Annotated in this window: 48 protein-coding genes and 1 CRISPR repeat array (2 of these 49 running past the window's edge); of the genes, 41 read left to right on the plus strand and 7 right to left on the minus strand. The window is 29.4% G+C overall.

Annotated features, from left to right (window positions below):
- A protein-coding gene (locus D4Z93_RS04505) for a transglycosylase domain-containing protein (RefSeq protein WP_119970762.1) crosses the window boundary here: on the minus strand, positions 1-1,642 show its 5' portion. It extends 707 nt beyond the left edge of the window; 1,642 of the gene's 2,349 nt are visible here — the first part of the coding sequence; it begins with the start codon at positions 1,640-1,642; its stop codon lies beyond the left edge, outside the window.
- A 97-nt stretch (positions 1,643-1,739) separates the two neighbouring features.
- On the opposite strand from D4Z93_RS04505, the gene yunB reads away from it, so the two are divergent.
- On the plus strand, positions 1,740-2,414 hold the full coding sequence (gene yunB, locus D4Z93_RS04510; protein WP_119970763.1) for a sporulation protein YunB: 675 nt from the start codon (positions 1,740-1,742) through the stop codon (positions 2,412-2,414).
- A 155-nt stretch (positions 2,415-2,569) separates the two neighbouring features.
- Here yunB and hpt read toward each other — a convergent pair whose 3' ends face one another.
- Positions 2,570-3,097 (minus strand): hypoxanthine phosphoribosyltransferase, encoded by a 528-nt coding sequence (gene hpt / locus D4Z93_RS04515; RefSeq protein WP_119970765.1) that lies wholly within the window; start codon positions 3,095-3,097, stop codon positions 2,570-2,572.
- 294 nt (positions 3,098-3,391) lie between these two features.
- On the opposite strand from hpt, the gene D4Z93_RS04520 reads away from it, so the two are divergent.
- From D4Z93_RS04520 to D4Z93_RS04565, 10 genes are all read left to right on the plus strand, one after another.
- Complete coding sequence (locus tag D4Z93_RS04520) at positions 3,392-3,571, plus strand: hypothetical protein (RefSeq protein WP_119970767.1); 180 nt, start codon at positions 3,392-3,394, stop codon at positions 3,569-3,571.
- A gap of 160 nt (positions 3,572-3,731) precedes the next feature.
- Complete coding sequence (gene hflX, locus D4Z93_RS04525) at positions 3,732-5,522, plus strand: GTPase HflX (RefSeq protein ID WP_119970768.1); 1,791 nt, start codon at positions 3,732-3,734, stop codon at positions 5,520-5,522.
- Between the two features lie 156 nt (positions 5,523-5,678).
- Positions 5,679-6,575, plus strand: coding sequence for a nucleotidyltransferase domain-containing protein (locus D4Z93_RS04530; RefSeq protein ID WP_119970770.1), 897 nt, complete (start codon positions 5,679-5,681; stop codon positions 6,573-6,575).
- A gap of 109 nt (positions 6,576-6,684) precedes the next feature.
- Positions 6,685-8,106 (plus strand): MocR-like pyridoxine biosynthesis transcription factor PdxR, encoded by a 1,422-nt coding sequence (pdxR, locus tag D4Z93_RS04535; protein ID WP_119970772.1) that lies wholly within the window; start codon positions 6,685-6,687, stop codon positions 8,104-8,106.
- 283 nt (positions 8,107-8,389) lie between these two features.
- Positions 8,390-9,043 carry a HEAT repeat domain-containing protein gene (locus D4Z93_RS04540; RefSeq protein WP_119974229.1) on the plus strand — a complete coding sequence of 218 codons (654 nt, stop codon included), beginning with the start codon at positions 8,390-8,392 and terminating at the stop codon, positions 9,041-9,043.
- Positions 9,044-9,047: 4 nt separating this feature from the next.
- On the plus strand, positions 9,048-9,704 hold the full coding sequence (locus tag D4Z93_RS04545; RefSeq protein ID WP_119970774.1) for a YigZ family protein: 657 nt from the start codon (positions 9,048-9,050) through the stop codon (positions 9,702-9,704).
- Between the two features lie 186 nt (positions 9,705-9,890).
- A complete protein-coding gene (locus D4Z93_RS04550) occupies positions 9,891-10,631 on the plus strand; it encodes a YebC/PmpR family DNA-binding transcriptional regulator (RefSeq protein WP_119970775.1) in 741 nt (246 codons plus the stop codon).
- A gap of 283 nt (positions 10,632-10,914) precedes the next feature.
- Entirely contained in the window at positions 10,915-11,712 is a 798-nt protein-coding gene (locus tag D4Z93_RS04555; protein ID WP_279220971.1) for a tyrosine-type recombinase/integrase, read from the plus strand.
- Positions 11,712-11,966, plus strand: coding sequence for a hypothetical protein (locus D4Z93_RS04560; protein ID WP_119970777.1), 255 nt, complete (start codon positions 11,712-11,714; stop codon positions 11,964-11,966). Before D4Z93_RS04555 ends, D4Z93_RS04560 begins: the two co-directional genes overlap by 1 nt.
- Entirely contained in the window at positions 11,959-12,402 is a 444-nt protein-coding gene (locus tag D4Z93_RS04565) for a helix-turn-helix domain-containing protein (RefSeq protein ID WP_119970778.1), read from the plus strand. Before D4Z93_RS04560 ends, D4Z93_RS04565 begins: the two co-directional genes overlap by 8 nt.
- A gap of 267 nt (positions 12,403-12,669) precedes the next feature.
- Here D4Z93_RS04565 and D4Z93_RS04570 read toward each other — a convergent pair whose 3' ends face one another.
- Positions 12,670-14,163: an ISLre2 family transposase gene (locus D4Z93_RS04570; RefSeq protein ID WP_119970197.1), complete on the minus strand. Its 1,494-nt coding sequence runs from the start codon at positions 14,161-14,163 to the stop codon at positions 12,670-12,672.
- Positions 14,164-14,221: 58 nt separating this feature from the next.
- Between D4Z93_RS04570 and D4Z93_RS04575 the strand changes: the two genes are divergently transcribed.
- From D4Z93_RS04575 to D4Z93_RS13310, 5 genes are all read left to right on the plus strand, one after another.
- Positions 14,222-19,411, plus strand: a complete 5,190-nt coding sequence (locus D4Z93_RS04575) for a transglycosylase SLT domain-containing protein (RefSeq protein ID WP_162920255.1) — start codon at positions 14,222-14,224, stop codon at positions 19,409-19,411.
- A 99-nt stretch (positions 19,412-19,510) separates the two neighbouring features.
- The gene (locus D4Z93_RS04580) at positions 19,511-19,888 is read left to right on the plus strand and encodes a hypothetical protein (RefSeq protein ID WP_119970782.1); all 378 of its coding nucleotides are present in this window, start codon (positions 19,511-19,513) and stop codon (positions 19,886-19,888) included.
- A 106-nt stretch (positions 19,889-19,994) separates the two neighbouring features.
- Positions 19,995-20,318: a hypothetical protein gene (locus tag D4Z93_RS04585; protein ID WP_119970784.1), complete on the plus strand. Its 324-nt coding sequence runs from the start codon at positions 19,995-19,997 to the stop codon at positions 20,316-20,318.
- Between the two features lie 39 nt (positions 20,319-20,357).
- Positions 20,358-20,540, plus strand: coding sequence for a hypothetical protein (locus tag D4Z93_RS13305; RefSeq protein ID WP_199798410.1), 183 nt, complete (start codon positions 20,358-20,360; stop codon positions 20,538-20,540).
- The gene (locus D4Z93_RS13310; protein ID WP_199798411.1) at positions 20,537-20,815 is read left to right on the plus strand and encodes a hypothetical protein; all 279 of its coding nucleotides are present in this window, start codon (positions 20,537-20,539) and stop codon (positions 20,813-20,815) included. Before D4Z93_RS13305 ends, D4Z93_RS13310 begins: the two co-directional genes overlap by 4 nt.
- Positions 20,816-21,171: 356 nt before the next feature.
- Here the strand turns inward: D4Z93_RS13310 and D4Z93_RS04595 are convergent, their stop codons facing one another.
- Complete coding sequence (locus D4Z93_RS04595) at positions 21,172-23,064, minus strand: SIR2 family NAD-dependent protein deacylase (RefSeq protein WP_119970786.1); 1,893 nt, start codon at positions 23,062-23,064, stop codon at positions 21,172-21,174.
- A 373-nt stretch (positions 23,065-23,437) separates the two neighbouring features.
- Between D4Z93_RS04595 and D4Z93_RS04600 the strand changes: the two genes are divergently transcribed.
- The 6 genes from D4Z93_RS04600 to D4Z93_RS04625 all read left to right on the plus strand — a co-directional run bounded on the left by D4Z93_RS04600 (position 23,438) and on the right by D4Z93_RS04625 (position 28,291).
- Positions 23,438-24,004: a recombinase family protein gene (locus D4Z93_RS04600; protein WP_119970788.1), complete on the plus strand. Its 567-nt coding sequence runs from the start codon at positions 23,438-23,440 to the stop codon at positions 24,002-24,004.
- Between the two features lie 273 nt (positions 24,005-24,277).
- Complete coding sequence (locus D4Z93_RS04605) at positions 24,278-25,063, plus strand: FxLYD domain-containing protein (RefSeq protein WP_119970790.1); 786 nt, start codon at positions 24,278-24,280, stop codon at positions 25,061-25,063.
- A 17-nt stretch (positions 25,064-25,080) separates the two neighbouring features.
- On the plus strand, positions 25,081-25,509 hold the full coding sequence (locus D4Z93_RS04610) for a zinc ribbon domain-containing protein (RefSeq protein WP_162920256.1): 429 nt from the start codon (positions 25,081-25,083) through the stop codon (positions 25,507-25,509).
- 29 nt (positions 25,510-25,538) lie between these two features.
- Positions 25,539-26,291 (plus strand): zinc ribbon domain-containing protein, encoded by a 753-nt coding sequence (locus D4Z93_RS04615; RefSeq protein WP_119970794.1) that lies wholly within the window; start codon positions 25,539-25,541, stop codon positions 26,289-26,291.
- Positions 26,292-26,351: 60 nt separating this feature from the next.
- The gene (locus D4Z93_RS04620) at positions 26,352-27,359 is read left to right on the plus strand and encodes a zinc ribbon domain-containing protein (protein WP_119970796.1); all 1,008 of its coding nucleotides are present in this window, start codon (positions 26,352-26,354) and stop codon (positions 27,357-27,359) included.
- A 107-nt stretch (positions 27,360-27,466) separates the two neighbouring features.
- Positions 27,467-28,291 (plus strand): tetratricopeptide repeat protein, encoded by an 825-nt coding sequence (locus D4Z93_RS04625; protein WP_119970798.1) that lies wholly within the window; start codon positions 27,467-27,469, stop codon positions 28,289-28,291.
- A gap of 747 nt (positions 28,292-29,038) precedes the next feature.
- Positions 29,039-33,876: direct repeats of the CRISPR family, unit length 30 nt; unit sequence GTTGAACCTTAACATAAGATGTATTTAAAT.
- A gap of 96 nt (positions 33,877-33,972) precedes the next feature.
- On the opposite strand, the gene D4Z93_RS04630 is transcribed toward D4Z93_RS04625, so the two are convergent.
- Positions 33,973-35,120, minus strand: a protein-coding gene (locus D4Z93_RS04630) for an IS3 family transposase (RefSeq protein ID WP_243105948.1) whose coding sequence is annotated in 2 segments (ribosomal slippage) — positions 33,973-34,874 and positions 34,874-35,120 — 1,149 coding nt in all. Because the reading frame shifts where the segments join, the coding sequence is not laid out codon by codon here.
- A gap of 308 nt (positions 35,121-35,428) precedes the next feature.
- On the opposite strand from D4Z93_RS04630, the gene D4Z93_RS04635 reads away from it, so the two are divergent.
- A complete protein-coding gene (locus D4Z93_RS04635; protein WP_119970800.1) occupies positions 35,429-36,019 on the plus strand; it encodes a hypothetical protein in 591 nt (196 codons plus the stop codon).
- A gap of 197 nt (positions 36,020-36,216) precedes the next feature.
- On the opposite strand, the gene D4Z93_RS04640 is transcribed toward D4Z93_RS04635, so the two are convergent.
- On the minus strand, positions 36,217-37,950 hold the full coding sequence (locus D4Z93_RS04640; RefSeq protein ID WP_119970802.1) for an IS1634 family transposase: 1,734 nt from the start codon (positions 37,948-37,950) through the stop codon (positions 36,217-36,219).
- 395 nt (positions 37,951-38,345) lie between these two features.
- The gene (locus D4Z93_RS13445; protein ID WP_119970804.1) at positions 38,346-39,599 is read right to left on the minus strand and encodes a transposase; all 1,254 of its coding nucleotides are present in this window, start codon (positions 39,597-39,599) and stop codon (positions 38,346-38,348) included.
- Between the two features lie 270 nt (positions 39,600-39,869).
- Here D4Z93_RS13445 and ruvA point away from each other — a divergent pair, with 270 nt between their 5' ends.
- From ruvA to aspS, 18 genes are all read left to right on the plus strand, one after another.
- Complete coding sequence (gene ruvA, locus D4Z93_RS04650; protein WP_119970805.1) at positions 39,870-40,460, plus strand: Holliday junction branch migration protein RuvA; 591 nt, start codon at positions 39,870-39,872, stop codon at positions 40,458-40,460.
- A 13-nt stretch (positions 40,461-40,473) separates the two neighbouring features.
- Positions 40,474-41,517 carry a Holliday junction branch migration DNA helicase RuvB gene (gene ruvB / locus D4Z93_RS04655; protein ID WP_119970807.1) on the plus strand — a complete coding sequence of 348 codons (1,044 nt, stop codon included), beginning with the start codon at positions 40,474-40,476 and terminating at the stop codon, positions 41,515-41,517.
- Positions 41,518-41,549: 32 nt separating this feature from the next.
- Complete coding sequence (queA, locus tag D4Z93_RS04660) at positions 41,550-42,575, plus strand: tRNA preQ1(34) S-adenosylmethionine ribosyltransferase-isomerase QueA (protein ID WP_119970809.1); 1,026 nt, start codon at positions 41,550-41,552, stop codon at positions 42,573-42,575.
- Positions 42,576-42,586: 11 nt separating this feature from the next.
- Positions 42,587-43,717, plus strand: a complete 1,131-nt coding sequence (gene tgt, locus D4Z93_RS04665) for a tRNA guanosine(34) transglycosylase Tgt (RefSeq protein ID WP_119970811.1) — start codon at positions 42,587-42,589, stop codon at positions 43,715-43,717.
- Positions 43,718-43,753: 36 nt separating this feature from the next.
- Positions 43,754-44,062: a preprotein translocase subunit YajC gene (gene yajC, locus D4Z93_RS04670; RefSeq protein WP_119970813.1), complete on the plus strand. Its 309-nt coding sequence runs from the start codon at positions 43,754-43,756 to the stop codon at positions 44,060-44,062.
- Positions 44,063-44,113: 51 nt separating this feature from the next.
- Positions 44,114-44,488 (plus strand): TIGR04086 family membrane protein, encoded by a 375-nt coding sequence (locus tag D4Z93_RS04675; protein WP_119970815.1) that lies wholly within the window; start codon positions 44,114-44,116, stop codon positions 44,486-44,488.
- A gap of 84 nt (positions 44,489-44,572) precedes the next feature.
- A complete protein-coding gene (scfA, locus tag D4Z93_RS04680) occupies positions 44,573-44,710 on the plus strand; it encodes a six-cysteine ranthipeptide SCIFF (protein ID WP_119970816.1) in 138 nt (45 codons plus the stop codon).
- Positions 44,711-44,811: 101 nt separating this feature from the next.
- Positions 44,812-46,182, plus strand: a complete 1,371-nt coding sequence (gene scfB / locus D4Z93_RS04685) for a thioether cross-link-forming SCIFF peptide maturase (RefSeq protein WP_119970818.1) — start codon at positions 44,812-44,814, stop codon at positions 46,180-46,182.
- Positions 46,183-46,295: 113 nt separating this feature from the next.
- Entirely contained in the window at positions 46,296-47,564 is a 1,269-nt protein-coding gene (gene secD, locus D4Z93_RS04690; protein ID WP_119970820.1) for a protein translocase subunit SecD, read from the plus strand.
- A gap of 2 nt (positions 47,565-47,566) precedes the next feature.
- Complete coding sequence (gene secF, locus D4Z93_RS04695) at positions 47,567-48,451, plus strand: protein translocase subunit SecF (protein WP_119970822.1); 885 nt, start codon at positions 47,567-47,569, stop codon at positions 48,449-48,451.
- A gap of 280 nt (positions 48,452-48,731) precedes the next feature.
- The gene (locus D4Z93_RS04700; protein WP_119970824.1) at positions 48,732-49,622 is read left to right on the plus strand and encodes a DHH family phosphoesterase; all 891 of its coding nucleotides are present in this window, start codon (positions 48,732-48,734) and stop codon (positions 49,620-49,622) included.
- Positions 49,623-49,688: 66 nt separating this feature from the next.
- A complete protein-coding gene (locus tag D4Z93_RS04705) occupies positions 49,689-50,207 on the plus strand; it encodes an adenine phosphoribosyltransferase (RefSeq protein ID WP_119970826.1) in 519 nt (172 codons plus the stop codon).
- A 104-nt stretch (positions 50,208-50,311) separates the two neighbouring features.
- Positions 50,312-52,486, plus strand: a complete 2,175-nt coding sequence (locus D4Z93_RS04710; protein ID WP_119970828.1) for a RelA/SpoT family protein — start codon at positions 50,312-50,314, stop codon at positions 52,484-52,486.
- A gap of 22 nt (positions 52,487-52,508) precedes the next feature.
- Positions 52,509-52,958 carry a D-aminoacyl-tRNA deacylase gene (gene dtd, locus D4Z93_RS04715; RefSeq protein WP_119970829.1) on the plus strand — a complete coding sequence of 150 codons (450 nt, stop codon included), beginning with the start codon at positions 52,509-52,511 and terminating at the stop codon, positions 52,956-52,958.
- Positions 52,959-52,983: 25 nt separating this feature from the next.
- Positions 52,984-53,574, plus strand: a complete 591-nt coding sequence (locus D4Z93_RS04720) for an MBL fold metallo-hydrolase (protein WP_119970831.1) — start codon at positions 52,984-52,986, stop codon at positions 53,572-53,574.
- A 60-nt stretch (positions 53,575-53,634) separates the two neighbouring features.
- A complete protein-coding gene (locus D4Z93_RS04725; protein ID WP_119970833.1) occupies positions 53,635-55,077 on the plus strand; it encodes a coproporphyrinogen III oxidase in 1,443 nt (480 codons plus the stop codon).
- A gap of 12 nt (positions 55,078-55,089) precedes the next feature.
- A complete protein-coding gene (gene hisS / locus D4Z93_RS04730) occupies positions 55,090-56,352 on the plus strand; it encodes a histidine--tRNA ligase (protein ID WP_119970835.1) in 1,263 nt (420 codons plus the stop codon).
- 157 nt (positions 56,353-56,509) lie between these two features.
- A protein-coding gene (aspS, locus tag D4Z93_RS04735) for an aspartate--tRNA ligase (RefSeq protein ID WP_119970837.1) crosses the window boundary here: on the plus strand, positions 56,510-57,671 show its 5' portion. 611 nt of this gene lie beyond the right edge of the window; only the first 1,162 of its 1,773 coding nucleotides appear in the window; it begins with the start codon at positions 56,510-56,512; the stop codon falls past the right edge of the window.

Here is a 57,671-nt window from a genome sequence, read left to right on the forward strand (position 1 = left end):
TTCCAGATCTATCAACGACTTTGGTGTAGAGTTTAGGAGAGGTATATGTACCATAGTTTCCAAAAACTCCATAAGCAGCTGCCATAGTAAGAGTGTTTGAACCATGGTGTAACTGTCCCAAAGATAATGCAGATATACTTGTTTTATCATGTTCATCTAATGTCAAGCCAAATTTTTGAGCATAGTCTATTCCAGTTGAAAGACCAATTTTATCTTCAATCTTTACTGAAGCTAAGTTACTTGAATGTTCTAATGCGGTCCTTAAGGTTATATCACCCATGTAGTTTGAGTAGTCATTATGTGGAGTGTATGATGTACCATCAGAACTATATTTTTGGGATAAATCATTGCTAAGTGGAGAATCATCAATAATTGAAGCTGCTGTATATTCTTTTGAAGCAATCGCAGGTGAATATACAGTTAACGGTTTTATACTTGAACCCGTAGGCCGCAAAAAACTATTAGAAGCAGCTCTATTGTAAGATCTTGCTGGTTGATCTCCTCGTCCACCAACAATACATTTAATCTCTCCAGTGCGATAATCCATTATAACTGCGGAAGCTTGCGGTTGTTCTATATTGTTGGATGAATTATTGCCTAATATAGTTGTCGTATTTAGCACCTGTTGAGTACTATTTTGAATTGATTTATCCATCGTTGTATATATTTTTAGACCTCCATACATTAACATGTGCTCTGCTTGATTTTCACTATAATGATATTGACTTTCCAGCGCTTTTTTCACTTGATCTATGGCTGGAAGTGTAAAATATTCATAATTGAGTTTTCCACTGTTTGAGTTCTGAGGCTCAAATACCAATTTGTTATTTGCGAGGTCTGTTAGAGCATTGTTATAGACATCAGAAGTTATGTATCCATTCTCATACATTTTTTTTAGTACAGTCTTAGTTCTGTTTAAATAAAGTGAAGGGTTTTTTTTTGCTGCATCTGAAAAAGGATAATATACAGATGGACTTTGAGGTATTCCAGCTATAAATGCACATTCAATTAAATTTAGATCTTTTGCATCTTTATTAAAATATTGCTCTGAAGCAGCTTCAGCTCCCAATGCTTTTCCACCAAGATATATTGTATTTATATATGCTTGTAGAATTTGGTCTTTTGATAGATATTTTTCAAGCTTTACAGCAAGATAGATTTCTTGAATTTTTCTTTTAAATGAAACTTCTGAAGATAACATTGTGTTCCTCACTAGCTGTTGGGTTATAGTAGAAGCACCCTGTATACCAGGTTGTCTTGTTATTTTATTTTTTATATCTATAAGTGCGACACCCAATATTCTTTTTACATCTATGCCTTTATGTTTATAAAATCTTTCATCTTCTATACTTATGAATGCATTTCTTAGATTTTGCGGCATATCTTTATAAGAGATAACCTTTCTTTGTTGACTTGTAACTACAACATCCATGAGTTGATTTTGATTGTCATATAAAACAGAAGATTCATCCAATGTTAAAAGTTGGTTGACATTTAAAGCAGGAGCATTTTTTATTATTGCGAAAACTACTCCTGTACATGTTACTGCTCCTAATATAATTAAAGTTAAAATAGTAATAAGCGTTATTTTTAAAGCCTTAGAATGAGGTTTGGCTTTAGTTCTTTTACGCTTCTTGCTCATAATTGTCCTCCTTGTTTATGTAAAATAATTGATTTAAATAATTATATCACAAAATAAAGTATTAATGAAATGAATGTTAACCCTGTGGTAAAAGGAAGTGAGCACAATAAGAAATTTCAGTATAAATAAGAAAATAAAAGTGTATTTTATTATAGTATTAATAATTTTTATTATAGTTACTAATATATATGTGGTCAATTTTCTTATAAGTCCAGCTATTATTACTGCATCTGAAGCAGAGATTAGAGCACAGGTTACTGAAATAATAAATTCAGTTATATTAAAGGAATATACTAAAGAATTTAATTACGACAGCATTATACATACTGAAAAGGATAGGGATGGAAATATAGTTATGATGAAGGCAGATACTTTAAGGATGAATAAGATAGCATGTGATGTAGCTATTAAATCACAAAAAGAACTAAAAAATGTGGGAGAAGATGGGGTGAAAATTCCATTAGGATATGTACTAAAAAATAATCTCTTTGCATTTTTTGGACCTAATATAACGGTGAAGATGCAGCCGGTTGGATATATAGAAACAAAATATATTTCAAATTTTGAGAGTGCAGGAATAAATCAAACCAGGCATAAAATATATGTAGAGGTTAGTACAAATATGAAAATTATAGTACCACTTAAAAGTGAAAATATAAGTATTAAAAATGAAGTCCCTATTTCTGAAACTATAATAGTCGGAAAGGTACCACAAACTGCTTTAAACTTAGGATTAGATGGAAGCGGTTTTAAACTCCAGAATCAAAAATAATTATAGTACTTATAGGGTTTGTAACTGAAAGCTTAACTTATGCTCCGGCCGGGATTTCCAAAATACGTCACGTAAAAAATTTTAGAAATCCCGGTCTGCACATAAGTTAAGCTTCTATTTGTAAATCCTATGATTTATAATTTTTAATTATATTGTTATTTATCTTCAAAGTTGAATACATAAGGTATATTTCTATAATAATCCCCGTAGTTTAATCCGTATCCGGCTACAAATACATCTGGAATTTCAAAACAGAAAAAATCAGGTTTTATATCTGTTTTTCTCCTAGTAGGCTTATCTAATAATGTACAGCATTTTACACTATTTGCTCCTAATGCTTTTACGTGGTTTACTACAAAATCCATAGTTATTCCTGTATCTATAATATCATCTACGATAAGCACATCTAATCCTTTGATATTATCAGGTATGTCGTTTACTACTCTTACATTTCCAGAAGATATTTCAGAATTGCCATAACTCGAAGTTGTCATAAATCCTATTTTTAAGGGTAAATCTATTGCCCTTACTAAATCCGCGGTAAATATAAAACTGCCCCTTAGTAGTGATAAAACATATAAATTTTTACCTTTATATTCTTTGGATATAAGCTTTCCAGTTTCAGAAATTCTATTTGATATTTCTTCTTTTGATATTAATGCTTTTTTTATTTTATCTTCCATGTGTGATCCTCCAAATTAATTTTTAAATCGAAAGTCCTCTATTTATATTAATTATATTAACAAGATTTTAACGGGCTTTCAATACCTTCATAAATATATGACTATAATTCTTAATCTCACATGAAAGTGATATTGTAGGAATAAAAAGATTTCAAATTTTTTAAATATTAACAATAATTTAAAAAAGTAGTATAATAATATTAAATAATATATTTCCTAAATTATTTCAAACTAATAGACACCTTTAGTAGGTTATATAATCTTTTTAAATTTAAATTATGGGAGGTGCTGTAAATGTCAAAGATGGTATCTTTAAATACAAAAACAGTGCATCAGAAAGATTTAAAAGGGTCTGTTGAAGTAATTGATAAAAAAAAGGATGAGGAAAGTTTCGAAGAAAACAAAGTGGAAACGTTTTCTATAGTTGCTCTTTCAATAATTGTCATGGGAATATTTATTATTCTGTTAAGTTAGTTTAAATTTTTGTATCAGGGGGATTTCGGAACCTCCTGATGCTTTTATGGGCAAATTACTGCAGCATTTACTTTATTATTAGTTTAAGTTAAAATAATGTTTTGTAGATATACTTTGCAGTTAAAGTTATATTATGTATATTTTATTGAGGTGAATAATTATGATATATGGAAATACAGATGGTATTAGAAATTCTATTTTGGGAAAACTTGATGAAATTTATGAGATAAAGATGCCCAAAGACAGTATATGCAGCAATGACCTTATAGACATGTTAAGTGAAATTACTACACATTTAAATAGAGAAATAAGTGTTGCTATAAATCGGAAGGGAAATGTTATAAGTGTGGCGGTAGGAGACAGTAGTACTGTTGAAATGCCAGAAGTTTATATAAAGCAGAAAAAATTATCCGGTATAAGGATAATACATACGCACCCAAATGGAAATTGTAACTTATCAGCAATAGATCTTTCGGCTCTTTTAAAGCTAAAATTGGATTGTATTGCTGCCCTTGGTGTAAATGAAAGTGAATGTAAGGGTATAATGATCGGTTTTTGTTCTATTCAAGATGGGCTTTTAAATGCTAAAATTACAAGACCGCTTAATATTCAGGATGGTTTGAATTATAACATACTTAAATCTATAAAGGATATTGAGGAATTGATGAAAGATAATGATATTGTTTATGATGATTCTGAAAGAGCGATATTAGTAGGAATTGAAAGTCAGGAAAGTATAGATGAACTAGCAGAACTTGCAGAGGCTTGTAATGTAAAGGTAGTCTACAAGGTATTTCAAAAAAAGGCTGTAATAGATAATGTTTTTTATGTTGGAAAAGGAAAAGTTAATGAAATAGCACTTCTTAGGCAATCGCAGAATTCAAATATAATCATTTTTGATGACGAACTTTCTGCATCTCAGGTTAGAAATTTGGAGGAAAGTATTGGAGCAAAGGTCATTGATAGGACTACACTGATACTTGAAATTTTTGCACGAAGGGCTAAGAGCAGGGAAGCCAAGATACAGGTTGAACTTGCACAGCTTAAGTATAGGCTTCCAAGATTAAGTGGTCTTGGAATAATATTGTCTAGAACAGGTGGAGGTATTGGCACACGAGGCCCCGGAGAGAAAAAGCTGGAGGTAGATAAAAGGCATATAAAAGAAAAGATATATGATTTGAATAGAGAACTTAAAAAAATAAAACAGGTTAGAAGTACTCAGAGAAATAAAAGAAATGAGCTTTTAAAAATATCTTTGGTTGGATATACGAATGCAGGTAAATCTACTTTAAGAAATAAATTGTGTGATGTTGCATCAGCAAATGAAGGAATACAAAAAAATAAGGTATTTGAAGCAGATATGTTGTTTGCAACTCTTGATACTACGACTAGAGCTATAGCACTTCCAGATATGAGAATGGCAGCTGTTACAGATACAGTAGGATTTATAAGAAAACTTCCACATGATCTTGTGGAGGCTTTTAAGTCAACTCTTGAGGAGGTTATTTATTCAGATTTACTTTTACATGTTGTAGATTGTTCGTCGGAATATGCATATGAACAGATAAATGTGGTAAATGGTATATTCAAGGAACTTGGAGTAGAAGATAAACCTGCCTTACTTGTATTAAATAAGAAAGATAAAGCATCTTCTGAAAAAATAAATAGCATTTTAGATAATAATAAGGATATTGCCTCAGTTTGTATATCAGCAAAAACGGGTGAAAATATAGCGCTTTTATTAAAACAGATTTTAAAAACACTTCCATCTAAACTGAGAAGTGTAGAATATTTGATACCATATTCTGAACAGTCTGTAGTTGCATTTCTTCATAGAAATTCAAAGATTAAAAGTGAAGAGTATGTAGAAAATGGAACACATATAAGGGTGGTAGTTGATGATGAGATATATAACAAGTGCCAAAAGTATCTTTTAAGTAATATAAAGTGAATTTATGTAAGTTAATGATTAATAGTTTTATTACAGGTGAGGAAAAATACCTGGTTTATTGTAATTTTATTCAATTATGTTATATAATATAAAAAATCACACAATTAATAAAAATATTAGTTTTATTATCAGCTTAAAAAAGGGGGCAATAATATTATGGAAAAGACTATTTTGCAATACCAAAAAGCCTTTAATGGAATAGTGGATAGAATGAGGTCAAATGAATCAGTTCTCGCAGTTATGGTTTTTGGAAGTATGGTAACAGGTGATCTGTGGGATGAATCTGATATTGATTTATTCGTTATATTAGATAAAAGTTACTCTGATGTTCAAAATATTTATACAGAAGAGAAAAGTATACCTGTACATATAAAGCTTATGGGCAAAAATAAATTTGTGAGATTTCAAGAAGAAGACCTTAAGGGAAGCTTTATGCATAGAATATTTGCTTCTTCAAGGTTGGTATTTTCCAAAGATATAGAAATTACAACAAGATATGATAATGGAAGGTACTACCCGGATTTAGACAGAGAAAGATGGAATATGGTGTATTTGGGGAAACTGTTAAAAAATATAGGTATTTGTAAGAAATATTTATATAATGATGGTATATATACTGCATATACAGCGGCTGTTAAGTGCGCTGAGGAATATTCTAAGTTGTATGTTAATTTTTCTGGTTATATGATAAGCAAAGATGCAATGACGATGGCGATGAATTTGAATGATAATTTTAGAAAATGTGTAGATAAATTATTTTTTAATAAAGATGATATAAAAGAAGTAATAACAGATGTACTTAAGTATTTCCAATCAAATATTGATAGTTCAATAAGGAATTTAGTTAATGTACTTATTAATTATATGAGAGAAAAAGATTGCTTTTTAAGTTCTGAAGATATAAAAGAAGATAAATTATTTAATAATTATGATATAAATATGGAAGAAATATTAAACAAACTTTGGCAGAAAAATATTATAAAAAAGGATAGCAGAGATCTGAAAACTGAAAATGGTATGTTGGTTTTTAAAGAAAATGTTTACTTTATATAAAATTCATCGTTCAAATGAAGCTTTAGCAAATTTAAATTCGCTAAAGCTTTATTTGATAGTATAATTATTTATGTAAGTAAAAAATTGAATTTAGGAGAGGCATTCTTATATGGATAAATATTTTTTAAAATTTTCACATGGTATCCCAAAGTATGTTGCGATTTCAAACCATATAAAAAGACTTATAGATAATAATGAGATAAAGGATGGTGAAAAATTGCCTCCGATCAGAAAACTTGCAGAATTTTTGGAGGTTAATAATATTACAATTGTACACACATATAATGTGCTTAAAGATGAAGGTTATGCAGTGCAAAAAATAGGAAGTGGAACTTATGCAAAAAGAAAGGATTCATTTAAAAGTTTTAGGAGAGAATATTCTAACACAATAAAAAAGGTTTCGAGTGGAGACTTTAAAAAATACATTGATTTCACGGGTGAAAGCCCCTGCAGTGATTTTTTCCCGGTAAATTCATTTAAAGACGTATTAAATGAGGTGCTTGATAGAGATGGAGTTGATGCTTTGAGTTATCAAGAGGCACTTGGATATGCCGGACTTAGAAAAAGTATAAGTAAAGTATTTTGGAATGATGAAGTCGATATAGATGACATTTTAATAATATCCGGAGCACAACAGGGTATTGATATAATAAGCAAGGCTTTAATTAATACAAATGATAGTGTATTAGTCGAGATGCCGACATACAGTGGGGCACTTTCAGTTTTTAAATGGAGAAGAGCCAATATATGTGAAATTCCAGTTGGATTTCAAGGAATAAATATAAATAAATTTGAAAAGATACTCAGAAAAAATAATATAAAATGTTTTTATACTATGAGTTATTTTCAAAATCCTACAGGAATAAGCTACAGCAGGCAAAAAAAAGAACAAATATTAAGGCTTGCCGATATATATGATTTTTATATAATAGAGGATGATTATCTATCAGAACTTATATATGATAAGAATATAGAATATGCGACATTTAAAAGTCTTGATAGAAATGACAGAGTTATATATATAAAGAGTTTTTCTAAAATTTTTCTTCCAGGAATAAGAATAGGATATTTAATACCACCCAAAAAATTTAAAGAGAGTATTCAAAACTCTAAAGTAAATACTGATATTTCAACTTCAAGTCTTATGCAAAGAGCTTTAGATTTATATATAACTAAGGGACTTTGGAAGGAATATATAGATAAATTGAATAAAATATATTCAAAGAAGTATTTATTTATGAAGGAAGTTTTAACGAAATATTTATATGATAAAGTTTCTTTTATAGTTCCTGGTGGTGGACTGCATTTTTATGTAAAAATAAATGATAGGTTTAATATTAATTCAATACAACTTTTTAGAAGAGCAAAGAATAAAAATGTTTTGATTATGCCTGGAACTATATTTTATAAGGAATCAGTAAATGGATTAAAGTACTTTAAGCTTGGTTTTTCACAAATAGATAAAAAGAATATAGAAAATGGAATAAAAATTATTGGGAATTTAATTGAAAACTATAGGGTTTGTAAATGAAAGCTTAACTTATGCTCCGGCCGGGATTTCCAAAATACGTCACGTAAAAAATTTCTAGTAAGTGTAAGTTTGCGTTCATAAAAATCTAAGCAGATTTTATAAACTCGCAGGCTCAAACATATAAAATCCACTAAGATTTTTAAGAATGCTTCACTAACACTTACTACAAAATTTTTTAATGTGCCTAAATTTTAGAAATCCCGGCCTGCGCATAAGTTAAGCTTGGAATTACAAACCCTATAAATTTTATTTTGGTGGTGAGAAATATTTGAAAAAAGTGGGTATGGTAGATATAGATTGGAGTAAAATAGATGATTATGATGATGACGATATAACATATTTTATGTTTCTGGAAGGCAAAAAGGTGAATACACTTTGCAAAATTAGAAATTTATCTGAAGATACTATTAAGAGACACATACTTAATGGAAAGATAAAATACGGCATTTTAGCAAAAAGCAATGATGTACATAAATTATTTGAGATTATGATGACTACACCTAAACAAGATAAAATTGACACCTTGAAAGGTCTTAAATGTGAGGATAAAAATGAATTAATAGAATTTATAAGAAATAGTTATGCGGATATGAGTACAAAGGCCAAAGAAATAGCTGTATGGATACTTGGAGAAATAGGTAATAAAGATGTAGTTGACATACTTTCAAAGGCTTCTGTAAATAATCACGTAAATGTTAGAAGAATGTCGATATCCGCTTTGGGGAAAATAGGCGATATTAAATCCGAGGATATTTTAATAAGAGCACTTGATGATTCAAATTCGCAAGTGATAATGTATGCAGTAAAGGCTCTTTTGAAAATTAAAAGTTTGAAGGCAGCAGACAAAATAAAAGAAATTTATAATAGTACAGATAAAGAATATTTGAAACTTTCAGCTCAGAGGTATTTGGAAAGCGATCTTGAGGATAAGAGGTGATTTTATGGCATATTTCACGATAAAAGATGAAAAAAGTGCACAGTTTGAAGAAAAAAAGTCAGTATTTATAGGTAGTGTAAAAAGAGTTTCAAATGAAGAAGGTGCCAAAAAATTTATATATGAGATAAAAAGTAAAAACAAAGAAGCAAGGCATAATGTATATGCTTATATCATAGGAGAAAATTTAGGGATACAGAGATATAGTGATGATGGTGAACCTCAAGGAACAGGAGGAATTCCGGTTTTGGACGTTATAAAGAAGAATAGTATAACTGATACTGTAATTGTTGTCACAAGGTATTTTGGTGGCATACTCCTTGGAAAAGGTGGACTTGTTAGAGCTTATTCAAAAGCTGCAGCAATGGCTGTGAAGGAAGGTGGTATAGTAGAAAAAGTAAGAGGGAGTGTATTAAATATAACTATCAATTATGATATGATCGACAAAATAAAGTATTTATTTGAAAAAAAATTATGGACTATAGAAAATATGGATTATAAAGATAAGGTTAAAGCTACAATATACGTTGAGACAGATAATATAGATAATGTCAAAAATGCAGTTGTTGAAACTACAAACGGAAAATGTGATATTGAGATTCAAGATGAAGAGTATTATTTCAAAATGGAAAATAGATTATTTAAAACTGTTAATTTATACTGACTCAGGGTTTACTTCCAATTAGTTTGTATTTATCATGATTTGTATGATATAATGTTTTAGGTATTTTTGCATGACCTAAAATTACAAATTACATTAAATATTTATGTGAAAAAGTTTGTTTAATACAAATAATATGAACTTTTAAGATTTAATATAATATATAACAACACGTTAGGGGGAATAAACATGTCAGGACATTCAAAATGGCATAATATACAAGCTAAAAAAGGGAAAAATGATGCTAAAAGAGGAAAGATATTTACTAAACTTGGCAAAGAATTGGCAATTGCAGCTAAGGCTGGTGGCTCAAATGTTGAGTCAAACAGCAAATTAAGGGATGTTATAGCAAAAGCCAAAGCCAATAATATGCCTCAGGACACTATAACCAGGGCAATAAAAAAAGGCGCAGGTGAAATGGATGGTGTAAACTATGAAGAGATAGTTTATGAAGGATATGGACCTTGTGGAGTTGCCTTTGTAGTAAATGCTTTAACTGATAACAAAAATAGAACAGCAAGCAGTGTTAGAACTGCATTTTCAAGACATGGCGGAAATCTTGGAGCTAATGGGTGCGTAGGCTGGATGTTTCAGCAAAAAGGTCAAATAGTTATAGAGAAAAAAGATGAAATGGATGAAGATGAAATAATGATGGAAGCTTTAGATGCTGGTGCCGAAGATTTTCAATCGTTAGAAGAAGTATTCGAAATAATAACCATACCTCAGGATTTTTCTTCAGTCAGAGAAAATCTGGAGGAAAAGGGGTATGAATTTATATCTGCTCAGGTAACAATGATTCCGGATAATACGGTTTCTGTAAATATGGAAGATGCTGCAAAGGTACAAAGACTTATAGATAAACTTGAAGATGATGATGATGTTCAGGATGTTTACCACAATGCTGAATTTCCTGATGAATTTGAAGAATAAAGGGTTGGCAGGCATTTTACATATAGCAAAAACTTGAATGTTTATTAATTATGGTTTTTGTATTATGATAAATATTATAAAATTATTATCGTGAATTATGATAAACAAAACACTCTTTGTATAACAAAAAAATATACAGGGAGTGTTTTTTATGTTGTTAAGTGATATTTTAAAAGAATTTTTATTTGAAATTAAAATTAAAAATTATAGTGTTAAAACACAAAAAGGATATAGGAATAATAATGCTTTATTTCATAATTGACTAAAAAATAAATATAACATTATTGAATTAGAAGAAGTAACGCATTTGCACATAAAGCAATACATAGTATATCTACAGAAAAAAGGTAGAAAACCTACTTATATAAATGGAATACTTAAAAATATACGTGCATTTTTTAAATATGCTACAGATGAAGAATACTTAAATGTTAATCCAGCATTAAAAGTTAATTGGCAAAAGGAAGGTAAAGTTGTAATTAATGCTTTTAATAGTAACGAAATAAATAGAATGTTAAATGTGTTTAATTATAGTGATTTTTTAAATGCAAGAAATAAAACTATAATAGCCACGTTTGCTGATACTGGTATTAGAAACCAAGAATTATGTGATTTAAAGATTACAGATGTTAGAGAAACTATTATAAGAATATTAGGTAAAGGTAACAAAGAAAGATATGTACCAATATCTCCTGTACTTAAGAAGATGATGATAAAATATGAAAGAATTAAGAATTTTTATTTTGAAGATAAAAATTTAAATTATGATAATTATTTTCTTTCCAATAGAGCAAAACCTTTAACAGTTGAAGCGGTAGAAAGAATTATTAAAATTGCTGGAGAAAAAGCAAACGTCAGAAAAGAGATAAGATGTTCTCCTCATACAATACGTCATTATTTTGCCCAAACTCAACTAAGAAATGGATTAGACGTTTATTCCCTAAGCCGCCTCCTCGGTCATGAAAATATTTCTATAACAAAAAGATATTTACAATCAATTAAGGACAAAGACATTATTCAAATGAGCATAAAAACATCACCTCTCATGAATCTAAAATCTAATAGAAGGGGTGATAAATAATGTTAAAAGAAAAAATTTTTAGTATGATAAATGAATTGTGTGATAGTACACAAAAAATTATTTTCCAAAAACATAAAATTACCTCTGAATTTTTAGAAATGTATATAGTTATTACTAAATTGCCAAGCGTTAATATACCTCGATTTAGGGTATATAAAGGATTGCAATATGAGAGCAGTATATCAGTAGAATATTTTACAATAGAAGAAGATATGTTTGAAGCTATGGTAGGGAAGGTAGAATATAATGACTAATTATACGGTTATTGATAATCCTACTATTACCTCCAGCATCTCGGATAACAGTTTTAGAATTTATAATTTTCTTTTATCTCTATGCTACGGAAACAAAGATTGTTGTTATCCTTCACAACAATATATCGCTGGAAAACTCCATAAGAGCGTCAGGACTGTTCAAAGAGGGCTGAATGAATTAGTTAAAGCTAAATTTATAAAAGTGCGTAGACGTGGCTCTATTAGCAATATATATACTATGCTGAAAAAAGAAGTGTCCACTAAGGTGGAAGGTGTAGTAAATAAGGTAAAAAAAACTATTGAAAAAGTTAAGAATTACCCTGTTAAAAAACCAAGTTTATTTAATAACTACCCTCAAAGACAATATAATTTTAATGAATTAGAAAATCAATTGTTAGGTAATAACAATTATGATTCTAGTAAATTGATAGAATAAAAAGCAAAGTAAAAGACCCTTAAATATACAACGTATTTAAAGGTCAAATAAAAATTATATGGAATTTGTTAATTATCTATATTATATACCAAAATTTTAAAAATTTAAAGATTTGGTTTTATTAAGTTTGTGTCAAGTTAAAGTGGGCAATTTTATTTTTTAAAATTTCCATTGTAAATTCAGTTGATATTTTTCTTCCCGTATGGCCCCGTCCACAGCCCGGAAGGGCGCACTTATCCTGTTAACTTTTTATCCCGAGTTTTTAAATTATCTATAAACCAGTTCACTGAGATTTCTTTCCTGAAAAAAGCTCTGTATCGCTTTTCTGCCATTGGTTACGGCGCAGCCTGTAAATGGTATCCCTGCTTTATGTATATGGTAATACCTGCTCTTCTTAGGTTTCTTGTTAACATCAGCTGCCGTTAATGTTATAACCTCTTTTATTTTCTCCAGTTTATCATCTGAAATAGAACCTGAACATATCTCATCGATTGTTTGGTATATTCTTTTACCAGCTTTTTCTGCCAGTATTTTTGCCAGATTATTTGCACCCTTTATAGACCAGCTCATTTTTCTCCCTTTCATCCTCTGGGCCAGTATGTCACAAATATTATGCTCCATTGTGCCTAAATTCCTATATTCCAGTCCTTCAGGTGCCTCCGGCATCTTTATCTCTTCTCTTAAGTGATATGGCACTAATCCTGCCTTATTTTCAAAGAGATATGTATACAGTTTTTCTAATTTCTTAAACTTTTTTTCGTTATTAGTATACTTAACCATAAGACCTGTTAAGTATTCAAAACTCTTATCTATTTTTCCGTCATGCAGCATTTTCATGAGTTTATATGCTTCCTTTTTATCCTCCATATTTCTCAGTACTGCCTGACTTTTATGGAATGGATCTAACTGAAAATATACGCCTTCTCCACCCATGCTCTGTTTTATCCATGGGGCACCATCCCCATTCAAAATTCTTACTTCTATTTCATCTGTGTTATATACTTCTGCAATGGCGGCATCACTAAGTTCCTTGAATTTTTTACTTGTTCCAAAGCTGGCGCATGCTGTTTTATTATGAACTACATAGCCGTCTTTTCTGCCACCTCTCTTTTTCCAGCCCTCATAAGTTACTCCCAGCTTAAGTTCTTTCTTTTTAGACTTCCTTCCTTTAGGTTTATCTTTCCCCTGAATGCTTAACCAGATGCCGTCCATCTCCTGAAATAAGGCCTTAACTTCCCTTGAGCCCTTTAATTTTCCCATTTTATTCAGCAGTATCTTCCTCTCTTCCTTTTCTTCTATTTTAGAACCTAATTTTTGTACTACATTCCATACTGCCGTATGGCTGATTTCCTGGTTTGCCAGTTCTTTAATATTATTTGAAGTGTTCCTATAAGACACATTGGTTACATTGTCTACTATTTTTTCTACTAAAGTGCTTGAAATATGGCCTATTGTATCCATTTTTAAGTATTCATCCAGTAAGAATTTATATGCCTTTTTCCCTTGATCAGTTTTGTATTCATATATACGTCTGTCAAATTCTACATCTCCCATAATAGTTTTTATACACGTATGCCTTAATCCTTTATTTCTATATATTTCGGCATCTCTTTCATCCATTAACCTCCGGTCCAGGTGCGAAAGCACCTCTCTTAGAATTTCACATGCTGTATCACACGCATATTTATATATTTTTTTCTCTAAACTATTGAAAGTTATTTCATTATCATTTAAACTTAAAGTATCGTTTAAATTGTACATAATCTCACCCATTTCTATATAGTCTTATCAACTTATATTATAATGGATTTTTATGTACATGGGAGATACTTTTTGTATCTCCTTTATTATTTTAACCAGTAATTATTACTACCTTTGCCTACTAAAATTATACTCTAAGGAGAAAACGGACAATTTAAAATCTTCTTATGAAAATTTAACACAGGCCATGAAAGATAATTCTAATGAAGAAATCAAATCGGCATCAGCTTCATTGATGGCACAGAAAAAGAAAATAAATGATCTAGTTGCTCAACAAGCAAAAGCTAAAAAGACATTAGATGATGCAGCAAATAAATATGATAAAAGTCCAACAAATGGAAATGAAGCTAATTTAATAAAGGCACAAGCAAAATATGATTCTATTACTAAAAGTTTAAAAGAAGAAAAGAAAGCTATGGATGATGCTGGTGTGTCAGCCGACACTTTAGCAAATTCTCAAAATGAAATAAGTAATATTAATATGTTAAAGAGTGTCCAAGATGAAACTAAAGCAAAAGAAGATAAAAATAATAAAACTCTTCAAGAAATACAAGAATATCAGCAACTTAGTGAGGTAGAAAATAAGAATTCTACTCAAAAGGAAAGAATGACACAATTATCTGAAGATTTAGCAAATAGTATACAGGGATTAACAATTTCAAAAAATAAGTATGGGAATGTAACAATTACAAATGCCGGGTTATTAAATAAAAATGCTGAGATGTTGAAAACAGAAAATAAAGAAATGCAAACAAATGCTAAAACTGCAATGGAAGCAGCAAAGAAAAAAATGACGTGGCAAGAAAATGACACTACATATACCTATGAGCAAATTGAAGCTAGAGTTAAGATGTATCAGGAAGAAGAAAGAAAATTAAAACAGGAATACGAAAATACTACCAATGAAGATGATAAAAGAGATATAGCACGCCATCATCAAGCGGTTGGATTTGCTGAAGCAAGGGATAATGATACTATAGCTATATTGGATAACATATATAATTCTACAACGAAAGTAACTGATGCTACCAAAGGAAATGCAGATGAAAATAATAATGATTATACACCTTCTGAAGAAAATGCTACCTCTGCAACTAAGGAAAATACAGCAGCACAAAAACAAGCTACTCAAGCAGTAAAGGAAGCAACTAATGCAATGAAAGATTATGATAATCAGATAAAAGAAGTAGAAAATTCCGTAAAGGATTATGACTATGAGCTAACCACTCTAAATGACCATAGTGAAAAGTATATTCAAACCCTGGAAAAGAAAAGGGAGTTATTACAACAAGAATTAGCATTAACACAACAAGCATCTGCTGCTGGAAAAGATTATGCTAATAATTTAAGTAGTATGTCAGGTGGGTACTCAGGCAATGTTACATCTGGTGGTACAAAATGGACAGGGAAATATTCAGATTGGATAAATGATGCAGCTACAAAAAATGGATTTGATCCTACTTTAATTGCTTCCATAATAGAAATAGAAAGCGGATTTAATCCTAATGCATATAATAGGAGTTCTGGAGCTACAGGATTAGGACAATTTTTAGCAAGTACAGCCAGAGAAGTAGGATTGTCAAATAGGGCTAATCCAGAAGCATCTATTTATGCGTTGGCCTCTTATTTAAGAACTAGAGTTAATCAGGCAGGAAGTTTAAAAGGCGGAATTAAAGGATATGGTGAAGGCACAGAAGCTTATTATAACAGAGTTATGTCAACATATAGTAAATTAAAAAATGGAGATAATACTGATGATAGTACGGCAAGTGTAGGTAGTACATATGAATCTGGCGCTGAAAGTATTTTATCTCAGGCAGAAAATTTACAAGGCAATATTGACAGTTTAAAAGAGCAAATTGATCAAATTACGGAACAGGAAATAAAAGCCAAGGAGGGTGAATTTGATGATCAAATTACCGAATGGCAAAAGAAAATAAGTATAGCTAAAACAGAATCTGAAATGTATAATGATGGGGCTGAAGAAAAAGTTAAATTATTAAAAACTGAATGGCAGAATATAAATGATGAATATGGTGTTATGGAACAAAAAAGACAATATTTATATAATGCTATTACTAAAGGTGGCTATAATGAACATATTCTTGAATTTTTGAATAAAGATATGGCTGAATTAATGGATACGGAAAAGCAAACTATTCAAAATTTACATTCGATATTTGATGAATGGATTAAAGCAGAGTATCAATCAAGAATTCAAATTTATCAGGATGAATATGATAAATTAAACAAACAAATAGATTTACTTGATACAAAAGATAAAAATAATTATAAAGATAAATTAGATTTAACTGAAAAAGAATTAATACAGCAACAAAATATTTTAGCTGGTGAAGAAGATGAATTTAATGTTGTAACAGAATTATTAAATAAAGAAAAAAATGATACTACAAAGCAAGTATGGAACTCAGAAATAAGAACAATAAATGATAGCATAGCGGAAACTAAAAAGACCATTGCAACTCTGCGAGTGAATATTGATGAACTTGATTTAGAAAATAAATTAAAAAATTATGTAGATGATATAAAAAATATAAATGATGAACTTGATATATTGAATGGTAAAACTGATTCTTCAAGAACAAATGGTGAGACCATTGAAGACTTTGATAAAAAATTGAATTATTATAATCAAATTGATAATGATTTACAGAAACAGAATGAAGCATATAAAGATCAAATTAGTTTATGGAAAGATTTACGCAATGAATTTGAACAGGGTTCTGAAGTATGGACTGAATATAATGACAAAATTAACGATGCTTTACAAAAACAATCTGAATTGAAGAAAGATAGAATTGACAATGCTAAGAAATCAGAAGAATTGGCTGAGAATCAAGTTTTAAATATAGCACAACAATCTATTTATGGTGGTAAAACTCAGCAGGAATTTGAAGATGATGCTAAAGCTAAAGAAAATGCTATTGATGCTCAATTAAAGTTAATGGATAAGCAAGAACAAAATCTTGAGGAACAGGAAACTAGGAATAAAAATTTATTAGATCTTGAAGAAGCTAGAAAGAAATTACAGGAAGACCAAGAAAATAGAACTGTTCAGCAGTTAACTAAAAATAAAAATGGTGAATGGCAGTTTACATATGTTGCAAACCAAGAGTTGGTTGACCAAGATGAAAAAGATCTACGTGATAAACAAATATCTGACAATGATTGGGAAAGACAGAATAAACAAAGTCATGATAGAGATACTTTAAATGACGAAAAGGAAAAACTTGAAGAAGAAGTATCAATGAGACAGGAAACAATGGAACGTATTAAAACAAATATAGAAAATGTGTTTAATGACCAGAGAGAATTATTTAAGAATGGTCAAACTGATATTGCTACAATTGTTGAAAATAGTTTAAATCAAATATCTAATCTATATAACAAGACATTTCCTGATATTACTAATGTTATAACAGAAAATGTTGAAAAACAAATAGCTGAAATGAATAAATTAAATCCTACTTTTAGTGATGCACAAAATAGTATTACAGGTATTACGAATCCAGAAAAACCAACAGTTACACAACATATTGTATATGGTTCAGATGCAGATCTTGAAAATGCTAAAGCTATGTTAGGTACAAATGGTTATACATATAAAGATATTAGTATTATGACAGATGAACAGCGTAAAGCAATTAAATTAAGTGATAATGATTTAATTGTTGGTGGTGCAGGTGTTACATATGGAGTTACAGAAAATCAAAATGATGGTACTGGTACTAGGTTATGGGGTCAAGATAGGAATGAAACTAATCAAAAAATAGCTAAATGGTCAGAAAAACAAGGAGCCAAACATTTTATTTATGCAGCAGGGCAGGATATGCTAAATGCTAAAGCAACTTATGGTGATGCTTATACATATATATCTACAGATGGATGGACAGAAAGGGATTGGGAGAATTTACATACCAAATCAGGTGATATAGTAATAGGTACACAAGCAAATACACAAGGATTAGCATTAAATGGTGCTACTAGATTAGCAGGAGCAGATAGAAGTGCAACAGCAGAACAAGTTGAAAATAATGCCTTAGATAGAGAGATTAGTACTAAAAGGAATGTGTATGCTAGCGGTCAGGATTTAGAAAATGCTAAAAAAACATTGGATAGTACGTATTATAACTTGATTGATATAGCATCTAAGGAATTTGATCCAACTAAAGTTCAAATGAAGTCAAGTGACTGGATTTTAGGTGGTGAAGCAGTTACAACGCAAATTAATACTTTAGTTAATCAGTCTCAAGCAAGAAGAATTTATGGTCAAACGGCAAGTGATACAAATAAAGCATTACAACAGGCAAGGAATGAAGATTTAGAAAATGTTAAAAAATACAATCAAAATATGGAGAAAAATGTACAGCAAAGTACACAAAAACAAAAAGTATTAATTCAAGATGCTCAAACAAAAGAAAGCTATAGTATAGAGGTTGGTGCAAATACTAATTTAGATACAGTTATTGCAAGTATGAATAATATTTGTGACGTAACTAACCTTGGTATGAATAGAGTTGTTGTCACAGTTAATAACCATGTGCAAGAAGCTATAGAATCATTCAATAAATTATTAGAAGCGGCAGCAGAAGCAGGGGTACAAGTGGATTCCTATAATCCAACACACATAAGTAATGTAGATACAAGGCCAATAGAATATGCTACAGGTTCAGACGCGGCAATACTTCAAGTTCAATATGGTGACACTATAAGAATTTTATCTGGTACTGGTTTTAGTGGTAGAGCTGGTTCAAGCAGATACGATACTAATAGATTATATCAAGAGGACTTGGCTAGAAAAGGATATTTCCCTATTCATGACGCAGGTGATTTATATAAGTATAAAGATGGTGGATTAGTAAATTACACAGGATTAGCACAGGTTGATGGTAGTCCAAGTAAACCAGAGAGCTTTTTAAATCCAGGGGATACTAAAAATATAGCTGAAGCATCAAAATTTGCTAAAGCAATGAGTGATATAGGTATAGATAAAATACCAGAAATAAGTGTTGATTTAAAAAATAATATTATGTCTTTGCTGCCAACATTTAAAAATAATATGCCTGAAGTAAATAGTCAAAGTAATAATCAACCAACAGTAGTACACGTAACTAATTCATTTGATAAAATTGAATTACCAGGCGTTATTGATGGAGAAAGCTTTATAAGAGAATTAAATAATAGTCCTGTTAGACAATTTATGTCTAGTTTTAGATTTGGATATTAATAAATATAATATCAATAATTATATGATGCATAAGAAGAGATTGCAATATATCTCTTCTTTATTTTGTAGAAAAAATTTTAATAAGAAAGAGGTAATTATATGAAAAAAGCTGTAAATGATGATATAAAAAAATTAATAAAATCGAATGTTAATAAGATATGCTATTTTGTTAAGTGGTATGTTGATTCAGATCGTAGTGAAAAAAGTTATAATAGTGAAATAAAAAGTATGACACAAGTAGAATATGAAACTGCTATGAATGATTGGATAGAAAGGGAAGATGTACAGGAAGCAATAAAAGCATATTTAAATCAAGTAAAAAATTTAAAAATGTTTGATATTTATAATTCAATGTATGATAAAGCAGTAAAAAAAGGTGATGTAAATTCTGCTAAATGGTGTGAACAATTTTTTAAATATTTTAGAAACATGGTGCTTTCAGATATAAAATTAAGTATATATTATTTGATAAATTAAAGATATATATAATCTTGGTAATTAGGTGTAATTTTATATTAATAACAAATTTAATATTCAAAATAAATTATAGGCTTTAATTATTAAATTTTAGGAGGTAATTAGAGTGTCAAAAACATATATAGAGGCAATACAAGAAAAATTAAATAATGCTAAGTGTATAAAAATTAAAAATAGAAAAATAACAAAAAATGATATATTAAATTTAGATAATAATGAAATAATATGCATTCAACATCCAAGGAATTTTGATATATTAGTTAGACGAGAATATCGTATTATAAATATAATAAATAATCTTGTATTAAGATTCTCTGATAAAAATGAATATATAGTAAAAGATACTAGAAAAAAATATAAAATAGTGATGACTGCTGAGGATTGCGCTGATTATATAAATAAATTGTTAAATTATAATGGCATAAATTAATTATAATATAAAAGTAATCATGCGGGGAAGATGCTATTTATGAGTAATGATAATGCAATGAGTTTTGGCAAAAGAATGGAACATTATATTATTGGCAAAATGTTAAAATATGGACTAGATTGTTATATACCTATAGTGAATGATCATGATACAGATGTAATTGTTAGAAAAGGTTGTGATACTTTTTGTGAAATACAAATAAAATCACGTTCAAAGATGTGAAATTTGGAGATGCTGCTTTATTTGCAAATACAATAGTTCCTCAAAGAAAAAATTATTTCTTTATATTTTATTCAGAAAGATTAGAAACAGTATGGATAATGTCTTCTGAAGAATATATAAATAATTGTACTGTTAATAAAAATGGAAAAAATAAAGGAAAAACTAGTATTAAATTTAATGGTAAAAGAAAAAATGAACAAACTGGTAAGGAGGAAGAATATGCTTTGCCAAGGTTTGAACAATATATTGTAAAGGATTTTTCAAAATTTAATTAAAAAGGTAATTATAGAAAATTAAATTGAATTGATACATATATATCAAAAAAAATCACATGTACTCACACCGCAGAGTGATTTTTTTGTGGATACGATTACATTTGACTAAAAAGTAGCTGTAGCCGTTGATATAACTAAGCTCACTCGATACACACTTTTTAGTGACTATCGGTGCTTATCGAGGAAGTGTAGTCATATCAATGGTTGCAGAGATTTAAAAACTTATTATAGAAGGTAATTTGTAGAAAAAGCTTCACACCATTTAAATTAATATGAATAGGTTAATAAAAGTAGTTATTTGTTTCTTTAGATTTTTTTAAAATTTACTTATAGTAAGTTTTATTTATACCCTTAGATCAAATTTTATAAAAAGTAAACATTTCATTGTTTTTACTGTTTATAATTGCAGGTATTTTAGTATACCCATGTTCTATCATCTTTTGAATTTCTTCCAAATTTTCAAAATATGGATTATTAACTTCAATAGCATATTTTCCAATTTCTAATTCTACTCCAAATAGTTCAAAACTTTCTTTTTCCGCTGATATTAGTGATAATTTACATTCCTTATTCCCCATTTGGATATATTTATAAATATCACACGATTCATTAAAATCTAGTGTAACTTTTAAATTGTTACAGGCAACTTTACGATTTTTTATAAACATAACAGCTCTTTCAATTTTATCATTATCTTCTTTAGTAATTTTATCAGGAAATTTAAAGTTCACTTTGTAATAATTTTGAATATCAAATAAATTGTTACAAAGATTGTTCAACCATTTTATATGTTTTTTAGATTCTTCTTTAATTTGTTGTGGAATACTCGGAATAGTAAATATTACATTGCTAGAACAGGTATTATATACCAATAGTTCTTCATCATCATTTATCCAATTATTTAGTATTGATAAGAGTTTTTTTCCTTCAATAATATTAGTTAGTTTACCATATTCAAAATTGAAGTTCATTTCTTCTTTTAAAAGATCTAAATCTAAACGTAATCTTAATGACGTATGAATAAACTCAACAATAACCTTATTATTTAATTTATATAATTCGGCTCTTACATTTTCCAATATATTTCCACTCTTACTTGAAACTAAATTTGTATCAATTTTTTCGTTTGGTGTAGTTTTAATCTCAAGTTGAATTTTAGACCAATCATCAACCAAAGGTATATTTATTCCTTTTAGTTCTTGTTTTAAATTTAATAAACTACCTTCTGGAAGAATAACAGTTCCAACTTTTTTACCAGATATAATCTTATAAAAATTTTCTTTTATTGATTTATCAAGATCAGTTCTTAATTTTAAACTTCCTGTAAAGAGCAAATTATCAGTAGCTTTTATTGAGGATATTTTTATAGAGTCATCTACTTTAAAATTTACACTAATACTTTTTTCTCGTAATATTTTTTGTGCAGTAGTTATGCCAATTGTTCCATTTTTACAATCTAGTAATATATTTTTATCAATTTCACTCTTAATGTTAGAAAATAATTCTTCAGCAGTCATGTCTATATATTGTATATGTTTTTTAGTTAAATTTTTTTGCTTATATAGAGGTAATTTTGGAGATACAAAAAAGCTTTCACAATGAAAATCTCCTAACTTATCAATTATTTGATTAAAGATTACTTCTATATTTTGATCTTCAAGAGAATATCCTACAAATAATATAGTATTTTGTGCAATGATAGCTCTTACAATATCCCATAATGGTTCTAATTGTTTTGATTGAAAAAAATTATTATAATCAGACCTTGTTAACATTACTGACTGTGGAAATGAAAAATCTCCATGTATTTTGTATAACTTTACTTTATTACGATTTTTTGCAAAAGGAATATTCTGATTATGAATTACTACCTCACAATTATTTCCATAAGCTTGTTCAAATAATCTATCATAATTAGTTGTAATTATAGTTCGAATTTGAGGTATTTTTGTAACCATTTCATGTATATGGATATCTTTATATTCCTTTACAACTTGTTCCATAACTATTTGAAATAATTCATTCTTAGATCCATTTCTCATTTGCACAAATTCTTCAGCTACATCTTGTAATAAAGCTTTTTTGTTGTTCAAAATATCTTTTTCATCTTCTTCTGCATTACCGATAATTTTTTCTGCTAATTTACCACCAGATGGAACACCTGCATAAATAGACATACCTGCTCCTGCCCAAAGAACAACTTCTTCATTTCTTATTTTCTTTATTAATCTTAATAATGATGCTTCCATTTATACCTCCAATATTGTTATACAATAATTAGTTTTAATATTACTAATGCCTTTTGTTTTTGTAAGAATCGCATTCATAAATTCTAATCTACTAATCATTAATCAATTAATATTTTAACATAATATATTCATAATGTGTTAAATTGTACAAAAGTAGAAATTTCTTCTATTCAAAAATAACTTTTTTACAGTTTGAAAGGAAAAAACAATTGTTTACTTGAAGTATACTCTAAATAAATAAGCAAAATATATTTAAAAGTGTTTATATAGAATTGCTTTAATAATTTATAAACATTTGTTTACTATAGCTATTGACTTAAAACAAACAAATTGATATAATATAGATAAGAAGTTAAGGAAAGGAAGCAATAATATGAATATAGCTTATGTAAGAGTAAGTACAGTTGAGCAGAATGAGGAAAGGCAGATTGAAGCATTAAAAAAACGTGATATTGATAAATGGTTTACTGAAAAGGTGAGTGCCAAAAATACAAATAGACCAGAGTTAAAATCAATGATAGATTTTGCACGTGAAGGCGATACAATATATATTCATAGTTTAGATAGATTGGCAAGAAGTACAAAGGACTTATTAAACATAGTAGAAGAACTCCAAGCAAAAGGAATACATTTAGTAAGCAATAAGGAGAATATAGATACATCTACAGCAACAGGAAAATTAATGTTAACTATGATAGGAGCAATAGCAGAATTTGAACGTGCTAACTTATTAGAAAGACAAAGAGAAGGTATAGCAATAGCAAAGGCACAAGGAAAATTTAAAGGTAGAAAAAAAATAGAGTATCCAAGCAATTGGAAAGAAGTTTATACAAAGTGGAAGAATAGAGAGTTAAAAGGCAATGAAGCTATGGAACAGTTGGGACTTAAAAGAAATACATTTTATAAGTTAGTCAAAGAGTATGAGAAGGTAAGGAAATAATACCTTCTTTTTTTATACCTATATAGTGGTAGGGGGTATTTTACAATTTTTTAGCGGTTGAATTTATCTAAAAGCGCTCTAGTACATTAACTCACACATTAAGTTAAAAATGGTAATGTATTTATGTTGTGGAATTTGATGCTTTTATTTGTATCTTTATAGATTAATGTTATATAATATGGAATTTTAGGAGGAGTTAGTTATAAATTGTAGAATACTGATAATATGAATAAATTATGAATGGACATAAATATATGAGGGGGATCATATTCTATGAAAAATAAACTTACTAAATTTACCAATGCATTATTAGTGATACTTACTATAGCATTTATAATATTTGCTCCAATGTTTAATTATCTAAAAAATAATAGTTCAAATATTGCTTTGCTTAATAATAAGGTATTTATAATTACATTACTAGTATTAGGGTGTATTTTGGCACTAACTGGTTTAATGCTAATATTAACTGGATTATGTTATATTAGAAATTCTTTATCAACAAAACAAAATTTTAAATTTAAAAAGAAACAAGTTATAGTAGGATCAATTATTATAGGTATAATTGCAATTATAGTTATTGGTAATTTTAGTCACAAAGAAAATTCTCAAGTTGGTAAAAATACTATATCTCAGGTAAGTACACAAAATGATAATAGTAGTACAAGTACTGATCAAAATAATGATAGTAGTACAAATACACAACAAGATAATAATGCTACTTCTGAAACTGATAACAATACAGCCACACAAACTGAAACTGTGCAACATCCTAATACTTCAGGTAAATTAACATCTGATGATGGAATGTTAGAATTGGAAAATGATTACTCTTCAGATGGGCATGTGTGTGGTACTATAAAAAATTTATCAAATGATTCTTATAGCTATGTTGAAGTAGATATAAATTTATATGATGCAAGTGGTAATCAGGTGGAGAGTACATTAGCGAATATTAATAATTTAGAAGGAGATAAAAATTGGAACTTTAAAGCACCAGTTATAAATCAAGATAGAGTTTCTAAATATAAAGTGGTTGGTATAAAAGAAAATAAGTAAGGTGGGAGATGTTTATTATGATTTGTCCAAATTGTTCAAGTGAAATTGAAGATGATAGTTTATTTTGTAGTGTATGTGGAAGTGATTTAAGAATAAAAGATAAACAGAAATTTATGATGGATGATGAATCACATATTAATAAAACAAGCAATGATAATAAGGTTAAAGAAATATCATCAAATAATGCTCAAAATAATATATTTAAAATATTTATTGCTTTAGCAATTATAGGATGTGCATTATTTTTTATTTCAGCAGAACAAATAAGTAAAGCTGGAGACGATATGATAACGCTTCGATCTGAAGCTGGTACATCACTAGCGGAAGTATATTATCAAGATGTTGGGAGAGCTTTAAAAGGTTTTGCTATGTTTGCTAGAGGATTAGGCGTAAGTATTTTAGCTATAGTATTTTCAAGTACTTTTAAAAAACATAAAAATAATTAATTAAAGTTCTGAGAGTGGGGTAAATTTAAATGTTTTGTAATAAGTGTGGTTCAAAAATATCAGAGAACGATAACTTCTGTAAAAAATGTGGAAGTCCAATAAGTTATAATAATCAAATTAAAAATGATATGATTAAGAAAAGATTGCCGATAAAACTAATTGTATTTATGATATTAGCATTAGTAGTAATTTCGACTGTGGCCGTTGAGGTATATTTCAAATTACAATCACAATTAAGTGTTAAAAGTTCTAGCAATAAAGTTTTAAAAATATCAACACCTATTCCCACCAGTAATTTTGTTAAAGAAAAAAATGTTGTATTTAAGGGTAATCAAGATAATGTTACAGGATGGTGCAGCATTTCACATAGAAAAGATGGACTTTTACCAACGACAATTAATTTGCAACCTCAGCAAGTTGTAATAGAATTGTTTGTATTAATTCAAAATAATGGTGATAAAAGTATAAATTTAGAACCACAAGATTTTTCTTTAGTTTTAAATAATGATAAGGAGCTATCAGCTTTTAAAGGTGAAAAGATGGATAATAATTTTGATTGGTTAAGTCCAGAGATAATTGAACTAAATGGGAAAGATATTTCTAAGCAACATTTACAACAAATAGATTTATCAAAACATAATTATTGTGTAGTAGAAGTGTCATTTCCAATGAATACTCGAGCTAGCGAAAAGGAAGCACTTAGCAACTGTAAAAAAGTTGAATACTATTTTAAAAAATCTCCCCAAATAAATAGTTCTTTAGATATTGAAAAAGTTAAATAAGTCAAATGGTTTTCTAAAATAATGTACCATAGTTTTGAATGACAAGGAAGTGATAAGAAAATGCTTTGTCCTAATTGTGGAAAAGAAATATCAGATAAAAGTATATATTGCAATAAGTGTGGAGTAAAAATAAATAATGATGAAATAACTTCAATTATGAATGAGGATATTGAAGACCCAACAATAATATCCAATTCTGAAAAAATAAAAATAAAAAAAGTAATTATAGGTTTGATTGTGCTAGTAGTTATATGTTGTGCAGGATTTGGTGGATATAAATATGTACAAGCCAAGGAATTTAATAATTTAGTTAAAACAGCTAATCAAAAATTAAATGCAGGAAATTGTGATGAAGCAATACAATTATATAATAAAGCACTAACATATAGAAGTGATAGCAACGTTCAAAAAGAGCTTGCAGAAGCACAAAAATATAAACAATACCAAAGTATATATAATCAAGGTTTAAAGTTAATGAACAATAAGAAATATTCAGAAGCTATACAGAAGTTTAGTAGTATAGATCAAAGTGCAGTGCAAATATATAATAATGCACAAAGTAAAATATCACAATGTAAAAAGAATGCTATAAATGATGATATTCAAAATACTGATAATGCAATTGAAAATGGAGATTATGATACTGCAAATAAATATATTGATGATATATTGAAGATAGATGCTAATAGTAGTGATGCTAAACGATTAAAAGCTAAAATTGTACAGGCACAAGGAAAATCTAAAGCAAAAGAAAATGTCAAAGAACAGCAACAAGCAATAAATAGTTCTATTATAATAAAATATTCAATAGATGAAAGAGGATATGTAATGGACACAAATTATCCCAATGGTTCAAGTATACAATTAAAAGTAGGACAAGAAATTAATTTAATAGGGAATGTTTCTTCAAAATCTTCACAGAGAGTTTTATTTGATGGTAGTATTATGAAGTCATTATCGTCAACAGTTATAAAAACTACTACTGTAGGTGGTGGGGATATAAATATTATTCCTAATAGTTATGATTGGGATAAAGCTTATAAGTATCACATTGTAGTAAGTAATTAATATTAGTGAGTTTTTTTTAAACAGTATCATTACATAGTAGTATTTATATTTACCTAACAAAAAAGTGTATTTCTAGATGAATTTTTAAAATAGAATGGTGGGTTAATATGGGAAAAATTAAACTGTTTTTAAACAAACGTAAGTTTCCAATTCTTATATTAGTAATATTGGCACTAGTGATTATAGGATTTGGCGTATATGGATATAATAAAGTACAAGCATACAATAATTTAATAACTACAGCAAATAAGTATATGGATCGTGATGATTATGATAAAGCTTCAGCTTTATTTGAGCAATCATTAAAATATAAAGAAGATTCTTCAGTTGAGAAAAATATAAAATTGGCTGCAACATTAAAGAAGTTTAAAGAAATTTATGATGATGGAGTAAAATTAGCAAGTGATAAAAAATATTTGGGAGCCATAGAAAAATTTAAAACGATAGATAAGAGCGGTTTGAAGTGGTATTCTAATGCTCAAAAAGAAATTAAGGAGTGTAAGAAACAATATATAGCACAAAACATGCATCTGGCAAATGATGCATTAAAGAATAATAAGTACGATGATGCAAATAAATATTTAGATGATATATTAAAGATTGATAGTAATAATGAAGATGCCAAAAATTTAAAGGATTCAATTGACGAAGCTATGAATCAAAAACAAGAAAATTTTAAATCAGAAGAAGAAGCTAAACAAGTGCCACAAAATAATGCAGAGAAAGCCAATGTGAAAAGTAATAGTAATCCGATTAATGATAAAACTAATGAATATGCTAGTAAAATGAGAGAAATAGATAATAAAATATATGAGATAGAATCTCAAAGGGAAGGTATGTATAGTGGCAGTGAAGAAAATAGACAAGCATTGCAACGACAAATTGATTTACTTAAACAAAAAAATGATTTGATAGACCAAATGCAAAAGTAAATTAGATGAACTTCTTTTTTCCCTAGAAATTTTAAAATAAAAATGGATGAATATATAGTATAAGCCCTTGATGAAAATCAGGAGCTATTTTTTTTGTGGAAAAAAGTTGATATATCATTGAATAATTACGATAAACATAGTAATATTAAAGTATAAAGTTAATATTTTTATTATGATAAATGTAGTTATACAATGAGTGGATAAAAGTATAATAAACCTTGATATATCAATGCCTTACAGTTTTAATGATGATGATGTTCAGGATGTTTACCACAATGCTGAATTTCCTGATGAATTTGAAGAATAATTCATATCAATATTTTATTATATTTAGATAGTTAAAAAGTGTGATGATATACGTTTCTTACTGTTTTATGATGAAATTATAATACCTCTAAATGTATGTATAAAATTATTTACATTTAGAGGTGTCTTTATGTTATTACAAGAAATATATCTTCAAATTTATAGAAATATGTGATGAATCAAAGTATTTATATAGGCCGTCGAAAATCAGTAAAGTTAAGGATAGAATGTTACAATAGTATTCTTACTAATATATACTTAATATTTTCCAACCACATTTAGATGCTGAAGTGCTTTAGGTCATTTAAATTCAATAAGTTAGAGCACTTTCTTATTTATTACATACAAAAAACAAAAACGGTTGGAAAAATTTTAGATAAAGTCTTTATTATCAATACTTTTAGGGTTATAATAAAAATAATGAATGGCTATTTTGCACAGGTTGAACCTTAACATAAGATGTATTTAAATATACAAAGTGTGCTCTACCTTCTGCCAAATCTAATAGTTGAACCTTAACATAAGATGTATTTAAATAATGCTTCTTCATAATATATTGGACATAAATCTTGTTGAACCTTAACATAAGATGTATTTAAATTTATAAATTTTATATTCAGGTAATGATTTAACAATAGTTGAACCTTAACATAAGATGTATTTAAATTAAAATATGAAAAATAAGGCTCTTGAACAACTTGAAGTTGAACCTTAACATAAGATGTATTTAAATTTTGTTCCATTTAACAGTTCTAAGATACTTTGATCTGTTGAACCTTAACATAAGATGTATTTAAATCCTTCATGACGATATATAGCACACTTTAAATATTCAGTTGAACCTTAACATAAGATGTATTTAAATATATATATTAATATACAGTACTATGATATATTACATGTTGAACCTTAACATAAGATGTATTTAAATTTTCCTCTTCCATAAGATGGTTATATAAGTCCATGTTGAACCTTAACATAAGATGTATTTAAATGTGGTATTTTTTAATTTGTTTACCTCCTTTAAAGCGTTGAACCTTAACATAAGATGTATTTAAATTGGTATTATATTTAAAATATATGCTATATGAACCTTCGTTGAACCTTAACATAAGATGTATTTAAATTTATGATATTATTATACCATGAATGAAGTAACGTGTGGTTGAACCTTAACATAAGATGTATTTAAATTGCGAATTATCAGTTTGCCATCCTTTTAATTCTTTTGTTGAACCTTAACATAAGATGTATTTAAATATATCTATATTTATCATCTCATTTATTTATTTTTGTTGAACCTTAACATAAGATGTATTTAAATATAAATTCTTTACATGAATTAAATTCTAATGCTTTAGTTGAACCTTAACATAAGATGTATTTAAATTGGAGAAATAATGAGGAAGTTAACGCTGAGCTTGAGTTGAACCTTAACATAAGATGTATTTAAATAGCACAAAACATGGCAAATGCAACGCCATTTGATTGTTGAACCTTAACATAAGATGTATTTAAATAGGTTTAGGTATATATGAAGTTGTTGATAGGGGTGGGTTGAACCTTAACATAAGATGTATTTAAATTTATATTATATAATGTAACATATATATATAAATATAGTTGAACCTTAACATAAGATGTATTTAAATTATAATCGTAAATGTTGATCTATTAATATTTTTATAGTTGAACCTTAACATAAGATGTATTTAAATCAAATTTATAATCGGCTAAATTATAACCTTGCTATGCGTTGAACCTTAACATAAGATGTATTTAAATAAGACCGTTTTATGTTTATCCCATGGTTGACTAGATAGTTGAACCTTAACATAAGATGTATTTAAATATGTTATAAGCGTTGCTATGGACTATTATAAATCCAGTTGAACCTTAACATAAGATGTATTTAAATCCTTTAGATGATAAAGCAATATCAGGCAAACTTAAAGGTTGAACCTTAACATAAGATGTATTTAAATCTATTTTTACTGTTCCATTGCCATTCCAAAGAGGAAAGTTGAACCTTAACATAAGATGTATTTAAATAATACAGCATACTCAAAATGATATTGCAAAGTTTAGGTTGAACCTTAACATAAGATGTATTTAAATCATAATGCTATCTAAAATTTAAATTCTATCTTATTTGTTGAACCTTAACATAAGATGTATTTAAATCCATAAGAAAATGTTTTTCTTGAAGGACTGTGTATAGTTGAACCTTAACATAAGATGTATTTAAATTTACTCGTCTGCCTGTTACAAGTTCCATTTCATCTGTTGAACCTTAACATAAGATGTATTTAAATAGTCAATTCCTAGCTAAATTTGTAACGACTTTGTTGGTTGAACCTTAACATAAGATGTATTTAAATGAAGCTATTGCATCTGCTCTTGAACTTGCCATAGTAGTTGAACCTTAACATAAGATGTATTTAAATGTAGCTAAAATTGATTTTCCCATGCTAGGCCTTCCAGGTTGAACCTTAACATAAGATGTATTTAAATGAAGGCTATGATGCTTGCCTTGGTTTTATTCCAGGAGTGTTGAACCTTAACATAAGATGTATTTAAATGTAATTGATAATCAGTAAAGGTGGCTTTTAAGCCAGTTGAACCTTAACATAAGATGTATTTAAATCCTCTTTATTCCCATTTTAAGGTAAAAATAAAAAGCGTTGAACCTTAACATAAGATGTATTTAAATCAGTAAATCCCTCCTATCTTTATGTGTGAAAGTTTCGTTGAACCTTAACATAAGATGTATTTAAATTGTCCACATGAAAAAGTTCCCTCGTACCAAGCCATTGTTGAACCTTAACATAAGATGTATTTAAATGAATTGCTTAGTGCGTAATGCAAATCTTTTACGAACGTTGAACCTTAACATAAGATGTATTTAAATAATCTCCTTTTTTTGTTTTTATAGTTGGTGTATCTGGTTGAACCTTAACATAAGATGTATTTAAATATGATTACAAATTGCCTAAAGTGCAGTTATACATGTTGAACCTTAACATAAGATGTATTTAAATTATATAACTTACATGCTTAAACCATTGTTTAGTTAGTTGAACCTTAACATAAGATGTATTTAAATGAATGTATAAAAGATGTTTTATACAAAATTATTATTAAGTTGAACCTTAACATAAGATGTATTTAAATTGGATCTTTTTTTATTTAGTAATGTTTCTTGACTTGTTGAACCTTAACATAAGATGTATTTAAATTAAACCATACTGTTTCTATGTTCTGGAGATATTACGTTGAACCTTAACATAAGATGTATTTAAATGCAAGGTATAATCGACACAGATTTATTAGAAATAGTTGTTGAACCTTAACATAAGATGTATTTAAATAAAATAAATACATAAATTTATAGTTCTGCAATAATGCAGTTGAACCTTAACATAAGATGTATTTAAATCCATGAAGCTTTAAATTCGCCCCTTCCTTTGTTATAGTTGAACCTTAACATAAGATGTATTTAAATCTGTTGAACCATTGAATAAATTCTTTTGAACGATCTGGTTGAACCTTAACATAAGATGTATTTAAATGAAATATGCAATTAACCACATAATGAATAACCCTGCGTTGAACCTTAACATAAGATGTATTTAAATCCAATTGATATTATTTTTTCTTTTCCACAAAACGGGTTGAACCTTAACATAAGATGTATTTAAATGTATTTAACTGAATTTATAGAAAGATATAATTATAAGTTGAACATTAACATAAGATGTATTTAAATGCCTTCTGGAGATTTCAATAAAAAATTGAAAAAATAGTTGAACCTTAACATAAGATGTATTTAAATTAATGACAATTTTTTGTATTTAATTTTAAATCTTGTTGAACCTTAACATAAGATGTATTTAAATTAGATATATCGTTACAGTGTTTTAATAAATCTCTTGTTGAACCTTAACATAAGATGTATTTAAATAACATCAATATGGACGCACTAGATAGCATGGAATATTGTTGAACCTTAACATAAGATGTATTTAAATCTATCTATAGATGCAGCAGAGAAACAATTTCTTACAGTTGAACCTTAACATAAGATGTATTTAAATTTTTACTTCTAAGTTTTTCGTCTTTGTATTGTCCGTGTTGAACCTTAACATAAGATGTATTTAAATATGTCATTTACTATTTTAAAATATCTCCTAGGCGGAGTTGAACCTTAACATAAGATGTATTTAAATCATAGTGTTTATAAATAAAAGGAGGTTTGTTATGGCGTTGAACCTTAACATAAGATGTATTTAAATGGATATATTGTAAATATAAATTAGAAGAAAGAGGGTTGAACCTTAACATAAGATGTATTTAAATACAACGGAGAATATTGTAAATAAGTATATAAGAAAGGTTGAACCTTAACATAAGATGTATTTAAATGCTATACTATCACAATTCAATAATTTAGTATCTCCGTTGAACCTTAACATAAGATGTATTTAAATTATACTCCACCTGCTCCCCAATACAGGTTTTCTATCGTTGAACCTTAACATAAGATGTATTTAAATAGGTAAAACAGATGATCCAGTATGGCTCGGCATATGGGTTGAACCTTAACATAAGATGTATTTAAATAAAGCTTCAAGGAATCCATTTGTAAATGCATTGCCCGTTGAACCTTAACATAAGATGTATTTAAATCCAATGCCAACTGCAGTACAGTCCTACACAATGGATCGTTGAACCTTAACATAAGATGTATTTAAATGATTACAAACATAAAACCAGTAATTTAAGAAATACGTTGAACCTTAACATAAGATGTATTTAAATAAAGATAGTTAAATAAAAAAAGAAAGGAGTTTTAACAGTTGAACCTTAACATAAGATGTATTTAAATGGATCTTTTTTATCTTTTGGATATAGCTTATTATAGTTGAACCTTAACATAAGATGTATTTAAATCTTGTATATAAATAAAAAGCGTTCATATCATATTCTGTTGAACCTTAACATAAGATGTATTTAAATTAATTCTCTATTATATCGCAAGAAGTAGTAAACCGTTGAACCTTAACATAAGATGTATTTAAATTGTGTAACACCTATATCTACGCCGTTATTATCATGTTGAACCTTAACATAAGATGTATTTAAATATACTTATCTTAGGTATTTTAATTTCCTTTCCACCAGTTGAACCTTAACATAAGATGTATTTAAATGAAGGCCGTTGTTCGTAATAGTAAAACTGTAAAAAAGTTGAACCTTAACATAAGATGTATTTAAATAATTCAATATACAGATGGAAAAGAGCAGTACTGGTAGTTGAACCTTAACATAAGATTGGATCTAAGTCAATAAAGTAGACACAAAATATCGAATATTTAAGCAGATTTTTTGCAATTATCCTCACATTGTTGAGGGGTAATATATCCTATAGAGCCATGGATTCTAATCCTGTTATACCATGATTCTATGTATTGAAATACAGCTAATTTTGCAGAATTATAATCGCAGTATTTAACAAGATTTACCTCTTCTTTCTTTAATGAAGCATGGAATGACTCAATGCAGGCATTGTCATAAGGGCAACCCTTGGCACTGAAAGAGTGAGTTATTAAATGAGTATCTAGAAGATAATTTTCAAATTCACAGCTTGTATATTGAGTTCCAAGATCACTGTGGAGAACCAGTGGTTCAACCGGTTTCTGTAGATTAAGAGCATTGTCAACTGCATTTACAGCAAGTTTAGAATCCATAGATTTTGAGAAACTATAACCGATTATTTTTCTGCTGTAGAGATCCATGACGGATGCAAGATAACACCAGCCGTCTTTTATAGTGTGTATATATGTTATATCGGTACACCATTTTTGATTTATTCTACTGGTATTAAAATCTCTTTTAAGGATATTTTCCTTTTCTTCAACCTTATATTTTGAAGGAAAAGGTCTAAATCTTTTACAGACAATAGACTTTATACCTAACTTTTTCATAAGCCTCTGGGTTCTTTTAAGACTTATATTTATATTGATCCGTTTTAATTTATAGTTTATTTTTATTGCCCCATAGCGTTTTTTACTATCGTTATAAATCTTCATAATACAAGCTTGAATCTGTTTATTCTCAATGCTTCGCATACTCTGCTTTCTTATTAAACTTTTATAGAAAGAACTTCTTGGAATATTGAAGATATTGCACATTAATTTAATACTATAGTTATCTTTATTGTATTTAATAAAATTGTATACTGTATCTAATTTTTCTTTGCAAATATGGCCATAGCTTTTTTTAATATCTCATTCTCCTCTTCTAACTTTGCCATTTTCTTGATTAAGTTTTGATACTCAGCTGTTGTAATAGTTTTATTTTTATCTATCTGTATTGGTGCTGCCTTTTTAATCCATAATTTTATTGTTGATTTAGATGCGCCATATTCGCTGTTTAATTCACTCAGGGTTTTACCCGAATTATAAAGTTCAACTATTGTATTTTTGAAATCCTCTGTATATCTCTTAGATCTATTTGACACTGTGTAGACACTCCTTTTCTTTTATTTTATATTGTTCGAATTTTTGTGTCTACATTTTTATACTAGCACCAGATGTATTTAAATGTTTGACTAGATGTTAAATCATTTAAGGTCCTTTTTGTTGAATCTCATCCATGAAATGTATTTAAATTTAAAGCAAAAATTGAAGGTATTAGTGCTTAGTTATAGGTATTAAATGTTCCATATTGTCCAGATATTGTACACAGTAAAATAATTACTATATTAAAGTATCAACTGTATAAAATTACAAAGTGTTGTCCATAATATTCAATAAAAGGAGGAATATTATGGACTTTATTTATAGAAATAAGAAAAAAATAAGAAACATTTTACTGACTTTATTAACTCTTGCAGTTTTTAGTGGAGTTTATTATGTATGTGTACATAAGCTTGAGAATTCAAACACACAAAATACTACAGAAAAATCTGTAAATGCACAATCTGAATTGGAACCTAAAGTGTCTTCAAATGCAAATGTTATTTTTAAAATAAAATATACTAAGAGTGGAGATATCATAAAACAGAAAGAAAATAACTCCAAAAATTTGTCTGGTAAGACTAAAGGTGAATTGAATGATATGTACAAAGAAGACGGATATAAAGTTACAAATATGACTAATTCACAGGTCGTATTTACTAAAGAAGTGGATAAATATGCTCCTAATAAATATGCCCTGGGGATAAAAAATGGGTATATTGCAATATATAGAACAGACAGTAATGGAAACATGTTTATAGAAGATAAAAACAGAGATATAACAGATATAAAAATAAGCAGATTAAAAAAGGCTGATATTGAACTTTTAACAAAGGGTAATAAATATTTTGAATGTGATACAAGAGAAGATGCAGAAGCGCGATTAGAAGATTATGAATAGCAAAGTCCACATTAAAAAATTAGATAAAACTAGAGTCCTCTAAATTTGATTATTAACTGAATTTTAATCAAAAGGACTCTAGTTTTTAATTTTAACAGTGGTTGAATTAAGTTTATTATCTCGTCTTTGACAGTTGAAGAAGATAAAAAGCTTGGTAAACCTATTAAAATCAATGGTTTCCAAGCTTTAAATTATATTCAAAAAGTGAGTAATGTTTTTTGTTTTTTCGTGTCTTTAAAAATTTTTTTTACCATTTTATTATTTATAATTTGATAATCAGTACGAAAACCAAATGTATCATGCAGAGCATCTGTAAAATCTGTTCTTGTGTAAGTAGGAACATATCCTTCGCCTTTGATTTTATAAAAATTCATAGATCTTAGTCCGGAAATGATTTCAGAGCAAGTGAATTTTTCTTCTAATTTTTTTTCTAATAATCGATATATTATTAGTGAAATAAAACATGTGGTAAAATGAGCTCGAATTCTATCGTCACGTTGCAGATACACAGGTCTTGCTTTGAATTCAGTTTTCATAATTCTAAAACATTCTTCGATTTCCCAACGCTTTTGATTTACTTTTATTATGGCGGAAGCCTCGTTTTCCAGGTTTGTACAAACTGCATAAAATCCATCAAATATAGCTTCTTGTTCAATTAGAGTAGTATTAATCCTTAAAATTTCTTTATCAGCAATCTCACCATCTTGAGTAGAATGACTTTTTGTGATAAATCGTTTATAATCATTAACATTACATTTCCTTAATTTTGTAGGATTTTTATCTATTGTATTCTGAGCTCTTTCAACCTGTCGGTTACGAATAGTAGATTGATAATTTTTATATTTAAGAGAAAATGTAACGATTAATTTTTGCTCTAATCCGTCTTCCTTAATCCATCGTTCTTTGTAAAAAATATTTTTAAAATTTTTTTCTTCGTCTAATTCATTAAGGTTATATGTTTGATTATAATCACTAAGGCGCCAGCCTGTTGGGTCTAACGACCATTCTTTTAAATGTTTTCGTAATTTTTTAACAGACTGGGTAGTAATAAAAGAACGACTATCAACGTTATTAAATTTTCTGTTGGTGGTGGATGCAAGTCCTGCATCAGTGCAAACAACAAATTTTGAAAGATTAAAATCTGATATTATTTTTTCTTCTAAAGGCTTTAGGGTAACCTGTTCATTGGTATTTCCATTATTAATGCAAAAGGCAAGCGGAATACCATCACTGTCCATAAAAAGGCCCATTTGAACAATAGGATTAGGTCGATGCTCTTTTGAAACGCCATATCGTTTTAAGCCATCTTCCTGTTCGATTTCAAAGAAGTAGTTTGTGCAATCGTAATAAAGGATACCTTTTTTTCTGTCATATAGTTTTAAGCTGTTATTATATAGTTCAGATTGAATAAAGTCAGCTTCGCTTGAAATTACTTCTAATGCTCTATAAATATGCTGAACATCAAAATCTGGTTGTTCCATAAATTTTTTTGATAATTCATACGTAGCAAGTTTTGAAGCCGGGAAAATAATCCTACCATAAATTAATCTAGAAAGAATAGAATCAAGGTTGTAGGTGAATTTATGTTTATCTGAAATTTTTTTGCAAATTTTGTTTAAACCAAGTTCATGATAAAGTTGCTGCAAGAACAAATAACCACCGTTGAATAAATGCTGCTCGTCTTTTGAAATTTGCTTTGCAGGAGAATATTTTACTAATACTTCTCGTTTTTCTTCTTTTTCCTTCTGATTTAATTCATCAACATATTTTTTTGCCCATTCTATTGGGTCTTCACCTTTCAAGTTTTTTAAAAGTTCAGAATAAGTGCCAAGTTTTTCAACAACTTTAGAAGAACGTTTCCCATTTTCAAATATGGATTTTACGACATATAAAGAAGCAGCATTTTTGGATTTAACAATTTGTAATCTCATTTTTTTAGAACCTTTCGTTATATAATACTTATATTATACCACATTGTGTGACATTGTGCACTATAAAGTTTTAAAATTTGACAAAAAAATAAGCCTATACCACGGCTTTCAAGGAAAATTTATTTATACAACTGTCAAAGACCCAAAAATTAGATAAAACTAGAGTCCTCTAAATTTGATTATTAACTGAATTTTAATCAAAAGGACTCTAGTTTTTAATTTTACAGAGATTTAGCACCTAAATTCCAGTAAAAATTTTATTTTTACTGGAATTGTATCCAATTACATTTATTTAAAGGGCTGGTAAGCCCGGAGACCGTTAGGTCGAAAAAATAATTATAATACCTCTTTACCCCGATAAATTTATATAATCAATTTCCAGTTTTAATTTTGAATTATGTCTTTCCAAATATAGGGTTATTCCAATTATCTTCTATAGTAAATCTTTCATCTTTTATATCTTCAATAATATCCATTTGAAGCATATTCTTTTCTCTAAAACCCCTTATACACCTAAAAAAGTATAACTGCATTAAATTAAATGCTATTATTATAAACATTAAAACTGTTTCTACGCCCGTAGGGCTATGAAGAAAACAGTGATCTAAATGCCATTCCGTCTTCAGTTGATGAAATATATTATTTTCAATGTCCCATCTTTTATGCATTATCTTCCACAGGCTTTCTACTGATGTAAATTTATCTGTTGTTATGATCCATCCTTCTTTAATCTCTATTCTGTCTCCAGTATGAATTTCTTCCACAAACCTCAAGAACCTTACTTTTATATCCTTATCAGACATTTCAAAATTATCATCTTCCCATGCCTTAATCTTTGTGTAGATATTTGTATTTTTTCTTACAATCCAGTTCTTATCTGCCTCACGGCATTTAAATAAAGCTAATGCGTCTTTTACAATGTGAAGACGTTCATCTTTTACTCTAACTACAGCATTCATTCCTATAGAGAGTACTTCTTTTATCCATGTAGCATTACAATACAAAGCATCAGCTACAATGATATCCGCAAAGTGATGATATTTTTTATATAGCTTTTTAATTAAACGTTTGCCGGCAGTAATTTCTCCTTCATCTTTACCTGAACTATCTTTTTGGGATTCAAGCATTTCCTGATCTAAAACAATATGTGGATCACAACCAACCATTGCACAAACTACTGATCTGTGAAAATGATGCGTTATACCTTTTTTATCAACCCTTGTAAGGCAGTTGTTACAAGATTTTTTAATACTGTCAAATAGTTCTACACCATCTATGGCAGCTACCTTTAAACCATCTATAGTACCATTTCTAAATACTTTATTCTTCGCAGTAGTTTTTATTATGTGCTTGTTGATATTTTTTAAGCCATCAAGATCAAAATCATTCAAGAAACGCCTAACGGCGTCAATGCGTAGCATTTTAGTATTTTTAGGTAATACCTTTTTAAATTTATTCTTTTCAATCCAATGTTCTAATCTATTGAAACTTCTTATTTGAAGCATGAATCCAAATAATACTACGAAAGCTATTGTTGAAACTTTTGCTGGAGATTTTATTATTTTATTTTTTAAACTATTGATTTTTTCACCTATATCATATACCCTGTTAATATAAGTGAGTAGCTGTTTCAAATAACTTTTACTCATTTTATCAGCATCCTTTTATTTTTAGTTTTTAGCAAAACCATTATAAAAAGGATGCTTTTATTATGCAAATTTTTTCCGTATAATTTCCAGTAAAAATCGGAATCTATTAATTCTACTGTAAATATTCATAAGACTTTATAATTCAAAGGACTACCGTCCTAAAAATTTTTTAAGTGCTAAACTTCTGTTAATTTTAACAGTGGTTGAATTAAGTTTATTATAATGGTAAAGTATTATATGTTATAATACTATAATTTTGGGGGATTTTATATGTATGAATATATAAAAGGAATTTACATTGGAATGAATAAAGATTATATAATAGTTGAAAATGGCGGCATTGGTTACAAAATTTATACTTCTGGAAGCACAATTGCAAAACTCCCCAAAATAAATGAATACATAACTTTATATCTTCAGCAGATTGTTAGAGATGATTTTATTGGTCTATATGGTTTTTTGACAAGAGAAGAATTAAATATGTTTAACTTACTTTTTACCGTAAATGGAATAGGCGCTAAGGCGGCATTATCTCTTCTTTCAATCAGTAATGTGAGTAATTTAAAATATGCTATTTTGATTGGAGATGAAAAGACAATTGTGAGAGCTCCTGGAGTTGGTAAAAAGACAGCTCAAAGAATTATACTAGAATTGAAGGATAAAATACCTAAAGATGAAAATATGATTGTAGATGAAAGCAACAAAAATGATGAATCAGATTATATGGAAGCTGAAGCATTAGAGGCATTGATTACACTTGGATATTCTGAAAGAGAGGCTTCAAAGGCACTTAAGAAAGTTAATAAAAATGCCTCTGTTGAAGATATGATTAAAGCTTCTCTCAAATTTTTAATGTGTTAGGTAGGTGAATTTTGTGGAAGATAGAATAGTAGCACCTGCAAATATATGTGGAGATAATGAAAATGAATATAGTCTAAGACCTAAGAGATTAAATGAATATATTGGACAGGAGAAGGTCAAGGAAGAACTTAGAATTTTTATAAAGGCAGCTAAAAAAAGAAATGAAGCTTTAGATCATGTGCTCTTGTATGGACCACCTGGACTTGGGAAAACCACTCTTGCTAATATAATAGCAATTGAGATGGGTGGAAATTTAAAAGTCACTTCTGGACCTGCTATAGAAAGAGCTGGAGATTTGGCAGCTATTTTGACTAGTTTAAATGATAATGATGTGCTTTTTATAGATGAGATTCACAGACTTAATAGAAATGTGGAAGAAATATTATATCCAGCTATGGAAGATTATTCACTTGATATAGTAATAGGTAAAGGTGCAGCAGCAAAATCTATTAGACTTGATCTAGCAAAATTTACTCTTATAGGGGCTACCACAAGGGTTGGACTTTTGACATCGCCTTTAAGGGATAGGTTTGGAGTACTATGTGCTATGGAATTCTATAAAGAAGAAGAACTTCAGGAGATAATAGTTAGATCTGCAAGCATACTTGGGGTGGATATAGACGATGAGGCTGCATCCGAAATAGGAAAAAGATCAAGAGGAACTCCTAGAATTGCCAACAGGCTTTTAAAAAGAGTTAGAGATTATTCTGATGTTGAAGGTGATGGGGCAATAAACCTTAAAACAGCGAAAAGTGCATTAAAACTTCTTGGCGTTGATGGCGAAGGTTTTGATAATATAGATAATAAAATACTGCTGGCTGTTGTGGATAACTTTAATGGAGGACCAGTTGGAATAGAAACCCTTTCATATTTTATAGGTGAAGAATTAGATACTATACAGGATGTATATGAACCATACCTTCTTCAAAAAGGTTTTATAGTCAGAACGCCAAGAGGGAGAATAGCTACTAAGCTCGCGTACAAGCATTTAAATATAAGCGTTGAAAAATCTGAAGATAATGGCAAAGAGCAGTGTTCTCTTTTTGATGATAAATAAGTTAAACACATAAGACAGAATGGAGTGGAATTATGAAACTAAAGGATTTTGATTTTTATTTGCCACAGGAATTAATTGCCCAGCATCCTATGGAAAAAAGGGATGAGGCTAGGCTTATGGTATTGGATAAAGAAAGTGGAAGTGTTGACCATAAAATATTTAAGGATATAATCGACTATTTAGATCAAGGAGATTGTTTGGTTTTAAATGATACAAGAGTAATACCAGCAAGACTTATAGGTTCAAAAGAGGATACAGGGGGAAAGATGGAATTTCTCCTTTTAAAAAGAGTTGACAGAGATACATGGGAGGTTCTTGTAAAACCTGGTAAAAGAGCGCAGATCGGAAATAGATTTGTATTTGGAAACGGTGAACTTAAGGCTGAAGTGATTGACATAGAAGAAGAAGGAATAAGAAATGTTAAATTTGAATATGAAGGAATATTTGAAGAAGTGCTTGACAGACTTGGACAGATGCCGCTTCCACCTTATATAAAAGAAAAATTAGAAGATAAAGAAATGTATCAAACCGTTTATTCAAGAGAATTAGGGTCTGCAGCAGCACCTACAGCAGGGCTTCATTTTACAGAAGAACTTCTTCAAAAGATAAGAAATAAAGGTGTAAATGTTGTATTTTTGACCTTGCATGTTGGTCTTGGTACCTTTAGACCTGTAAAAGAAGAAAATGTTGAAGAGCATAATATGCATTCAGAATATTATTGTATGAGTAAAGAGACTGCTGACATAATAAACAAAACAAGAGAAGCTCAAAAAAATGTAATTGCTGTGGGAACTACTTCGTGTAGAACGCTTGAGACAATTGGGGATGAAAATGGAAGAGTTAGAGAACAGTCGGGTTGGACAGATATATTCATATATCCAGGATACAAATATAAGGTCGTAGATAGACTTATAACAAATTTTCACCTTCCGGAGTCAACTCTGATTATGCTTGTGAGTGCACTGTGTGGAAGAGAAAACATATTAAATGCTTATGATATAGCAGTTAAGGAAAAGTATAGATTCTTTAGTTTTGGAGATGCAATGTTTATAAAATAAGGAGTGTTTAGATGTATAAGCTACTTAAAAAGTGCGGCAAAATAAGGAGAGGCGAATTTACTACTCCACATGGAGTAATTCAAACGCCTGTATTTATGAATGTGGGTACTCTTGCAGCTATAAAGGGTGCTGTTTCAACCGTTGATTTAAGAAAAATAGGATGTCAGGTTGAACTGTCAAATACATACCATCTTCATTTGAGACCTGGCGATGAGGTTATAAAAAAACTCGGTGGAATTCATAAATTTATGAATTGGGATAGACCAATACTGACTGATTCAGGTGGATTTCAAGTTTTTTCATTATCAAAGATGAGGAATATAAAAGAAGAGGGAGTTTATTTTAATTCACATATAGACGGAAGAAAAATATTTATGGGACCTGAAGAAAGTATGAGAATTCAGAGTAATTTGGCTTCCACTATAGCAATGGCATTTGATGAATGTATACCAAATCCATCACCAAAGGATTATGTTGAAAGATCTGTTGAGAGAACTACTAGGTGGTTAGCCAGGTGTAAAGCAGAGTTAGATAGATTGAATAAACTTCCAGATACTATAAATAAACAGCAGATGTTGTTTGGTATAAATCAAGGTGGAACATATGATGATTTAAGAATAAAGCATGCAAAGGAAATAGCTAGTATGGATTTAGATGGCTATGCTATAGGAGGATTAGCAGTAGGAGAAACACATGATGAAATGTACAGGATAATAGATGCTGTGGTCCCAAATCTTCCTCAGGATAAGCCTATATATTTAATGGGTGTTGGTCTCCCAAGCAATATATTAGAAGCAGTTGATAGAGGAGTCGATTTTTTTGATTGTGTTCTTCCTGCTAGAAATGGTAGACATGGTCATGTATTTACTAAAAATGGCAAGATAAACTTGATGAATGCCAAGTATGAACTTGACTCAAAACCGATAGATGATAAATGTAATTGTCCAACTTGTAGAAATTATTCGAGAGCATATATAAGGCATCTATTTAAAGCGAAGGAAATGCTTGCAATGAGACTGTGTGTACTGCACAATTTATATTTTTATAATAATATGATGCAGGAAATTAGAAATGCTATTGATGGTGATTACTTTAAAGAATATAAAGAACAAAAATTAAATGACTGGAATGGAAGGGCATAATTTTAACAATAATTTAGAAAGGTGGTTATTATAAAAATGAAGACATTAATACAATTCTCTCCTATTATACTAATGCTAATTTTGTGTTACATACTTATACTTGTACCAGAAAATAAGAGAAAAAAGAAATATAACACAATGCTTGAAGCTTTAAAGGTAAATGATGAGGTTATCACCAAAGGTGGCATAATTGGAAAGATAACAAATATTCAGGGAAAGGCAGTTATAATTCAAACTGGTCCTGATAAGATTAAAATAAAAATAGATAAGACAGGTATATTAGATTTGATGACAGATTTTGATTCACATGTATCTGAAAAGGATAAGAAAGAAAATAAAAATTAATCATAAAACACCTTCTTTCTACATAAGTACTATTAGATAGGAGGTGTTTTTATGGAAAAGAATAATAATGTAAATTATATTCCGGCAGCAGAAGGTGTTTTAAGGGGATTCATAATGACAGTAGTTCTTTTATTAATATTTGCAGTTGTTATGACTTTTACTGAGGTAAGTAGCAAAGTAAGTTCAATGTTCTATTTGATAACAACCTTGATTAGTATAATGTATGGTTCCATATATGCTGTAAAAAAGATTAGAAGAAGGGGTTGGCTTATAGGCATTATAGTAGCTGTACTATATTTGTTGATACTTTACATAGTTTCAGTAATTTCTGGAAATTCAGCTGTACTAGGTATAGATAGAATTAAGAGGTTTAGTCTTGCACTTTTAGTTGGACTTCTGTCTGGAATGCTTGGGGTAAATATATAATATAGTTAAAGGATTCTTAACTTTATTTTATGTTTTACTTATGATATAATCAAACGGGAAACCGTAAAGAATGGAGGAATTTAAATGAAACATATAAAAACTATAAATGGGACAAACATAAAGGACAGTTTAAAAAAACCTGGATGTAAGGAATGTGCTAATTCCTGTCAATCAGCATGTAAAACTTCCTGCACAGTTGCTAATTTGGCTTGTGAAAATTAATATAAATTTAAGCAGTAACATTTTGTTACTGCTTTAAATTTAAACAAGCTTTGTTCTATAGGTGTAGTTGAATTATATATAAATTTAGGGAGGAAAATAAGTTGGCAAATATTCATAAGTTTACTCAGAGTGGAGAATTTTATGTAGTAGACGTTAACTCTGGGGCTGTTCATATGGTAGACGAATTAGTATATGATATTTTAGATGATAATGGTTTACTTAGTTTATCGGATGTTATGAAAAAGTTGGATGGCAAATATCCGAAAGAAATAATAGATGAAGCATATTCAGAAATTAAAGAATTGAAAGATGAAGGCATGCTTTATTCAGATGATTTGTATGAAGACATAGCTTTAGATGAGACTAAGACTCCTAGTTATATAAAGGCGCTTTGTCTTAATATAGCACATGATTGTAATTTGAGGTGTAAATATTGTTTCGCTGATGAAGGTGATTATAAAGGATGTAGAAAACTTATGCCACCTGATATAGGCAAAAAAGCGATAGATTTTGTGATAGAGAAATCAGGACCTAGAAAAAACATAGAAGTGGATTTATTTGGAGGAGAACCTCTTATGGCATTTGATACGGTAAAACAAGTTGTTGAATATGCCAAAGAGCAGGAAAAAATACATAACAAGAATATAAGATTTACTATGACAACAAATGCTACTCTATTGAATGATGAGATAATGGATTATCTAGATAAGAATATGGGAAATATAGTCTTAAGTATAGATGGCAGAAAAGAAGTTAATGATAATGTTAGGGTAAGGGTAGATGGAAGTGGCTCATTTGATGCAATAATGCCTAAAATAAAGAAGATGGTGTCTATGAGAGACAAATCAAAACAGTATTATGCAAGAGGAACATTTACAAGGTTGAACTTGGATTTTTTTGAGGATATAAAGTTTTTAGCAGACAATGGATTTGATGAGATATCAGTAGAACCAGTTGTGTTAGAAGAATCAAGCCCATTTTCGCTTAGGGAAGAAGATTTACCCACAATATTTAAACAATATGACAAATTATACGAGGAAATGATTAAAAGGCATAAAGAAGGACGAGAATTTAAGTTCTATCATTTTAATATAGATCTAAAAGGAGGACCTTGCGTATATAAGAGAATATCAGGATGTGGTGCTGGACATGAGTATGTTGCTATAACACCAGAAGGAGATATATATCCATGTCATCAATTTGTTGGAAATCAAAATTTTAAACTTGGAAATTTACTTGAGGAAGATATCAAATTGAAAGAAGATATCATTTCTGAATTTAAAAATGCCAATATATATAGAAAGCCGGAATGTAAAGGATGTTGGGCGAGATTTTATTGTAGCGGCGGATGTCAGGCGAATAATTATAATTTTAATGGAGATATGCATGTACCGTATTCATTAGGGTGTAAAATGCAAAAAAAGAGGATAGAATGTGCTATAGCTCTTAAATCAAAATTTATGCAGGAATAGATTGAATAATCTCTGCTATTATTATATATTGACGGTGTTTTTTTAAAGTAATATAATGGCTATTGTAAATAGATGTAATAGTGCAGCATAACTATTTACGAAGGAGGATGAAGATGAAAAACAAAGCAAAAAGTAGTATATTGTTTGCTTTATGTATAGTTGTATTGGGATTCTTAGTATATACAGGTATATATGGACTTACATTTAATGGCTACAGGCTTAAACCACTTGGTGAAGTTATACCTAGAGGACTTGACCTTCAGGGTGGAGTCTCTGTGCTAGAAGAGGTGCAGTCAAAAAATGTTGATCAAAGTACTATGGATAGAACTATAGAACTTTTAAATATGAGAGTAAATAAATTAGGTGTAAGTGAAACAACTGTTGCTAGAGAAGGAAAAAATAGAATAAGAATAGAGATTCCTGGAAAGTATGATTCTAAGGAAATAGTTGATAGTGTAGCCAAAACTGGAGAACTAAAATTTGTAGGGCCTGACAATAAAGTTATACTTACGGGCAGAGATGTAAAGGATGCTACTGCATATGCAGGTCAGAATGATCAACAGCCTAAAATAGGCCTTGAGTTAACATCATCAGGAACTAAAAAATTTGCAGATGCTACTCAGAAATTTATGGGACAAAAAATAACTATATATATGGATGATCAGGAAATTACTGATCCGCAAGTTGATGCACATATAACTGATGGTAAAGCGGAGATTTCTGGAAGCTCAAGTATTGATGAAGCGAAAAGAAGAGCTGATATAATCAAATCTGGGGCACTTCCAGTTCAGATTAAACCGGTTGAAGTTAAAACTGTAGGGGCATCACTTGGCTCAAATGCACTGCCATTAAGTCTGTTAGCTGGTAAGGTTGGCATAGGAATAGTTATGATATTTATGATACTTTACTACAGAGTTCCAGGTATTATTGCTGATTTGGCACTTACCTTGTATATATATATAGTACTTCTAGCTTTTGCAAATATACCTGTAACATTAACCTTGTCAGGAATAGCAGCTTTACTTTTGACAATAGGTATGGCAGTCGACGCTAATGTTCTTATATTTGAGAGAACTAAGGAAGAACTCAAAGGCGGACGGTCTATAAAGGCTTCTATTGATGCGGGCTTTAGAAGAGCTATGACATCAGTATTAGATTCTAATATGACAACTATAATTTCTGGTTTGATATTGTACGGGCTCGGATCTGGATCTGTAAAAGGATTTGCACTTACACTTATAGTCGGTACAGTTCTTAGCTTGTTTACTGCTGTAACAGTTACCAGAACTTTGATAAAATTGGCGGCAAATATTGGATTCTTTAACCATCCAGAAACCATAGGAACGTTTGGTGTACATGATTTCAGAAAGGGGGTAAAGTAAATATGCTTAAGATAATAGAAAAGACGAAGATCTGGTTTACTATATCCCTTATAATAATTGTCATTGGTATGTTCTTTATGTGTACTAAAGGATTAGAATATGGTCTTGATTTCAAGGGTGGTACTGTAATAGAAATAAAGATTGGCTCTAATTTTAATAAAACAGATATAGATAATATGGTAAGTAAATATACGAGAGATTTTCAATCAAATAAAGTTAATGGAAATTCAATAGAAATAAAAAGTGCAAGTTTGACTAATGATCAGGTTAGTAATATTGTAAAAAATGTAAAAACCAAATATAAGAAAAGTTCCCTTTCAAATCAAGAAAATATAGGTGCATCAATGGGTGAAGAAATGAAAATAAAGGCAATTAAAGCTATAGTTATAGCAATAATTGCAATGCTTGTATACATAGCTTTTAGATTTGAGTTCACATTTGGTATGTCATCTATGATTTCACTTGTACATGATGTTCTTATATTGCTATCTGTGTATGCTATTTTTAGAATACCTGTTGATTCAAGCTTTGTTGCAGCGGCATTGACCGTTATAGGTTATTCGATGCACGATACAGTTGTTGTATTTGATAGAATAAGAGAAAATCACAGGTATATGAGGGGAGCTGATCCAATTAAACTTGCAAATGCTAGTTTAACTCAGACAATGGCCAGATCTATAAATACAGTTTTAACAGTTTTAATAACTTTAATTGCAGTTTATATATTTGTGCCTCTAGAGTCTATGAGAGAATTTTCAAAACCATTGTTAGTTGGTATTGTTTCTGGATGCTATTCTTCTATATTCATAGCTACTCCATTTTGGGTAATATTAAAAAAACATTCTCATAAGAAATCTTCAAGAAATGCAAAGCTTAGTACTAAATAAAATATTTTTAATTGACTTCTTAGGATAAATTTATCATAAGGAGTCAATTTTTATCTAATCATAACACTTTAAGTTAATAAATTCCAGATATAAATCTAAATATAAACTTTTAACAATTAAAATATTTAAATATTGGATTGTATGTGATAAAATAAAAAATCTAGAGGATATTTATATGTTTGATTTTACTATTGTCAATAATCTCCCTATAAGGTGTTTGTAAAACGTGACAATATCATTTATAATATATATGCTTTCGATAAATTTGGAGGATTTTATTATGGAGATACAAAAAGTAAACATATATAGCCCTAAAGAATTAATTACACATGATCCCCTTTTAATGAAGGGTATGAAAGAAGCTCTAGGGAGAATAGCAAAAGCTGTAAATGAAAGAGAAAAAATAGTAATATACGGCTACTATGATGTTGATTCTATAACTGCTATTTCTTTACTTATGCTTGTTTTAAAATATTTAAATGCAGATGTAGAGTATTTTGTATCAAGTAGTATAGATGATAAATTTGATATTAATTCTGAAGAAGTTAAAGATTATATAAAATTGTTAGGAACAAAGTTAATTGTAACAGTAGGGTGTGGGATAAATTCTACATCTCAGGTTGAATTGTGTAAGAAATTGGATATAGATGTTATAATAACAGATTATCATAAGTGTAAGGGCAATTTGCCATATACATACATATTAGATCCAAATCAAGGAAACTGTAATTATCCGTTTAAGGGGTTATCTGCAGTTGGGGTTGCATTTAAAGTTTCACAGGCTATATCCATGTATTATCAGATGAGATATATAAGTAAATATCTTGATTTGGTTACTCTTGGAACAGTATTTCATGGAACGAATTTATTTGGAGAAAATAAAATAATGGTTGATGAGGGTTTGCTGCATTTTAATTGCACTAATAATTATGGATTAAAAGCACTTTTAAAGGTCTATAATATAGATGATATAGATGTGTTTAATGTATATAATCTGGCTAAAAACATTATATCTTCTATAAAATGCAAAAGGACGGTTGATAATGCAAGGATAGCTGTTGAACTCTTTACAACATCATCTATGGATAGGGCAGAACAAATAGCGAAATACCTTAAAAATGAAACACTAGGGAATGGAAATATACTATACAAAAATTTTTTTAAATATTGAATGTTTGTAAATAATTAATATATACTTATTACGTAATATTGCTAAATATGTTGAGGGGGAAAACACATGGATATAAAAGATAAAATAAGAGTTATAGAGGGATTTCCTAAAGAGGGAATAAGTTTTAAGGATATAACTACATTATTAAAAAATAAAGAAGGATTTAAGTATACAGTTGATAAAATTGCCGGTTATTTGAAGGATAAGAATATAGATATTGTTGTTGGACCAGAAGCAAGAGGATTTTTATTTGGAGCACCTGTTGCATATGCAATTGGAGCTGGATTTGTGCCAATTAGAAAAAAAGGAAAGTTACCCTGTGAAACTGTAAGCGTCAATTATGAATTGGAGTATGGTAATGATGAGCTTGAGATGCATAAAGATGCTATAAAAAAAGGCCAGAGAGTTGCAATAGTAGATGATTTACTTGCTACCGGTGGTACTATAAATTCTGTTGTTAAGTTAGTGAAGCAAGTTGGGGGTGAAGTGGTATCAATAGATTTTGTTATTGAACTTACTGACCTTCATGGAAAAGAAAAACTGGAAAATTATGATGTCGTGTCTTTGGTAAAGTATAATTTATAGCATGCTAATTTAAAATTGCAAGTTTCTACATGATATAATATAATATTATTAAAAAATAATGGCTGGTTTTATAAACCAGCCATTGATTTTAAGGGAGTAGTAATATGCTGGATAAATTATTTGAAAAAATAGATAAAAATTGTAGTAATGTTGACAAAGAAATGATTAAGAAAGCTTATAATTTGGCATATGAAGCACATAAAATTCAAAAAAGAGAATCGGGTGAACCGTATATAATACATCCTGTAGAGGTAGCTTATATATTAGCGGATATGGGTATGGATACAAGTACTATAACGGCTGGTTTACTGCATGATGTTATAGAGGATACAAACTACACTTATGAAGATATATCCAGGGAATTTAGTAAAGAAGTTGCCAATTTGGTAGATGGTGTAACTAAACTTGGCAAAATTGAATATAAGACGAAAGAGGAACAACAGGCAGATAATGTGAGAAAAATGCTGCTTGCTATGACTAAAGATATTAGAGTTATTTTGATAAAACTTGCCGATAGACTGCACAATATGAGAACATTAAAATATATGCCTGTTGAAAAGCAAAAAGAGAAGTCTAAAGAGACATTTGACATTTATGCTCCCCTGGCACATAGGCTTGGCATGTCTAAGATTAAATGGGAACTAGAAGATCTTGCTTTTAGATATATAAATCCTAATGAATATTATTTTATAGTTAGAAAGATAGCTGAAAAGAGAGGGGAGCGTGAAAAATATATAGCTGAAATAATTGCTCAATTAAGAGAAAATTTGGATAGGGCCAGTATAGCTGCAGATATAGATGGGAGACCTAAACACTTTTATAGTATATATAGGAAAATGGTAAATAAGAATAAAACAATAGACCAAATTTTTGATCTTACTGCTGTAAGAATATTGGTAGATAATGTGAAAGACTGCTATGCTGTACTTGGAATAGTTCATACTATATATAAACCAATTCCAGGAAGGTTTAAAGATTATATTGCAATGCCAAAACCCAATATGTATCAATCTCTTCATTCAACTGTAATAGGGCCACAGGGAAAGCCATTTGAAATACAGATAAGAACTTTTGAAATGCACAGGACAGCTGAATATGGTATAGCAGCGCATTGGAAATATAAAGAAGGGATAACATCAGCAGATGATATAGATAAGAAGCTCACATGGTTAAGGGAAATACTTGAATGGCAAACTGAAACTTCTGATGCAGAAGAGTTTATGGAAGGTTTCAAAATAGATTTGTTTTCAGATGAAGTTTTTGTTTTTACTCCAAAGGGAAAGGTAATAAATCTTCCTTATGATGCTACGCCTATTGACTTCGCATATAAAATTCATACTGATATTGGAAATAGATGTGTTGGTGCTAAAGTAAATGGAAAGATGGTTCCCCTTGACTATAATTTAAAAACCGGAGAAATAGTTGAGATACTTGCAGCTACTACACCTAAAGGACCTAGTATAGATTGGCTTAATATAGTCAAAAGTAATCAGGCTAAAAGTAAGATTAGAGCATGGTTTAAAAAGGCTAAAAGAGAAGAAAATATTAATAAAGGTAAAGATATATTAGAAAAAGAAACCAAAAAGCAGGGATATAATTTTGGAGAAATATCTAAGGGTGGTACTTTAGAAAATATTTTGAAAAAATACAATATGAAATCATTAGAGGATCTTTATGCAGCAGTAGGTGTAGGAGCATTGACTCCATCTACAGTGGTTCTAAAGTTGAAAGAGAGTTATATTAAGAGTAAAAATTGTGAAATGAGTAATGACAAAGTTATCGAAGAACATTTAGGGAAAGTAGAGAAACATCCGAAACAAAAATCAAATTCACACGCTGTAATAGTAAAGGGAGAGAAAAACTTACTTGTTAGATTTGCTAAATGTTGTAATCCAGTTCCGGGTGATTCTATAATTGGATATATAACAAAGGGAAGAGGAGTTTCAATCCATAGAAGTAATTGTAAAAATGCCCAATTCCTGATTTCAAAAGAAGGAAATAAAGTAGTTGATGTCAGATGGGGAACGCCTAAAGGCGCCGAGTACATAGCAGAAATAATGCTTAGATGTGAAGATAGGGCACGGTTACTTTCAGAATGTATGGAGATAATAAGCGATAGTAAGATTTATCTTTATGCAATAAATACACAGCCTCCCAAAAATTCGATAATTATTATAAATATGAAGCTTAAAATAATAGATATAGATGATTTAAAAGTTGTTATGAAAAAGTTAAAGAAAGTTAAAGGAGTTTTAGATGTTGATAGGACTAAAAATTGATTTGAAGGTGAGGAATGTTTAAATGAGAGCTGTAGTACAAAGAGTTAAATATTCTAAGGTAGAAATAGATAACAAGGTTGTTGGAGAGATAAGTGAGGGATTTAATGTATTACTTGGAATATCAAAAGAAGATACTTATGATGATATAGCATATCTAAAAGATAAGATAATAAACTTAAGAGTATTTGAAGATGAGAATGGTAAACTTAATAGATCTATTAAGGATATTAATGGTGAACTTCTTATAGTTTCACAATTCACACTTTATGGAGATTGCAGACACGGAAGAAGACCAAGTTTTATAAATGCATTAGGTGGAGAAGATGCTGAAAAGGTGTATGATGAATTTGTAAGGCAATGTAAAGAGTCTGTAGAGAAAGTTGAAACTGGAAGATTTGGGGCGGATATGATGGTTACTATAAAGAATGACGGTCCAACTACTATATTAATCGATAGTAAAAAAGTATTTTAAAATATTGTGTTAAGGGGGAAGAAGTATGGACATAAAATCATTTGCTGTAGGAGTTTATTTAGCAAACTGTTATATAATAACAGATGATCAAAAAAAAGAAACGGTGGTTATAGATCCAGGTGGAGATGGAGAACTTTTATCAAAGGAAATTACAGGAAGTCTAAAATATATTCTATTGACTCATGGTCATGCTGATCATACAGGCGCGGTAGCATATCTTAAGGATAAATTCAATGCACCTGTATATATGAATGAAAAAGATTATAAGATGATTGAATGTGGTACTTTTATGTATGGAGATATAGCTAAAAAAGTTGATAAATTTATAGATGATCATGATTCTTTTAAAATAGGTAATAAAATTATAAAATGTATATACACTCCAGGCCATACACCAGGTGGAATGTCATTTTTAGTGGATAATATTATTTTTACAGGAGATACTTTGTTTTTATCTTCTATTGGAAGGACCGATTTTGATGGTGGAGATTATGATGCTATTATAAATAGTATAAAGCAGAAATTAATGGTATTACCTGATGAAACTATTGTTTGTCCAGGGCATGGACCTAAAAGTAGCATAGGAAGTGAGAGAATTAATAATCCATTTCTATGATGAGGTTTATCTACATTGAATAATTTTTTGGTATTTTAAATTGGAGGATTAATTAAAAATATGAATTCACTAAAGACTATTGTGATAAAACTTAATAACATGGATTTTAGATATGATATTTATCAATTGTTTAACATATTTTATAATTTTTATAGCATAGAATTTTTAAATGAGAATTGGAACTACAGTGTTGATGTTTTAGATGACACTGTAGTTATTTCTGATGGAGCTAATTTAAAAAGATATGAATTTTTTAAAGGACTTAGAACAAAACAGAGTGTAAAAAAAGCAGTTTTCGAATATCTTTCACAAAAAGAAAAAAAGGAAATTTCCTGGGGAACATTGGTTGGTATAAGACCTAGTAAAATAGCACTTGAGTTATTAAAATATGGAAAAAATTGTGATCAGATAATAGAATATTTTAAATACCATTATGACACAAGGTATGACAAAGCTAAACTATGTGTCGATATAGCCAAATTAGAAGATAGGTTTGTAAACAAAAATAAAGATAATATCAGTATTTATATAGATATGCCATTTTGCCCGACTAGATGTTTATATTGTTCCTTTGCGTCAAATCCTATAGACAAGTGTAAAAAAATTGTTCCAGAATACCTCAAATGTTTGTTTATTGAATTGAATACTGTAGCAGAATATGTTAATAGAAAAAAATTGAATGTTGAGTGTATTTATTTTGGAGGTGGAACTCCGACTTCTATTAGTGATGAACAATTTGAAAAAGTTATGTATCAAATATATAATAGTTTTGTACTTAAAAATCATGTAAGAGAATTTACAGTTGAATGCGGAAGACCAGATAGTATAACTTTAAGCAAACTGGAAAGTATGAAGAAATATAAAGTAGATAGGATAAGTATAAATCCTCAAACTATGAATGATGAAACACTCAAACTGATAGGAAGAAGGCATACTGCATGGGATGTGGCTGATAAATTTTATACAGCAAGAAATCTGGGTTTTGAAAATATAAATATGGATATAATAGTAGGACTTCCTGGTGAAGGCTTGCATAATATAAAAAAAACCTGTGAATCTATAAAAGAGCTTGATCCGGATAACCTTACAGTTCATGGACTGTCTGTAAAAAGAGGTTCAAGGCTTCATGAAAATATGGTGAATAATATAAATTTTGCTGTACCAGAACAGCATGAATTAAATTTGATGTATGATGAGACAATCAATTTGTCAAAAAGTATGGACATGAGTCCATATTATGTGTACAGGCAAAAGAATATGGTTGGCAATATGGAGAATATAGGATATGCAAAACGAGGTAAGGAAAGTTTATATAATATTCAAATGATAGAGGAAAAGCAAACTATTATAGCCTGTGGTGCAGATGCTGTGACAAAAGTAGTCTTTCCTGATGAAAACAGAATAGAGAGGCATTTTAATGTCAAGGATGTAAGGGAATATATAAAGAGAATCCGTGAAATGATAGATAAGAAAATTGAGCTATTAGATACACTATATAAATAGGAGGAATTAAATATGGTTAATATACAAGCTCCAAAAGGAACTAAAGATTTGCTGCCTTCAGAATCTTATAAATGGCAGTATTTAGAGAATAAATTTAAGAAAATAGCTGCGTCATATGGATGCAGAGAAATAAGAACACCTATGTTTGAACATACAGAATTGTTTGAGAGAGGCGTTGGAGATACTACCGATGTAGTACAGAAAGAGATGTATACTTTTAATGATAGGGCAGGAAGAAGTATAACTCTTAAACCCGAGGGTACATCACCTGCTGTAAGGGCTTTTATAGAGAATAGTATTTTCAATGAGGCACAGCCAACAAAACTTTTTTATTTTACTCCAGTGTTCAGATATGAAAATGTACAAAAAGGAAGGTTAAGGGAACATCATCAGTTTGGAGTTGAAGTATTTGGAGCAAAAGAAGCTTCATTAGATGCAGAAATAATAAGTATTGCCATCAGAGTTTATAGAGAACTTGGAATAAATGATGTTAAGCTTAATATAAACAGTATAGGATGTCCAGAATGCAGAAAAAAGTATAATGAGGCTTTAAAAGAATTTTTATCTAATAATTATGACAAACTGTGTGAAACATGTAAAACAAGATTTGAAAAGAACCCTATGAGAATATTGGACTGCAAAGTTCCAGGCTGCAAAGAAATAGTAAAAAATGCTCCGGTAATACTTGATTATATCTGTGATGATTGCAGGGAGCATTTTAGCAATTTGAAGAAGGATTTAAAGGCAATGGGAATTGAGTATGAAGTGGACCCACTTATTGTAAGAGGACTTGATTATTATAGTAAGACGGTATTCGAAATAATTCACAATGGAATTACTATCTGTGGCGGCGGAAGATACGATTATTTAATAGAGGAAGTTGGAGGCCCGTCTATGCCTGCTGTTGGATTCGGAATGGGTATAGAAAGAACTCTATTAACACTTGAGGAAAATGGTATAGAAATACCTAAAGAACCTTATATAGACTTGTATATTGGATCAATTGGTAAAACCGCTAAGATTAGAGTGCTTAAAATTATAAATAAATTAAGAGAATATGGACTAAGATGTGAATGCGATCACATGAATAGAAGTGTAAAGGCTGAAATGAAGTATGCAAATAAAATAGATGCAAGATTTACTTTGATCTTAGGAGATGATGAACTAGATTCTGGTACTGCTAAATTAAAAAGAATGGAAGATGGAAAACAGTTTGATATAAATATAAATAATATAGAAGAAATAGTTAACCTTATAGAAAAAATAAATGTATAATTTGATGTAGTATTCTAGTATTCTAATTAATTGCTAATTACTTTAGTTAGATTATAGGGTTTATAATGAAAGCTTACGTATAACTTAATCTTGGAATTATAAACCCTATATATAAATAAATATTGAATGATTATTATATGAATTGGAGGAAATAATAATGGGAGAATCATTAAGAGGACTCAAGAGAACCATAATGTGCGGGAAGCTCAGAGAAGATAATATAGATAATAAAGTCACCGTAATGGGATGGGTTCAAAGAAAAAGAAATTTAGGCAGCCTTATATTCATAGATTTGAGGGATAGAAGTGGTATACTTCAGGTTGTATTTGGAGAAGAAATAAATAAAGAGGCTTTTTTAAAGTCAGATGGTGTTAAATCAGAATACTGTATAGCTGTTACAGGAACTATTGTAAAAAGACAGTCTCCAAATGCAGAACTTCCGACAGGAATGGTGGAATTAAGAGGAGAATATATAAAGGTATTATCTGAATCTGAAACACCTCCTATATACATAAAAGAAGGGCTTGATGCTGCTGAGAGTGTAAGGCTTAAGTATAGATATTTGGATTTAAGAAGACCAGATATACAGAAAATATTTATGATAAGACATAAGATTACCAAGATCATCAGGAATTTCATGGATGAAAATGGATTTCTTGAAATGGAAACACCAGTACTTGGAAGAAGTACTCCAGAAGGTGCAAGAGATTATCTTGTACCAAGCAGGAATTTCCCGGGAAACTTTTATGCTTTACCACAATCACCTCAATTATATAAACAGCTTTTAATGGTATCCGGATATGATAGATATTTTCAAATAGCGAAATGTTTCAGGGATGAGGACTTAAGAGCGAATAGACAGCCTGAATTTACGCAGGTTGATATGGAGCTTTCCTTTGTAGAAGAGGATGATGTTATGGAATTAAATGAGAGACTTTTACAAAGTGTATTTAAAGAAGTAGCTGGAGTAGATGTAAAACTCCCAATAGAGAGAATGACCTATAAAATTGCCATGGAGAAATATGGAAGCGATAAACCTGATTTAAGATTTGGAATGGAAATAAATGATTTGACAGATGTTGTAAAGAATATAGATTTTAAAGTGTTCCAGAATGCCATTGAAAATGGTGGCTCTATAAGAGGAATAAAAGTTCCAGAGTCCGCAGGTATGGGGAGAAAGCAAATTGATAAATTAGTTGACTTTGTAAAAACATATGGAGCAAAAGGGCTTGTGTGGATAGCTAATAGAGAAGATGGAGTAAAATCATCGATATCAAAGTTTTTAACTGATGAACAGACTTCCGGTATATTAAATAAAA

Origin of the sequence: Clostridium fermenticellae, assembly GCF_003600355.1 — a bacterium.
GTDB lineage: Bacteria > Bacillota > Clostridia > Clostridiales > Clostridiaceae > Clostridium_AV > Clostridium_AV fermenticellae.

Bases quoted from the DNA above. Each gene is read 5' to 3' on its own strand.
- hpt (WP_119970765.1), bottom strand. From the start codon at position 3,097: ATGGAAGATAAAATAAAAAAAGCATTAATATCAAAAGAAGAAATATCA.
- D4Z93_RS04520 (WP_119970767.1), top strand. From the start codon at position 3,392: ATGTCAAAGATGGTATCTTTAAATACAAAAACAGTGCATCAGAAAGAT.
- hflX (WP_119970768.1), top strand. From the start codon at position 3,732: ATGATATATGGAAATACAGATGGTATTAGAAATTCTATTTTGGGAAAA.
- D4Z93_RS04530 (WP_119970770.1), top strand. From the start codon at position 5,679: ATGGAAAAGACTATTTTGCAATACCAAAAAGCCTTTAATGGAATAGTG.
- pdxR (WP_119970772.1), top strand. From the start codon at position 6,685: ATGGATAAATATTTTTTAAAATTTTCACATGGTATCCCAAAGTATGTT.
- D4Z93_RS04540 (WP_119974229.1), top strand. From the start codon at position 8,390: ATGGTAGATATAGATTGGAGTAAAATAGATGATTATGATGATGACGAT.
- D4Z93_RS04545 (WP_119970774.1), top strand. From the start codon at position 9,048: ATGGCATATTTCACGATAAAAGATGAAAAAAGTGCACAGTTTGAAGAA.
- D4Z93_RS04550 (WP_119970775.1), top strand. From the start codon at position 9,891: ATGTCAGGACATTCAAAATGGCATAATATACAAGCTAAAAAAGGGAAA.
- D4Z93_RS04560 (WP_119970777.1), top strand. From the start codon at position 11,712: ATGTTAAAAGAAAAAATTTTTAGTATGATAAATGAATTGTGTGATAGT.
- D4Z93_RS04565 (WP_119970778.1), top strand. From the start codon at position 11,959: ATGACTAATTATACGGTTATTGATAATCCTACTATTACCTCCAGCATC.
- D4Z93_RS04570 (WP_119970197.1), bottom strand. From the start codon at position 14,163: ATGTACAATTTAAACGATACTTTAAGTTTAAATGATAATGAAATAACT.
- D4Z93_RS04575 (WP_162920255.1), top strand. From the start codon at position 14,222: ATGGGAGATACTTTTTGTATCTCCTTTATTATTTTAACCAGTAATTAT.
- D4Z93_RS04580 (WP_119970782.1), top strand. From the start codon at position 19,511: ATGAAAAAAGCTGTAAATGATGATATAAAAAAATTAATAAAATCGAAT.
- D4Z93_RS13305 (WP_199798410.1), top strand. From the start codon at position 20,358: ATGAGTAATGATAATGCAATGAGTTTTGGCAAAAGAATGGAACATTAT.
- D4Z93_RS04595 (WP_119970786.1), bottom strand. From the start codon at position 23,064: ATGGAAGCATCATTATTAAGATTAATAAAGAAAATAAGAAATGAAGAA.
- D4Z93_RS04600 (WP_119970788.1), top strand. From the start codon at position 23,438: ATGAATATAGCTTATGTAAGAGTAAGTACAGTTGAGCAGAATGAGGAA.
- D4Z93_RS04605 (WP_119970790.1), top strand. From the start codon at position 24,278: ATGAAAAATAAACTTACTAAATTTACCAATGCATTATTAGTGATACTT.
- D4Z93_RS04610 (WP_162920256.1), top strand. From the start codon at position 25,081: ATGATTTGTCCAAATTGTTCAAGTGAAATTGAAGATGATAGTTTATTT.
- D4Z93_RS04615 (WP_119970794.1), top strand. From the start codon at position 25,539: ATGTTTTGTAATAAGTGTGGTTCAAAAATATCAGAGAACGATAACTTC.
- D4Z93_RS04620 (WP_119970796.1), top strand. From the start codon at position 26,352: ATGCTTTGTCCTAATTGTGGAAAAGAAATATCAGATAAAAGTATATAT.
- D4Z93_RS04625 (WP_119970798.1), top strand. From the start codon at position 27,467: ATGGGAAAAATTAAACTGTTTTTAAACAAACGTAAGTTTCCAATTCTT.
- D4Z93_RS04635 (WP_119970800.1), top strand. From the start codon at position 35,429: ATGGACTTTATTTATAGAAATAAGAAAAAAATAAGAAACATTTTACTG.
- D4Z93_RS04640 (WP_119970802.1), bottom strand. From the start codon at position 37,950: ATGAGATTACAAATTGTTAAATCCAAAAATGCTGCTTCTTTATATGTC.
- D4Z93_RS13445 (WP_119970804.1), bottom strand. From the start codon at position 39,599: ATGAGTAAAAGTTATTTGAAACAGCTACTCACTTATATTAACAGGGTA.
- ruvA (WP_119970805.1), top strand. From the start codon at position 39,870: ATGTATGAATATATAAAAGGAATTTACATTGGAATGAATAAAGATTAT.
- queA (WP_119970809.1), top strand. From the start codon at position 41,550: ATGAAACTAAAGGATTTTGATTTTTATTTGCCACAGGAATTAATTGCC.
- tgt (WP_119970811.1), top strand. From the start codon at position 42,587: ATGTATAAGCTACTTAAAAAGTGCGGCAAAATAAGGAGAGGCGAATTT.
- yajC (WP_119970813.1), top strand. From the start codon at position 43,754: ATGAAGACATTAATACAATTCTCTCCTATTATACTAATGCTAATTTTG.
- D4Z93_RS04675 (WP_119970815.1), top strand. From the start codon at position 44,114: ATGGAAAAGAATAATAATGTAAATTATATTCCGGCAGCAGAAGGTGTT.
- scfA (WP_119970816.1), top strand. From the start codon at position 44,573: ATGAAACATATAAAAACTATAAATGGGACAAACATAAAGGACAGTTTA.
- secD (WP_119970820.1), top strand. From the start codon at position 46,296: ATGAAAAACAAAGCAAAAAGTAGTATATTGTTTGCTTTATGTATAGTT.
- secF (WP_119970822.1), top strand. From the start codon at position 47,567: ATGCTTAAGATAATAGAAAAGACGAAGATCTGGTTTACTATATCCCTT.
- D4Z93_RS04700 (WP_119970824.1), top strand. From the start codon at position 48,732: ATGGAGATACAAAAAGTAAACATATATAGCCCTAAAGAATTAATTACA.
- D4Z93_RS04705 (WP_119970826.1), top strand. From the start codon at position 49,689: ATGGATATAAAAGATAAAATAAGAGTTATAGAGGGATTTCCTAAAGAG.
- D4Z93_RS04710 (WP_119970828.1), top strand. From the start codon at position 50,312: ATGCTGGATAAATTATTTGAAAAAATAGATAAAAATTGTAGTAATGTT.
- dtd (WP_119970829.1), top strand. From the start codon at position 52,509: ATGAGAGCTGTAGTACAAAGAGTTAAATATTCTAAGGTAGAAATAGAT.
- D4Z93_RS04720 (WP_119970831.1), top strand. From the start codon at position 52,984: ATGGACATAAAATCATTTGCTGTAGGAGTTTATTTAGCAAACTGTTAT.
- D4Z93_RS04725 (WP_119970833.1), top strand. From the start codon at position 53,635: ATGAATTCACTAAAGACTATTGTGATAAAACTTAATAACATGGATTTT.
- hisS (WP_119970835.1), top strand. From the start codon at position 55,090: ATGGTTAATATACAAGCTCCAAAAGGAACTAAAGATTTGCTGCCTTCA.